Below are 57,671 nucleotides of genomic sequence, written 5' to 3'. Positions count from 1 at the left end.
CTGCGGTAAAACTCCCATTCCAGGTCGGCAGGGTTTACATTTATTTCAATCGTATCATCAATTAACGGATAAACAAAAACGCTTGCAAAAGAAGTGTGTCGCCTTGCATTGCTGTCAAACGGGGAAATTCTAACCAAACGGTGCACGCCGCTTTCCGCCTTTAAAAATCCATAGGCAAAGGGACCGTCGAACTGCAATGTGGCTGTTTTAATGCCTGCACCATCACCTTCCTGGTAATCGAGTTCTGTAACTTTCCAGCCTTGCTTATCACCATACATTCGGTACATACGCAAGAGCATTTCTGCCCAATCCTGGCTTTCAGTGCCACCGGCGCCCGGGTTTATCTGTAGTATGGCAGGCAATTCATCTTCCGGCTGATTGAGCGTGCTTTTAAACTCCGCATCATCCAATGCGGTTAAGGCATTATCATAGGCTTGTTTAGCCTCTTCTTCGGTGGCATCGCCTTCTTTCCAAAAATCAAATAATACGGCAAAATCTTCCACAGCAGTTTCTACGTGTTTGTATAGCTTGAGCCAATATTCGTTTGTTTTGATTTCTTTCATAATGCCGGTGGCCCGGTCATTATCATTCCAGAAGCCTGGCGAAAGGGAGAGCTGGCGGTCGTTCTCTATTTTTTGCGTGCGGTTATCAACGTCAAAGAAACCTCCTTATCCCGGTTAAGCGGGACCGCAATTCCTGTAATTTTTCCTGTGTCATAGCTGCGAAGATAAGAAGAGGAATTTTTATGTTTAAGCTTTGGTATTCAATTGACACCGGTTGTGTCACTTCCTTAGGCAGTTGTTTTCTATACAATATAAGTACAGTGAATGTCAAATCATCTTATCAAATTAATTTCCGAGCCTTACACGCTTAATATAGACGGAAAATTAATTACTTTGGCAAAGCCTTGTTTAATTTTTTATAATTCAATTTCAATTCAATTAATTCGTCGTTTACTATACGTTCTGCAAATAAAGTGAACCATAACATTGATTGGTTATAATCCTGTAAATATGCTTGTGCGTCCATAAATCGGGCTGTTGCATTTTCTTGGTCCGTAGAATGGTTTGATACACGCATCCATTTAATTGAGTTTAAATGTCCAATGGCAGCCTCTGTTAAATTTATTGCATTTTTCCATTGAGAAAGCAAGGAATCATTTTCAACTAAAAAAAAATTATTTCTTTCTTTTTCCAATACAGAATCAATACCATGTAATATTTCTATTTTTTGATCGAGAGTGGGTACATATAGCAGGCTTGTATAGCCAAGATTCGGCGGACTACGTAAGTATGCAACACTAAAATAAAGGCTAAATAATTCCTTGTTTTTTTCTGTATAATTTTGAGCAGTTATTTGTGTAAGTGCAAGTTTTGCAATTTCTAAATTCCCTAATTGTGTAATATTTGATTTTCTTAATTCATCTAATTGCATCATTAAAGTTTCTTGGTTACGATTTAATCTTGTAACTACTCGGTTTTCTTGTATAACCATTCTATTTAAAGCGTCAATTTCATCGTGTTGAAAAAAAACTATTATTGATAATATTAATGATGTAACTCCAAGAATAAAAGTTGCAACTCTATCAAATCTTTTCCACCCTTTATTTGTTTTAGTATTATCCGCAATTTTTTGAAGTAATGGATTAAAATGCATGTATCTAAAATAAATTTTTTCAGTTGGTGTCTTTCCTAATCAACTGAGATATTTTAATTAATAGTTAGCGGCATAAACTAATCTGATAAGTTTACTGCATAAGTACGTTTGTTATTACTATTTTTTCTTACTGTTATCATAAGCAGTTTTAAAAATCTTCTTCAGCACAACCTCACTAACACCACTCAGCTTGTTTATGTATAAGCAGCCCTTGCCGGTTTTATGCTTGCCAAGCTTTTCCAGTAAATCATCATATTTATGAATGCCACCAGGAATATATAAGACAATGTTTTGCTTGCGCGGAGAGAAGCCTATCAAACATATATCTCCTTCGTGGCCGCTTTCATATTTGTAATGATAGCTGCCAAAGCCTACAATGCTGGTACCCCACATGGCCGGTGTAAGCCCGGTGGCTTTTTGCATCATATCGCTAATGGCAAAACAGTCTTTGCGTTTTTGTGCATCTTCCACTTTATTTAAAAAAGCAGTAACGCTGTCTTCTGTTTGTTTTGTTTTCAGGTTAGCCATTGTTCAAAATTTCGATACAGTAATTTACAAAAGAATATTGTCAATCAACCTTACATCTTCAATAAATGCAGCAGCCAGCGCAATGAATTTTTTTCCGGGTCCGGCAACTGTTACCGGTAATAAAGTTTCAGCGTCGCATATTTCCACGTAATCAATTTTATCAAACCCGCCTTGCAATATTTTTTCTTTTGCGCGTTCCTTCAACCAATCAACATCTCTTTCAGTAATATGTTGTTGTATAAATTGTAAAGATTGATAGATGACTGTTGCTTTGGAATGTGCATTTGTGCTTAAACGCATGTTGCGGCTGCTCATGGCAAGGCCGCTTGTTTCCCTTGCTGTATCCACCGCTTTTATGTTGATGGAAGGATAAAAGTCCTGCATCATCTTTTTTACAACAAGGTATTGCTGGTAATCTTTTCTGCCGAGAAAAAGAATGTCTGGATGTACAATATTTAATAACCTGTGCACCACATTGCATACACCCTGGAAATGGCCCGGCCTGTATTTGCCTTCCAGTATATTCTCAAGATATCCCAATTCAAAATGCTGTAAATGCTGTGTGCCCTGCGGGTAAATTTCGTTAAGAGAAGGTAAAAAAAGAATATCGGTTTTATTGGTTTCCAGTAAAAAAATATCCTGCTCAATTGTAACCGGGTATTTATCAAAATCGCTTTTATCATTAAATTGAGTGGGGTTCACAAAAATGCTGCATACCACTATATCGCATTGTTTTTTGGCTTCTTTCATGAGGGCAAGATGGCCAGCATGCAAAGCGCCCATTGTGGGTACGAAGCCAATTTTCAATTTGTTATTACGCAGTTTTTCCAGTTTGGTCTGCAGCGGCCGGATGGTTTTAAATAATATCATTGAAGGGATTTAACAGCGCCCAAATGCCTGTAACTCTTAATTTTCAAAGCATTTCTTTACCTTTGCACTCTTTATTTTTTTTAGCATTAGGTAAAAAACAGGTTTTTAATGTCAACAAAGAAAAGAATTTTATTCATAGCTACAGAAATGTCACCCTACCTGGAGCTTACAGAATTTGCCGAGATTGTAAACAAGCTGGCAATAAAATGTAATGATAATGGCTATGAAGTGCGTTGTATTATGCCGCGTTTTGGTGTGATTAATGAAAGAAGGCACCGCTTGCATGAAGTGGTAAGATTATCCGGTATAAATGTTTCTATTGATAATGACGACCATCCTTTACAAATAAAAGTTGCCTCTTTGCCTAATGCAAGATTGCAGGTTTATTTTTTGGATAATGAGGACTTCTTTAAACGCAAGCATATTTTTCACGATGAAAACGATCATTGGTTTGATGACAATGATCTTCGTACCATATTCTTTTGCAAGGGCGCTTTGGAAACTGTGAAAAAATTTGGCTGGCCTCCTGATATTATTCATTGCAGCGGCTGGATGACAGGCCTTATTCCCATGTACCTGAAAACTGTTTATAAGCGTGAACCCGTTTTTCTGCATAGCAAAACAGTCTTTACTATTGGTCAAAATACATTTAAAGAAAAGCTTGGAAAACATTTTCTTGAAAGAGCTGTTATTCATGCTAACATTAAAGAAAAAGAGCTGGAACCGTATAAAGATAATAACAACACTGCCATGTTCAGGGGCGGTGCGCATTATGCAGATGCCATTACTTTCGGCGCTGAAAAAATAGATAAAAAGCTTGTTGAAGAATTTGCCAAATCACGTGGTAAAAAAATCCTGCCTTATAGCAAGGAATCTGATTTAACAGAGTATTTAGAATTGTATAACGAGCTTGCGTCGAAGTAAAATTTCATGAATTACCCTCATTTACGGCCCAGGTTTTTCCAGGGTGCTTTACTTTTTCTGGTTGTTCTTTTTTCTTGTACCAAAATAATTACCACAGACATTGGTTCAGGGTTAATTCCGCCGGTTGATGGCGTTATAACAAAGGATACGGTTATTGAAGTATCCACAAAAAATCTTGGCTTTGATACCATATCGGTAGGCATTTCAGACGATCATGTGCTGGGTTATGTAAACGACCCGGTTTTTGGAAAAACCACTGCTTCAATCAACTTCCAGGTAGCGCCGGAAACTTCTCCTTTTGCACGCGGCATTAATAAAGACAGCATTGTAGTAGATTCCGTAGTATTATCCTTAAAATATAAAGGCGTTTGGGGCGATTCATTGCAACCCTTAAACCTTCATGTTTACAGCATGGATCCCGAAAATTTGTTTAACAGCAAATCTTCCTATGCTAATACAAAAAAATTTATAAAAGGGCAGGAGCTTACAGAATTTAACACTGCCAAATATGTAGATATCCGAAGGCTTGATGATGTTGATACGATAAAAGGTGTGGCGGCAACAGAGATAACAACTAATCAGCTTCGCATAAGGTTAAATAAATCGTTTGGTGAAAATATTCTCCGGTTAGACAGCGCTACTTACTACACCGGCGATTCTGCATTTTATACTTATTTAAGAGGTATTATAGTTGAGCCCGATGCCACAGGTCAGGCATTAATGCGCATGAACCTTACAGACACCACGACGCGGCTTGCTTTGTATTATCATAAACTCGGGGGCGGCGATACATTGGTTAAAAGGTTTATGCCAAAGGCTTTAACGTCGGCCAGCTCCAATACGATTTTAAGAGATTACACCGGCACTGAAATTCCTTCTTATGTAAACAGGCCAGACAGTAACCAGGATTTGATATTTATGCAAACCAGCCCGGGCACACGCGCTTTTATTAATATTTCCAATGTAAAGGGAATGCCTAATGTAATTGTGCACCGCGCAGAAATATTGATGAACCAGGTGCCTTATGCATCTAACGATACATTGCTTTCACCACCTAACCTTTTCCTCGCTGCATATAATAAAGATTCGGCGCACCAGTTTATTATACCTTATGATGTCAGCGTATATAACGGAAGCATAAATAATCTTACACAGTTTGGCGTTTCTCCAAGATTAAAGAACGGTGTATATAGTTACAGTTTTGATATTTCAAGGTATGTACAGAATATAATAACCAGAAGTGATACTCTGTATAACCTGGTATTAACTGCCCCATACAATCAATATATTTATTACGATAACACTTTTCAATACGCGCTACCTATTTCGTCGCCTTCGCTTAATTATCCTGCCACAGGCCGGATCAGGCTGGGCGGTGGCAACAATAACAACAGCCAGTACAAAATGCGGTTACATATAGTGTATTCATTGCCCGAATAATTTTTCCTGCATAACACTATATTTGCAACTCCTAAAAAAAATATATGCCTTATTTATTTACGTCCGAAAGTGTATCTGAAGGACATCCTGATAAAATTGCAGACCAGATATCTGACGCTTTAATTGATAATTTTCTTGCCTTTGATGAAAACAGTAAAGTTGCCTGCGAAACGCTGGTAACAACAGGCCAGGTTATCCTCGCCGGCGAAGTGAAATCAAAAGCATATCTTGATGTGCAGGATATTGCACGCAACGTTATTCGCAAAATCGGTTATACCAAAAGCGAGTATATGTTTGAAGCGCATTCCTGTGGTGTGCTTTCCGCCATACACGAACAGTCGCCCGATATTAACCAGGGTGTTGACAGGGCCAGCAAAGAAGACCAGGGCGCCGGCGACCAGGGTATGATGTTTGGCTACGCGATTAATGAAACGGAAGATTATATGCCGCTGGCATTAAATATTGCGCATAAACTTTTAATAGAACTGGCCGAACTGCGCCGTGAAAATAAAGATATAACTTACTTAAGGCCTGATGCTAAAAGCCAGGTTACATTGGAATATTCTGATGATAATAAACCTGTGAGAATTGATGCCATTGTCATATCAACACAGCATGATGATTTTGATACGGAAGAAAACATGCTTAAGAAAATTAAGCAGGACATGCTCGATATCCTTATTCCAAGAATATTAAAGAAGAACCCTGAATTCAAACCTTTATTTACAGATAGTATTACTTATCATGTTAACCCAACAGGTAAGTTCGTAATCGGCGGCCCGCATGGCGATACCGGTTTAACAGGCAGAAAAATTATTGTTGACACTTATGGAGGTAAAGGCGCCCATGGCGGTGGTGCCTTCAGCGGCAAAGACCCAAGCAAGGTTGACCGTTCTGCTGCTTATGCTACACGTCATATTGCAAAAAACCTTGTGGCTGCAGGTGTGTGCGATGAAGCGCTTGTACAGGTGTCTTATGCTATAGGCGTTGCAAAACCCACAAGCATTAATGTAAAAACATTTGGCACATCAAAAGTTGGTTTAACCGATGGTGAAATAAGCAAAAAGGTTGAAAGTATTTTTGACCTTCGCCCATATTTTATTGAACAGCGCTTAAAGCTGCGCAATCCTATTTACAGCGAAACAGCAGCTTATGGCCATATGGGCCGTAAAAATGAAGTAGTTGAAAAAACATTTACCTCTCCTGAAGGCAAAAAGGTTAACAGAAGCGTTGAATTATTTACCTGGGAAAAGCTTGATTATGTTGATAAGATAAAAGAAGCTTTTGACTTATAATAATAATCAAATCATTCGTCAAAAAAAATGACGGCCTTTTATAAGCCGTCATTTTTTTTATAATTTTTCAATTTCGTAAAAGATTATTTCTTTAGTTCAAACACCAATGCCTGCAATGAATCAATGGTAATGGGAGAGGAGATTGCATGTGAAGTATTATCCAGCACATTTACGGCATTTGTAAAGCCTGAAGTACGTTCAGCATACTTTGAAAAATCAACTGCTTGCTGTTTATCGCTTGTATTTAATGCAACCATGATGGTTTGATTTTCATCATACCTGAAGTAAACATATAGCCCGTCAACAGGTAAATATTGCAGGAGCTTGCCCGTCTTTAATGCTGATGAATTCTTTCTGAAGTTGGCCAACGTTTTTATTAATAATTGAATAGCTAACTGATCTGCATTTAAGTTCTTTCCTGTAAAAGCATTTGCACTATCGCCATTCCATCCACCCGGAAAATCAAGCCGTACCCAGCCGTCAGGATTGGTAACACCTTTCATTAATACTTCATCGCCATAATACATTTGCGGAATGCCGCGGCAGGTGAGCAGCCATATAAAGCCCATCTTATCTTTTTGCAAACTTTCATTCACCACAGAATACCAGCGGCTGAGGTCATGATTATCTAAAAAAATAACATTGCGTGTTGGGTCTTTGTATAAGAAATCATTGCTTAAAGTGGTGTAAAGTTTATTTACGCCATCCGTCCATCCGAAAGCTTCATTCATTGCCGGCTGAATGCCATAAAACAAACATTGAAAATCTGTAATGCCCTGCAGGTTGCTTTTAAAAGGTGTATTGATATTATTCTCTGCAAAGTAAGCTTCATTTGCGGTGCCATGCACCCAGGCTTCACCAAACATGGTTATATGCGGGTATTCATCCGTGAGCGCTTTATTACAGCGGTTCATAAACTCAAGGTCGTTATAAATATAAGTATCAATGCGCCAGCCATCCACTCCAAACTCTTCAACCGAATAAATGGCATGCTGGATTAGAAAATTGGCTACAAAAGGATTGGATTGATTCAGGTCGGGCATTTGCTGCGTGAACCATCCATCGCTTGATTTTTTCCTGTCAGTTTCCGCTGCATGCGGATCAAACAAAGGCTGCTCCCTGTAACTGGTCTGTGTGAATTGCGGCCATTGATGCAGCCAGTCTTTTGAAGGCATATCCTGCACAAAAAAATTATACAGGCCAACATGATTGTACACCGCATCCTGTATCAGTTTCATACCGCGTTTATGCAGTTCGTCACTTAATTGCAAATAAGCTTTTTCGCCGCCAATGCGTGGTTCAATTTTGTAATGATTGGTGAAAGCATAACCATGTTCAGTGCGGTTGGGCATATCATTCTCAATAACCGGCGTCATCCATAAAGTCGTAACGCCCAGGTCTTTTAAATAATCAAGATGATTGATAACACCCTGTAAATCGCCGCCGTGCCGCAGAAAAATAGAATCGCGGTTGAGCGATTGATCTTTCATGCCTGCAATGCGATCGTTTGTTGTATCGCCATTGCTGAAACGGTCGGGCATTAAAAGATAAATAAAATCGGAAGAAGTAACACCCTGTGCAAAAGCAGTGCCATTGCCCTGCCGCCTTTCTTTCAATTCATAATTAATACTCACCTTTTGCTTTCCTTCTCCAAAACTAAAAGTGCGCTTGCCAGGCTTTGCATCTTTATCAATCACAAGATTAAAAAAAATATAGTTTGGATTTTCAACCCTTTCCATCTTTTTTAGCGTGATACCATCTGCAAGCTGTATACCGGCTTCCGTCATTTTAATCATGGGAATTCTGGCTGCAATATTGGGTGAATGAACCATTAACTGCAATTCAGGATTCTTCATGCCTGTCCACCAGTGTGTGGGATAAACATCAATTGTTTGTGCTGATAATGATGAGCAGCAAATAATGCAAATAAGGAATGATGCAAATAATTTATACATAACAAGAATTAAAAAATATAACTAATGAATATCTGTTATACGGGCCGGTCATCTGCTGTTTCATACATGGCGGCATCACCAGCCGGATCATTTTTATTTTCATATATTAAACTATAACAAAGAATGGCTGCAAGCACCATAAGCGCTCCGCCAATTTGTACGGCAAGCATCCTGTCGTTGTTTAATAAATGTTCCATTATCCATCCAAAAAAGAGGGAAGCAATTATTTCGGGCAATACAATAAAGAAATTAAAGATGCCCATATAAACACCAATTTTATCTTCTGGTAAAGCCCCGGCCAGCATAGCGTAAGGCATGGAAAGAATACTGCTCCAGGCAATGCCAACGCCTGTCATACAAAAATATAATTCATAAGGCTGCGTTACAAACCGCACGGAAATTAAACCGATGGCGCCACACAGCAAACACAATGTGTGCGTGGTTTTCCGGCCAAGTCTTTTGGCAATAACCGGTATGAGCAAGGCGAATAAAAAAGATATAATGCTGTAATAAGATAAGGTTAAGCCGCCATATTCTATACCCTTTGCATAAAGCGGATCAGCAGTATCTGCTGCATGAAAAATATTTCTTGCAACAGCCGTGTTATAATAAAACCACATTAAAAATAATCCCGGCCATGTAAAGAACTGCACCAGTGCGAGCCGCTTCATTTTTGAGGGCATGTTTTTAATGGCATGTGTAATTTCAGTAACGCCATGACTGATACCCTTTTTGTTTTCTTCAATTTTTTTTTGTGCAGGAATAGCTACGGGCGGATATTCTTTTGATGTAAGAATAGTGTACAAAACGGCTATGAAAAATATAGCCGCGCCTGCATAAAAAGCAAATTCAACCGTGGGCGGAATTCCTCCTTTTGTTGAAACACTCGGCACATTAAACACATGCGACATAAGCCAGGGTAAGGCCGATGCAATGCTTCCGCCCAGGCCAATTAAAAAGCTCTGCATGGCAAAACCCTCTGTACGCTGGCTTTCAGGTAATTTATCTGCCACAAACGCCCTGAAAGGTTCCATGGCAATATTGCCGGATGTATCTAAAATCCATAATAAACCGGCGGCCATCCATAAGGAGCCGCTGTTGGGCATAAGAAATAAACAGATGGTACTTAACATTGCCCCAACAAAAAAATAAGGCCTTCTGCGGCCCCAGCGCGGGTGCCAGGTCCTGTCGCTCATATAACCGATAATAGGCTGTACGATTAAGCCTGTAAGTGGTGCGGCCAGGAATAACAACGGTATCTGCTCCGGTGATGCTTTCAGGTACTCGTAAATAGGGCCCATATTGGCACGCTGAAGATCCCACCCGAACTGTATTCCAAAAAACCCAAAACTCATATTGAATACCTGCGCAAAACTTAATCTTGGCTTTGATACAAAAGCGGGAGCAGAGGAAGCAGTTAATGCCATGGCAATCGTTTATAGACAACAAAGATGTGTGAAAAATACACGTAATGAAGTTTTTGCAATATATTATTTTTAACGATAGATGAACCCCGATTGCATAAGCGGTGAGTTAACCATATTGTACCTTTGCAACACAATGAAAACATTAAAGCAGATAGCCCGCTGGTTCAGAAATTTTTTCTTTCCCAAAAAGAAATGTTGCCAGTAGTGTTTGGCTGATTTGATTTCAGGATGTAACATTGCACTCCTTTTCAAAGCCCGGATGGCGGAATTGGTAGACGCGTCAGACTCAAAATCTGGTATCTTCACGGATGTGCAGGTTCGATTCCTGTTCCGGGCACTTAATTATCAAAAAATTAAAAAAGGCCGCTTTAGCGGTCTTTTTTAATTTACCAGTAAATAATTGGTTAATTAAAACGGTAATCTTGCCAATAGATGTAAAGAACTTAATGTAAGCGAATTAAGATTGCTTCATAATTATTGAATATAATTTTCAATCTTTTCGGTACATCTCCAGCCGGTAAATTTCCTGTTCAATTAAATTTTAACTATCCAGTTTCACCTGGAAATAATTATCCATTACCTGTTGATTGGTAACATTTGAAATTTTAGGTATAGGCTTAAATCTTTTCAATTCTTCATTTAGTTTTTCAGCATCATGCCGAATCTCGCAATGAAGCATCTTCAGCCTGATTTTTTCATTAATACAACTAAATATTAGCTGATAATCTTGCCAGTTAATTAATAATATTTATTTACGAATCATTATATCAATAATTCTTTCCGGATGATATTTAATTAAATATGCAGCATCGGGAAGTTCCGACAACAGAACGGGAAATTGAGATACCTGCAACGGTTATTGCCTCATCTACTTTTGTGCTATAAATTATTTGAAAGATTTAGATCATTAAAACAAGCAGAAGATGAGTAACATATTTGAAGTTCTGAAAAAAGAAAATGTTTCGGCAAAAAACCAACAGGTATTTGATGAGATGAAACGTGTATTTGGCGCGGTGCCCAATTTGTATTCAACACTTGCTTATTCTGAAAATGCGCTTGATGCATACTTCAAGCTTGAAACAAGCCCAAATTCTTTAAGCGTGAAAGAAACAGAGGCTGTGAACCTGGTAGTAAGCGAAGTAAATAACTGCATGTATTGCCTGAGTGCACATACCATGATTGCCAAGCAATCCGGCTTTACAGAAGAAGAAACCATCCAGGTAAGGTCAGGCAATGCACCGTTTGATACCAGGCTGGATGCATTGGTAAAATTAACAAGGGAACTTTCTGAAAACAGGCATATAGAAAATCCTGCGTTGCTTGATGCTTTTTTTGAAGCAGGTTATACTAAAGAAAACCTGATGGATATTATTATTCTTGTTGGCGACAGAACCATTAGCAATATACTTCATGCAGTTACCAAAGTGCCTATTGAGTTTCCGCTGGCAAAAATGCTTGATTAATATCTTGATTAATATTTTTAAAACATCGTAGTAAAACTTACAATAAAAAACAACTACATAAATGAAACCTACTACTAAACTATCGTTCAAATTCATTGCGGTAGTCCTGTTGTCCGCATGCTCAATACAAATGGTTCGCGGCCAGGAAGCAATACAATCTACGGAGGCCGCTGCCATGAATGCCGGTCAAATGTCTTACATGGTCCCGCAAAAACCGGAAGACATCAGCCCGTTACTTAACGGAGAGAAAATTCCCATGGCAACGCTCACAGATGTTATGGGAAAAAGTTTCGACCTGAATAAAGCAGTAGCGGAAAAGCCAACCATTTTAATTATTTACCGTGGCGGCTGGTGCCCGTATTGTTCGAAGCAGCTTTCCGGGCTGCAACAGGCAGCGCCTGAATTGGAAAACCTCGGTTATCAGCTTATTGCTATCAGCACAGATGCCCCTGAAGGCTTAACGCGGTCAGCAACAAAAGAGAAGCTGAGCTATACATTGCTTTCAGATGCGGATCTTAACCTTTCCAAACAATTGGGAATTGCGTATAAGGCGCCTAAAGGATATTGGGAAATGTTGCCCAAAACCACAGGCGGAAAGGATAGTGATCTTTTACTGCCTGTGCCGTCCGTATTCATTCTCGATAAAACGGGTACTATACATTTTGAATATATCAATCCTGATTTCACACAGCGTTTAAATCCGGAGCTTTTAAAAACCGTTGCAGCCAGCCTGCAAAAAGATCTTAATTAAAGAAGTTATGTTTAAAGTATATAACAGCAAAATATTATTACTGTTTAGCTTAGTCGTAATGTTAATCGGAACAAGTGCAGTTGCCCAACCTAAAGCTGAACAACGTGCCATGCCTCCCGCAAAGGAAATAATGTTTACGAATGGAAAATGGAAAGATATAGCAGCACAGGCCAGGAAAAACGGTAAATACATTTTTGTTGATGCTTTTACTACCTGGTGCGGCCCATGCCGCCAGCTTAAGAATGTTACTTTTAAAGATGAGAAAACAGCGTTGTATTTTAACGATAACTTCATCAATTACACGATTGATATGGAAAAAGATGAAGGTTTAACGTTAGCAGAAAAATGGCACGTTGCTGAATATCCATCGTTATTGTTCTTTACGCCGCAAGGCAAACTGATCATGAAACAGATAGGATATGTGGATGCGAAAAAATTAATTGAATTTGGCGAACAGGCGCTTGCCAAAAAATAGCGCAGGTATAATTTCATAAACTTTGTTGACGCAACGGCGCTGTATTTTAAAAATTTTAAAAGAGTTATTATGGAAACAATTTCATTATTGGTTAGACTTGAGGCTAAACCGGACAAAGAACAAACAGTAGCCGCTTTTATAAAAGATGCGTTGTCTTTAGCGCAACAGGAAGCGCAAACCATTCGCTGGTATGCGTTACAAATCGGCCCTTCTACGTTTGGCATATTCGATACGTTTGAAACAGAAGAAGGAAGAGATGCCCATCTCGGTGGAGAAATCGCAAAAGCATTGATGGCAAATGCGCCCGATTTATTGGCAAAGGCACCGGAAATTGAAAAGGTAAATATTCTGGCATATAAGTAATTATTATGATCAGGGAGTACAAGGAAAATGCAACATCGGCGCGATTTATCATGCATAGCGGCAATAAATTATTTTCGGGACAGGGACTGAATAAACCCTCTCCTTATCCCATTAATACTTTCGTGTATAACAAGGGTGCTGCCCAGGAAGTAGTCATAGACGAGATAAGTTATACGATGCCTGGAACCTGTATTCTCCCGCTTGTTTCCAATCAGCATTTTGTATTTGAACACCCCGGATCGTTAACAGCCTGGCAGTTTAACCGGGAATTCTATTGCATTGTTGACCATGATGCTGAAGTAGGTTGCGTAGGATTTCTTTTTTATGGAATAAGGCATCCCATGTTCATTGTATTGGATAAGCAGGAAGCTGAGGAAATGGCGCACATGGAAAAAGTATTTTCCAGTGAGATGATGCTGACAGACAATTTTCAGGGTGAAATGCTCCGGACACTTTTAAAAAGAGTGATCATAAAGACTACGCGAATGGCGAGGAACCAAAGTGAAAGTTACCAGCTATTCCCCGATGAAAAAATGGACATTATAAGAAGATTCTCTTTGCTGCTCGAAACAAATTTCAAACAACAACATGAGGTCCGTTTTTATGCCGCCGCCCTTAATAAATCACCGAAAACATTGAGTAATGTTTTTGCATTACTCAAACAGCCGTCACCGTCGGTACTTATCCGCAACAGGATAATACTGGAGGCTAAGCGTTACCTCCATTACACAGAAAAATCCGCCAAGGAAATTGCTTTTGAATTGGGTTTTGAAAGCCCGGCACATTTCAGCAGGTTTTTTAAAATGTATGCAGGCACAAATATCTCTGAGTTCAGAAACTTGTGACAAGATGTTTAAATATCCTGATATTAAAAGCCTCCCCGATGAAACGGGAATAAGTAAAAAGAACAAAGATTTTATAGCCTACTTCAATAAACGGCTTGGCCGCACGCCTAATCTCTTATTGGCTATGATGCATTCAGATAATGCTTTAAGCAATTACTATTCTTTTTACCGCCGTAAAACTTCGTTATCAAAACGGGAAGTTGAAGCCATAACGCTTACCGTATCGCAATGTAATCATGCCATGTATTGCCTGAGTGCGCATACAATGATTGCGAAGCTTAATGGCTTTAGTGATGAAGAGATATTGGAGCTGCGCAGCGGTGTAGCGCCTTTCGACAGCAGGCTGGATGCTTTGGTAAAACTTGCAGGTTGTTTGACATTGCATGTTGATAGTATTGATGACAGGTTAATTGAAGGTTTTTTTGAAAAAGGTTATACGAAAGAACATTTTATGGATATGCTCCAGGTGATTGGCGACACCTTTATCACGAACATAACCGGCAAGGTGTTCCAGGTGCCAATAGACTATCCGCCTGCAAAGGAATTTTAAAAACATCCGTCATTTTATAGCGCGAATACACAGAAGGACTCGTCCGGTATCTTCAACCGGTTATTTTAAATCACATATATTATTATCATGAAAAGATGGATATGGGCGCTCTTGTTGCTCCCGTGTATAACTGTAAAAGCTCAAATTAAGGATGTTGTAAAATGGGATTACAGTGTTGATAAAATAGATTCAAATATATACGAGGCCGTATTGACTGGAACCATAGAAGAAGGCTGGCATTTGTATTCCCAGGATCTGCCAAAAAATAGTGGTATTCCCACGACTATGAAGATCACTTCAGGCAATGTTGAAACTGTAGGTACTGTGGAGGAGTTGGGTAAGAAAATAGAGGAATTCAGCGAAGCATTTGGCGTTCAAATCATCTACTATTCTGACTCGGTAAAATTCGTTCAGCAATTCCGGATGAAGCAAGCGGATGAAAACGCAAAGATTTCAGCGGAAATTACGTTCCAGGTTTGCAATGATAAAATTTGCCTCGCCCCTAATACACTTGAATTTGAGCAGCCCATAAACAACACCAGCCGGCCTGCAGTAAACGTTGCAGACAAGCAACAATTTGATACACAAATTAACACAGACAGCATCAAGGTTTCTTCGCTGGACTTTAAACATCCACTTATAAACTGCGGAACTGCACAGCCTGTTGATAGATCCGGAAACGGGCTGGTATTCTTTCTAGGTTTTTTGGGTGGTTTTATTGCCCTGCTTACGCCATGTGTATTTCCTATGATTCCCCTTACCGTTTCCTTCTTCACCAAAAGCGCAAGCGGTAAAATAAACGGCCGCCGGAATGCGCTGTTATATGGCCTCTTTATCCTGGTAATTTTTCTCGCATTAAGCATTCCATTTCATATTGTGGATGGCATCAGCGGCAATATATTCAATGAAATTTCTACAAGTACCTGGCTCAATATCTTCTTTTTTGTGGTGTTCCTTTTTTTGCATTCAGTTTTTTTGGCTACTACAATATTTCATTACCCAACTGGTTGTTAAACAAATCGGCACAGGCAGAAGATAAAGGCGGGATGGTTGGCATATTCTTCATGGCGTTAACATTGGTGATCGTTTCTTTTTCCTGCACGGGACCAATTTTAGGCAGCTTATTAGGCGGCGTGGCATCCGGTTCAAAAAATGTTCCGCTGCTGTTAACATTTGCACTTGGCGGTTTTGGTTTATCATGGGCTTTGGTTTTTGGTTTGCTCGCCTTGTTTCCGCAGGTGCTCCTGTCACTGCCAAAGTCGGGCAGTTGGATGAATACATTGAAGGTTTTTCTCGGCTTTGTGGAAATAGCGCTTGCTTTTAAGTTTCTTTCCAAAGCAGATCTTGTGGCAAAGACTTTTTTGTTGAAAAGAGAATTATTTATTGCTCTTTGGATGGTTACTGCAACAGGGCTTGCATTGTATCTCTTTGGTTTAATCAGTTTTCCTTATGACAGCAAGAACCAGCGAATATCACTGTTTAGAAAAGCAGTTGGGTTGGCAAGCCTTCTTTTTACAATTTATCTTACTACTGGTTTAGTGCCTTCTCAAAAGCCACGGCTTTCTTTATTGAGCGGTATCCTGCCGCCACTGAATGTTAGTTTTTTTGCCAATCCTGCAGATGGCGTATTGGGGCTTCATCCTTCGCACGATTATTTTCATGCTATTGAAAAAGCGGAGCAAACACAAAAACCTGTGCTGATAGACTTTACCGGATATGGTTGTGAAAACTGCCGCAAGATGGAAGAATTTGTATGGAGCCAGCCTGATATTTTACCAATACTTCAGCATGATGTTGTACTTACCTCGCTATATGTTGATGACCGTGAAGCGCTTCCTGAACAAGAACAAATTGCTATTGATATGGGGAATGGCCGGAAAAAAAGGATCAAAACCATTGGTGATAAATGGTCTTTGTTTCAACAGGTAAATTTCAATAATAATTCGCAACCGCATTATGTATTGGTAACACCAGATGGTAAAGTCATCAATGCTCCTGTTTCAGGATATATGTCGAAGGAAACATTTAAGAAGTTCTTAGAATGTGGCACCGGCTATTTAAATAAAAGGGAGTAATATTTTATTCAAAAACTAAATCATATTAACCAGCTTTTAAAATAAATTACGATGATATTAATTACTGCGTTATTCAATCCGGCAAAGAAAGTATATGATAGCTGGGCGCCTTTTATCTTAAGGATAATTGTGGGGATAGGTTTTTTTGTACATGGCTATGCCAAGTTAAGCAAAGGACCGGAAGGGTTTATTAAATTATTGCACCAGGCTGGGGTTCCTGCGCCTGAGCTTATGGCCTGGCTGGCAATTATTTCAGAGGTTGCAGGAGGCGTGGCATTAATCGCAGGTGCTTTTGTAAGTATAGCCTCTATTCCTTTAATTATTACCATGCTCATTGCCTTATTTACGGTTCAATACAAATATGGATACAGTTCGATAAAAACCATTGGCCTGGATGCAAACGGGCCAAAATTTGGCCCTCCCGGATATGAAATTAATTTGCTTTATATCGGAGCATTGATAATGTTGATTTTTGCAGGGGCAGGCAAACTTTCAATTGACTCACTAATTTTTAAATCCGGAAAGAATTCAGATCGTCATTAAACAGATGCGCCTTATAATAATTGTATAAACCACGCCCTAAAACTTATTTGTTTGAAAGTGAACAAGTATTTGCAGCCTATCGCACCAGGACGATACAACAGATTTTCATAAACGCAAAAAATAAAGCCGTGATACATAAGGATATAGGCATACACAGCCTGCGGCATAGTTTTGCCACCCATTCGCTGGAAAAGTGAACAGACATAAAATATATAAAAGAGCTATTAAAGCATTAAAAGGTGAACCATATGAACTATGGAAAGAAGCAGGTGCAGGAGGTTCTATGAGTACAACTTTGGAGGACTTTACAAAATTTTATACAGCTTTAATACGTAGCAATGACCTTTCAAAAAAAGTTTCAAAATTATGACAAGTACGCAAGTCAGAATTAAATCAAGAAGCCAATCCGGCCCAATTGCAAAAATTGATAGTACGGATAATAACAATATACAATTAGGTTATAGGCTTAGGAGTTGGGGTTTTCAAAACGCCTTATGGCAGAGCATTTTTCAAAGAAGGACACGATGATGGTTGGAACATTATTCAATTTGTTTTCCCGATAAGAAAATTGCAATTGTGATTATGACTAACAATGATAATGAAGAAAGTATTTTCAAAGAACTTTTGGCGTACAGCATTGGCGACACTTTTACACCTTGGCGTTGGGAAAGCTACATTCCCTATGACGAGAAGAATTAACAGCAGGCAGCACTCGGCTTGCTGCTATGCCGGCAGACAGATTGCAGCATCATATTTTTGTTCGCTTTCGACAATAGTTCTAGCTGGGCGAACACTGATGAACAGTAAATTTTAGTTTGTACTTTGATTTCAATCAGCCTCCGTTGCTATGCTGACGATATAAAATACCGGTAAACCGACACACAAAACCCAACCTTGCCAAAGAGCTGCAGTCATCAATACACGGCAATCATTCTTTAACCTGACAAGAACCAAGAGCGAGAAATTTTTTTGCACTTTAAAAATTAATCGTATTATTGCGATAATAAAGTTATGGGTGCAACTAAATCACACGAGTTCAGTGTTAAGGAAAACAGGTTAGCCAAATATGCTAAAGCATTGGCTCATCCGGCACGAGTTGCCATCATGGAATTATTAGCAACAAAAGCCACCTGCCAGTGTGGTGATATAGTGGAAGAACTGCCATTATCTCAAAGCACCGTTTCACAGCATCTGAAAGAACTAAAACAAGCAGGTTTAATTAAGGGAGAAATTGAGGGTGCCAAAGTGTGCTATTGCATAGACGAAAAGAAATGGAAGGCAGCACAGGTTTGTATAAATCAATTATTCGATAGTTATAAAGGCGGCAGCAATTGTTGCTGACCTTTTTTTAACTATAATCATCGTAATATTTCGATAACAGTATAAAATTTAAATAACATGGAAACTCAAGAACAAGTAAAGGAACTGGTAAGGCAGAAATACAGCGAGATTGCTTTACAGGACAAAGAAACCAACCAAAGTTCCTGCTGTGGTGCTGGTGGTTGCTCAACAGAAGTATATAACATTATGGCTGACGATTATTCGCAACTTGAAGGGTACAATCCTGATGCGGATTTAGGCTTAGGCTGTGGACTACCTACACAGTTTGCTAAAATCAAAAAAGGTGATGTTGTTATTGACCTGGGAAGCGGTGCCGGCAACGATGCTTTTATAGCAAGGCATGAAACGGGAGAAACAGGTAAAGTAATTGGCATTGACTTTACGCCTGCCATGATTGATAAAGCAAGACACAATACCGAAGTACGTGGCTTCAACAATGTAGAGTTTAGACAAGGTGATATTGAAAAAATGCCAGTTACTGCAAATACTGCCGATGTAATTGTAAGTAATTGCGTATTGAACCTTGTACCAAATAAAGACGGAGTAATAAAAGAAATGTACAGGGTACTAAAACCAGGTGGTCACTTCTCCATTTCTGATATTGTGTTAGAAGGCCAGTTACCAAAAGAAATAAAAGAAGCGGCTGAAATGTATGCAGGCTGTGTTGCCGGAGCTATTCAGAAGCAAGTGTACCTGGAACTCATAGAAGCAAATGGCTTTGCAAACATCACTATTCAAAAAGACAAAACAATCATTATTCCCGACGATATTCTTAGTCAATACTTATCAGCCGATCAAATTGCCGCTTTCAAACAATCGGGTACAGGCATCAGAAGTATCACCGTTTATGCAGAAAAACCTTTAGAAACAACTTGCTGCACACCCGGTAACGGCTGTTGCTAAAAAATACGATTATGAATAAGACAACACTTTTAGTAGAACTTTGGGAAGAAGGCAGAACCCGTTTTTCCCAACTTCTTGAACACATCCAGGAATCAGATTTAAAGAAAACGTTAGCACCTGCTCCAAATTCTGTAGGATTTCTTATACGTCACATTGCTGATGTGGAACTGCTCTTTGCTAAAAATGTTTTTAATGCAACTGATGTAGCGGTTCATGCTAAGACCGTAATTGTAAAAAAGGACACTGGTGAATGGACGAATCTTTCAGAATTGTTATCGTATCAGCAACTGTCATACAATACCCTTAAAAAGATACTGATGGCCCAAACCGAAGACGATTGGGAAAACACTGTTACGACAAAAGAATTTGGAACAAAAACAAAAGCAGAAGGGTTAGGACGCATCGTTACTCATACAACGTGGCATGCTGGTCAGATGGCGATAATCTTAAAATATATTAAGTAAAGATGTCAGCAAACGATTGTGTTCCGGCACTCCAAAGAAAACGATTAAGATTTTTGGACAGTATTTAACCTTGTGGATATTTTTAGCGATGGGTGCAGGCGTAGCGATTGGGTAAGCCGGTAAGAAATGAGTGCCCATGGTTGCTTTTTTCATAACGTACTTTGGCAAATGGCGGATACATTCAGGATTAAGCCAACTGCTAAAGGAATATTGTAGTGGCACCAAAGCGGTCAGGCATTTGCAGGTGTCATAGGTCTTTTGGTAGAGGCGCCGGCACTCATTGCATTGGTCAATATTGCCTTTTTGGTTCAGACGTAAATACTACACGAAACAACAATTACAAAACGCTTAATTCATTTATTATGAGAATTGCATTGTTCAGCGATATACATGCAAACCTTCCTGCATTGGAAGCATGTTTGAAAAGCATAGAAGAAGAAAAGCCAGACGCCATTTATTGTTTAGGTGATTTGGTTGGTTATAACATTTGGGCAAATGAAGTTGTAAACGAAATCAAGAACCGAAAAATTCCAACCATTGCAGGGAATTACGATTTTGGCATTGGACGAATGAGCAACGATTGCGGTTGTGCTTACAAAACCGACCATGAAAAAGCAAACGGTGCTGTTTCGATTTCCCTCACCAATGCCCTCATCAAAGATGAAGAAAGAGCGTATTTACGAACACTTCCTGCACAGATAAAAGTGGAGTTTCAGCTAAACGAAGACAAATTAAATTTGCTTTTAGTGCATGGCAGCCCCAGAAAAATTAATGAATACCTGTTTGAAGACCGTGAAGAAAAAAGTTTGCTTCGTATCATGGAGCAAGCTGATGCCGACATCATGTGTTTCGGGCATACACACAAACCATATCACCGCATCTTAAATTCAGGAACTGACGGTCAAAATCATTTTCGCCATGCAATCAACATCGGTTCTGTCGGCAAGCCAAAAGATGGCAATCCGAATGGTTGTTATCTAATACTTACTATTAACGCCAACAGTTCCACACTTGACAAAGACAGTATTCAAGTTGAGTTTGTCCGCTTTGATTACGACATTGAAAAAGCAGCAAAAGCAATAGAAGAAAGCCCATTGCCAAACGAGTATGCAGATATGTTGAGAAAAGGGTATTGATTTCATGTGCCGACCCGTGCATAATCAATCACCGGCTGCGGTTCATAATTGGACGAAACACGGGTTATCATCAACGCAAAATCTGATGGTCGAAAATTACGACCTGCTACCACTATATTTTCATCGTTTTTATAAAGTCCAGATCAACAGGCATTGCGTTGAGCTAAATATGAAAATTATTTAGCAATCTTCAGTTCAATTTAAGAGTAAGAAAAGCATGCACATCTTTGACTGTTTTAAAAAAACAAGACGCATTTCAGTTTACTCAAATCCACTAATAATCTTCTATAATATCAATCGGTATCTTAACGCTTTTCATTAATCCATCCAGGGATATTTTTTTGTCGGCCAGTAATGTTTTTTCGTCAAAGTTTTTATCAATCAGAAGCAGGCTTGCTGTCTTTATCAATTCAACCACATCATCCACCGAGGCGTTGGTCTTTAACACAGACCGGTAAAGAATGCCTTCATTCTCTACCATTGCTTTAGCGCTTTGCATATTATCTGTGATAAGGTTCTCATCCTGGCTTTCCGGAAGGCCTGCTATGAATGAATTATCAGTTGACGTGATATCACTGGGAAAAATATAGCCCTTGCTTACCTCATGCTCGCCCTTAAGAAAAACGGCCAATATTTCAGCGTTTTCAGTTTTAGCTTTCGCGATAGCATGATGAACTACCTGATAGGGGAAATGTGTGCCGTTTATAATAATTGCAATGATTTTCATAATGAAATGTGTTTTAATGAGTGGACATTATAGCCCCTTGCGTGTTTAATACAAAAACCGTGGTAATAATGAATGCCCGCAACAGTAATCTTCATAATTATATGTAAGTAAGAAAAATAATGTTACCTGAATGTGAATTTTTAAAATATTATTTAATAAACAGTCCTTATTTGAAGAAGCGTATCATGTATTAAAAGCATGCTGAATAAGAACAGTTATTTTACCTGCTTGGTATTGAACAAGAGGTGGCTTTCTATCCGGTTTAAGGCCGGCAATACAGGTTTAATGGATGTAGCTTTGTTGAAATTCCATTTTAAATTAATTCAAATTTATTTACCACAATCATATTACCAGATGACTCAGGTCACCTACTGCTGCGATATTAACCAAGAGCTTTATCCTGCAAAAAAAACTATGGTTATGAAAAAAAATATGGGAAAAGCAGACCGGGTGATAAGAATATTTATTGCTGCTATTATAGCTATTTTATACTTGACTCAGATCATGAGCGGGGTACTGACAATCATTTTATTGACTGTCGGCTTCATATTCCTGGTGACCTCTGTAACGGGTTTCTGCCCTATATATAAACTGCTCGGAATTAATACGTGCAAAAGAAAAGACAGCAGCACTTCATCTCACTGAAAAGCTAACACACATGAATTATAAAAAGATACTGATTGCTGTTGACGACAGCCCGGTAGCTGAAAAAGTAGCGCTGGAAGGGCTTCTGCTGGGAAAACAATTAAATGCTGGAATGGCTTTGATAAGTGTGGCAGATATAGCATTCGTTATGGCAGAGGGCGGAGTGACACCACGTGAAATGACAGAGATGATAAAGGATGATTTAAAGAAAGTCCAGAAGATGCTTATTAAAAATATATTTAAAGAGCAGAAAGTGTGGTCATTTATTGAGGAAGGAACCCCGGCTGATATGATTAAAAAAACCTGCGATGAATGGGAAGCCAGCCTCATTGTAATTGGCACACATGGCAGAACCGGGCTTTCCCATATCCTTATGGGAAGCGTTGCAGAGCGGGTGATCAGGCATTCTCCTGTTCCTGTATTGGTAGTGCCGGTAAGAAAATAAGAAAATCGTTTTTGAAAACCAGCTTCTCAATTCGATGCAGGTTATTGCGCACGCAACTACATATCGTATCACAATCAACCGCTTCAGCGACCGGCGTTTACTCTCAGGGTTTATCTGAGGATAACCTGCTGCTTGTAAGCCTTCATTAACTTTCGGATACATGCATTTCTATTCCAGCATTTTAACCGCTTCTTCCAACACCATATCTTTTCCGCTCTGAATATCTTCTTTCTTATTCACAATTCTTTTCACAGGTGCAATGCCCTTTCCTTCCAAGCTGTTGCCGTTGGCATCACGATAATCGCCAACACCGGTAAAGTAAAGCCAGCCGTTTGGCAGTTCACGCGCAAGCACATCCGAGAACCCGCCGGCGGTTGTATCGCCCACCTGTGTAATATGGGCCTGCGTATTCATGGCCCAGGTGAATGTTTCACCGGCGCTCGTTGTCCAGCGCGTAGTGAGTAATATCACCGGGTTGGTATAGGCATTCGGTTGCGGCTGCACATACCATTCAACAGGCGTTGTAAAATCATTATGGTTAGGACCGTTTCGCTTTTTTACCGTCATAAAAAGCGCTTTTTGTTTAGCGAAACAACCGGCTATATAACGGCTTACTTCATCATCGCCGCCACCATGGTTGCGTATATCTACAATCATGGATCTTGTTTGTTGAAGGCTATCCAGTATTTTATTCAGCTGATAGTTATAAAACGATACCGGCATGCCAAATTCACCAAAATGGATATAGCCAATATTGCCGGGCAGTATGCCATAATGCAGTTTGTCGTCAACTGTAATAAGCGAGGGCAGGTAGTTTTCTTTAATTACATCAATAGAAAAATCCTGCTGCACTTTATTTTCCCTGAAAAATACACTGCTCTCATACCTTGGCAAACCATGGCTGGTGGGCTGAAGGAATACGTGCGGATCATTCAGCGGTTTTATCAAATTACAAAGCACATTATACAATGCGGTATCAGTCATTTCATCATTTACCATGGGCCTGTTTACAGCATATATAGAATCCCAATTAATTTGTTTGGTTTCAAATAATCCATACCACTGGTCGTACCCTTTCCACATTGCATCAAAATTATTCACCGCGGTATTGCCTGCAACTGCCGGCAGCAATAGTTTCTGGCAGGAAGTGCCTGCTATCAATATTATGATTAAAATATAATTTACCTGTTTCATGTTGTAATGATTTATCTTTTTTAAAATGTATTGAATGGGTTATTTCACGGAGGCTACAACGCCTATGTTATTTTGAAAAAATGTAACCGGTTTTGCATGGCTGTAATGAAGCCATTGCCCAAAATAATGAATGCCAACGCCCAGCCTTTTGCTCATAGCATATTCATATGAAGCATCAATTTGTATGTTTTGAAAATCTATTACAGATGCAAACCTGGAACCCTGCTTAAAAAAGGTTTTTATATTGCTGTCGCCATTGCCCGCGCTGATGGTGTTGTGATACGGCAGCCTTGCGTTGCGGGCAAAAAGCGGGATAGATATTTTAAGGTCAACCTGGTGTTTTGTGTTGATCATTATTTTATGTGCATAATCGGCATTTAGGGAAGTACTGTTGAGCCAGCCCATGCGGATGATATTATCCGAATAATAAATCTGGTTATTTAAAGAGCCGCCAATATATTCCTGTGTGCGAATGGTATTGTTGCCCAGCTTTGAATAGCCCGGTGAAACAGCCCTGTAATATCCCATTTTAATGCGGGCACTATATAGCTTTCCTGTTATGGTTGATGAATCTTGTTTAGGTGTACCATCGTTGTTATACCCGGGGTTATACCATAACCTGTCAGCAAAGCCGGTTGGGAAAAAATCACCTAAAGCACCGTTGATCTTTATATCAAATCCTGCCTTTGCATTTTGATGTTCATAGCCAATCAGAAATGTTTTTTCACTGCTTTGATATTTCAATGGCGAGGCCTGTTTATCCACCATCCACGTGCGCTGGTAGCCAATGCCCACCTGGAATTTGCCGCCTTGTGCTTTTGTATACAGGCTGAGCAGCAACAGCCCGTAAACGAGATATGATTTTTTCATCTTTTAAAATTTATGCGTGATAATTTTTGTAAAGATGAATAGCGCGCAAAACAGTGAAAATGGTATAATCAATGAAGCGTATAAAACAACCGATGAAACAAAGCCGCTGGTCACAACGATATAAATGCCACCTTAAACAGAGCTGGCAGGCTGCTATTCGCCCAGCCATGTTTTAAACAAACCGGCCTTTTCCCTGCTTACAATAACCTGTTCTTCCATAGCCGGCTTTACTTCCACCACCAATTTTTGATTGAACCATGGCCGTATGGCAACAACAGATTTGCTGTTAAGTATGCACTTCCTGTTGGCCCTGAAGAATTGTTTGGGCGAGAGCATGTTTTGCAGATCGTCCAGGGTATAGTCAAGTATATATTTCTGATTTTGCGTATGCAAAAAGGTGAGCCCGTTATCGGAAATAAAATAAGCAATATCGCCTACGTCAATGCTTATCATTTTTGAACCTGATTTTATGAGGAAACGCTCCCGGTAACCCTGTGCCTGCTGCTGCAGCTTTTGCATTTCGCTGAACAAGGCCTGTATGTTGCCTGCTATATCAGACTTTTGCAGTATGTGATGAAACTTTTGCAGCGCCGTTCTCAGCTCTTCTGTATTAATGGGTTTTAAAAGATAATCGATGCTGTTGAGTTTAAAAGCTTTAATGGCAAATTCATCATAAGCCGTAATAAAAATTACCGGTGACGTAACATGCACCTGCTGAAACACCTCAAAGCTCTGCCCATCGGCCAGTTCAATGTCCATTAATATAAGATCGGGTGGCGGCAATTGCTGCAGCAGCTTAACCGTTTCTTTCACTGTATAACTCATGCCCGTAACAGTGGCGCCGGGCTCAAGTTCCAGCAATATTTTTTTTAATTGTTTGGCAAGCAGTGGTTCGTCTTCTACAATTAATACCTGCATATTACCTTGTTTTAATTAACGGAACGGAAACCCTGAAATAACCACCGGTTTCTTCAATCTTTACATCCTGGTTTGCAAGAATTTTATACTTGGTAATAATATTCAATAATCCTTTTTTATTGCTAAACCTTACATTCATTTTTTTCTGCAAATTATTCTCAACAATAAGATTGGCGCCGTCATCTGTATAAACCGTTACAACAAGCGGTTTATCGGGAATGATGATGTTATGCTTAACCGCGTTTTCAACCAAAAGTTGAATGGTAAGTACAGGTAGGCTGTAATCATAATATTCCTTTCTTGTAATCTTAAATTCAAGCTGCAGGCCATTTTCAAACCTTGTTTTTAAAAGCCTGGCATACGAGCTGATAAATTCAAGTTCTTCTTTTAATGTAATAAGCGGTTTATCGTGCGATTGCAATATGTACCTGTACACAACCGACATTTGTTCAAGAAAGATTTTTGCGCGGGCCGGGTCTTCATCAATCAAAGAAGATAAGGATCCGAATGTGTTGAAAAGAAAATGCGGATTCAACTGCACTTTTAAGAGATCAAGTTCGGTCTGCAGGTTTTCGGCCCTTAAAGCTTCTGCTTCTACCGCTGTATTTTTCCACATGGTGAAATAGTAAACAGCCTCGTATATGCCGGCTATAATCACTACAAATAAAATGGCCACGAAAACGCTGTGCAGGTAAGCTTCCAGCGGAAAGCGGTATCCCCACAGCAGGCTTTTATCGTATATAAAAATATTCAGGATCCGCAATAAAATGGTAAGTGCCGTGCATACAATAAGTGTGTAGATAATGCGTTTCGTAGTTTGCTCAAGCCCGCTGAAAGCCTTGCGGCATTGCAGCACCACCACACGATTCACTTCCCATAAAACAACGGTTTCGGCTATTGATAACAGGTAGATCGTTATAAATCCAAACCGTTCAGGGCCGGTATCGTTCCTGTTAAAAAAAATTATATGACCCATTAAACCAATAACGGGCACGCCGATAAAGCGAAACCATTTGTCATTCAGCTTTTGTGCAGTGCGGTTCATTACAGCAAGTATATGTTTTTTAAGCGATGTATATACTTGTTGTATGATGAAGTGTTGAAATAAGCAAATGGAACGGCAGGGCAGGTTTATAAAATAAGGTGAACGCCGATATATGATCGTTATACAGGTAAACCCGTTCTTTGAATATCCGGGACACAATTGATTTTGTGATTATGTGCAAACGGGTTTTTCCCTGTGATATTGATGAATGTATCCAGCCTGTTCTTCCACATATTTCTGATTGGAATGAAATAATTTTTAAACATGGGCATAATTTAAGTTGTATGCCGTGCTTTGTATAAACATGGTAAATATTTTGTTTTTGCAGGTTTGACCATTGAAGCCTGACCGCTTCACTCTGCCCGCAACGACTTAACTGGATTTGTCATCGCAGCTTTTATGGTTTGGAAGCAGATCGTTAACAACGCAATTATAATGGCCGCGAAACCTGCAATGGCAATCATCCACCATGTTATTGAAATGCGATATGCATAATCCTGTAACCATTTTGTCATTGCCCAATATGCAACAGGAGAGGCAATAACAATTGAGAGCATGACGGGTTTCAAAAAATCTTTTGAGAGCATTGATGTTATAGCGCCTGTACTGGCGCCAAGCACTTTGCGGACGCCGATTTCTTTATTACGTTGCTCTGCCATAAAAGCTGATAATGCGAATAAACCAAGACATGCGATAATGATGGCAAGTATTGCAAAACTGGTGAAGATGCTCCCGGTACGTTTTACATCTGCATACATATTCGCAAAACTTTCATCAAGAAACGTGTAGCGAAAAGGTTGATTGGGTGAAAAATCTTTCCAAACGGATGATGCATAGTTGATAACTTTTTTTACATCCGCGCCTGCTATTTTTACAGAAATAATGGAAGAGTTATAATTTCCCAAACCAAAACAAAGTGGCGTTACACTTTGTTTCATTGATTCAAAATTGAAGTCTTCCATCACTCCAATCACATTAAATTTTTGCCAGCCATTTTCTATGCGTTTTCCCACAGGATTCTTTAAGCCAAGTTCTGCTGCCATTGCCTGGTTGATAACTACTGCAGCCGAATCTGAAGCCATTTCTTTTGAAAAATATCTTCCCTGCAGCATATGCATGCCCAGTGTTTTGAGATAATCATAATCAACCGTCCATATCTGGCCAAACACGCCAATATCTTCTTTCTTTTTTCCTTCATTATAAAATGTATTGCCATTACGTTTGGTGCCGGCTACGGGCAGGTAATCACTTACAGAAACACTTTTTATTTCAGAAGATTTCAGCAACTCATCTTTAAAAGCATCTCTTTTATTTTCAAGCGTATTTGTTCCCTGTATCAGTAGCACCTGGTCTTTATCAAAACCAATTTTTTTATTGAGTATATATTTTGTTTGACTATAAATAACAATGGTACCAATGATAAGGATGATAGAAGTAGTGAATTGAAAAACAACTAACCCGTTTCTTAGAAATGAATTTTTACTGCCCCTGCTCAACTGTCCTTTTAAAACATTAATAGGTTTGAATGAAGACAAATAAAATGATGGATACAAACCCGCAAACAACCCGATTAAAATGGCTGCAGCAAGCATTAATGGCAGTAACCACCATGCCGTCCACGGAATGGTTAAATGTTTTGCGGCAAGTGTATTGAAGTAGGGGAGCAGCAATATCGCAATTAACAAACCCAGCATAAAAGACAAAACACTAAACAATAATGATTCGGTGAGAAATTGTTTTATAAGATTGATGCGATGCGAGCCAACTACTTTTCTTAAACCAACTTCTTTTGCACGGTTAGCGGATTTGGCGGTTGACAGGTTGATGAAATTAATGCAGGCAATTACAAGAATAAACACCGCAATTGCTCCAAACAGCCACACAAACTTTATATCGCCTTTTTCAAGACGGTCGTCAATATTGGCGGAGTAAAGATGAATGTTCGTTATAGGCTGTATAAAAAGTTTTGCTTTTTTAGCAAGATCATCAGCTTGTTTATCGCCTTCCGCTTTTAAAGCCGGAACATAATATTTGGTAAGAATTTGTTGCAGTTTATTTTGAAATTGTGCAGCATCAGCACCCGGTTTCAGCAAAACATAAGTAGGATAATTACTAGCCATCCATGTAGTTTGCTCACCATCCCAAAGCTGGTGCCCTGTCATGGTTAAAAGAAAATCGTAATGAATATGCGAAGTGGTTGGAAAGTCCTGCATTACGCCACCAATTTTATAAGGGTTCTTTGTGTCGTTGTTCAGGAACATTATTTTTCCAACCGGATTTTGATTGGGAAAATATTTGTCGGCCTTACTTTTTGAAATCACCATTGTATTTGGCTCGCTCAAAGCATGTGCCCTGTCGCCATATACCATTGGCACCTGCAGCATATCGAGCATATCCTGGTCTGAATAACTAAAGCCCTGCTCAAACGTATTTTGTTCTGCATCTGATCGTCTTATCTGATTACTGCCGGCACCATAAAAAAGCGGCGCATCCATAAAGCGCCCGGACTTTTCTACCTCAGGAAAATCTTGTTTTAAAGCCTTTGCCATAGGTGCGGGCCAATCGTTACCGGTTTGAATTTTTCCGTTGTTGTTGTATTCACCTGTTATCCTGTAAATACGATCAGCATATGCCCAGTTTTTATCGTAGCTCAATTCGTCTTTTATATACAATGCAATCAACAAACAGGCAGCAATACTTAATGCAAAGCCGCCAATTTTTATTGCAGAATACATTTTTTGCTTAACCAAATACCGCACTGCAATTTTGAAATAATTTTTAAACATAAAAGTTGATTTTAGGCGGATGAACGTTGATAAAAACTGCCGGATCCCCATAACCGGCAGGTGATGTTTAAAAATCCCAATAAGCTTTAATCCTCCAGGGTTAAAAGCTTATTCTGACAAACTCAACAGGTATGCCAATACTGGAATGTGTGTACAGCCTGTATTTCAGAAAATCAGGTTGATTAAAAATGTACGGAAGCGGACAGTTTTTTGTACGAACATGAACGGTTAGGCGGGTTGTTGCTCTCCCATGAATCATGTTACAATTTCATGCAGTATAGCGTGTTTCAGGTATTGATTAAAAAGTGCTGATGCTGTATCAAAGCGGTTTTGTTTAAAAATGTAATGGATTAAAATCAGGCAGAAAAAGTGCCTGGCACTGATTCAACGAGGAACGTTTTTCGAAATTATGAACTTTTAATGCTGATAGTGGCCTGTTCCCCATGTATGTTTTCTGTACGTATCACGGCATTGTCTATTTCCGTGTGCCTTATGCGGCCTCCAAGATAACCTGTCCATGCAGACATTCCAAAACAGATAAGCGACAAAATAAGGACGATAGTCAGGATTGCTTTAGTAAACTGCGACTTTTTCCAGGTTAGATAAGCGCCGGCAAGCGCTCCTATGCCCAGGGCGATGGCAGCCACCAGTGTGAATTTGGCAAACTCTTCGTGTTCTTCAATCATGTTTTTTTCAATTCCTTGAATATTTTCAGCGACTTCCTCAGCGGCCTCACCGGTTAAATAAGCTATAATACATCCTGCTGCAGCCACCAGTAGTAAGGTATAGGCAGCCATCTGTGTATGATAGCTTCCTGTGCGCCTGCCGTATAGAAGCAGCAGCAGGCCAATGATGGTACCAAAGATGGGTAAGTGTGTAATCATTAAATGTAAATGCATAAGATTTATTCTTTACATGAAGTTCCGGCTAACGATTTTGTAAAACATGATCTTCATTAATGATTGCAGTGATTTGACTCATATCAATTTAAAAGAGCAATTGAAAAAGGGGATAAGATGTCCGGTCGGTTTGTGGCAATATGGTTCTGTCATCTAAAGACGGACCGGATGGGTTCGCCGCGACGGCCTTGCAGAAAAGCTGCTTCCGGTTGTGGCCCTTTACCCGCCGGATGGACTGTTGCTTGACGTGAGCGGCTGTAAGGAACAAAATACAGGCGTAAGTCTGAAGAAAAACTGAAGCCGGAAACAAAGTGTGTGTAGTGTTGATAATAATACCATATTAAAATTTTGTTCATTCCCGCACAAAAAACTGTTCACATTCGAACGCTTTTAATTGACCTGATTTCCTGAAATGCATACGGAACGGGTATTCTGGCATTGGCACGGCTGTTGAAGTGTTTTGGCACAAGCTTTTAACCGTGGAGGGTTGGAGCTTTGTTGAGGTTTTTAAACATCGCCTGCCGGTTTGGGATCCGGCAGGTTTTTATCAATATCTTTCGGCATAAACCAACTCCATGTTGAAAAATCAATTCAAAATTTAAATTTTATATCGTGTTTAAAAGTTATTTAAAGACTGCTATAAGAAGTCTTTTTAAAAACAGGCTAACGACATTTATCAATATTTTTGGATTAGGGCTTAGTATGTCTGTTGGATTAATGATTTTAATTCGCACACAGGATGCATTGAGCTATGATAAATTTAGCCCCAACCCTGAAAGAACTTACCGTATTACTTCTGAGTACAATAAAAAAACTGGTGAACGCTGGCAAATGGCAAGCACACCGCTTCCGCTGCTGGATGGCCTGGATAAAGACCATACAATTATAGAAGATGCGGTAAATATCTATCCTGCATTGAATGGGCGCGCAACGGCTAACGGCAAGGAAATGTATATAAACGGCGCTTTTACGGAACCATCTTTTTTTTCCATGTTCGGCTTTTCCTTACTGGCCGGCAATGTGGCTACGGTTTTAAAAGACCCCAATACCGTTGTAATAAGTAAATTAACCGCCGAAAAATTCTTTGGCAACACGAATGCTATTGGCAAGGTCATACAATTTGATAATGGGTCAGTTTTTTTGGTAACAGGCGTTTTGAATTCACCGCCCGGTAAGTCTCACCTCAACTATGAGGCATACGCTTCTTACAGCAGTATTCCTCAAATGGAAATAAAGAAAACACTCGCAGAGAAATCAGCCGACTGGTTTGCTTTTAATGCCGGCTATACTTATGTGCTATTGAATAAAAATGCGCAGCCAATTGCATTGCAGTCGCAACTGAACAGGATTGCCAATAATTTGAATAAAGTAAATAAAGATGGTGTTTCAGCATTTCATTTGCAGCCCTTTAATAAAATAACGCCCGGAAGCACTTATTTAGATAATGACAATGCCGGCGGAACTTCATGGGCAAAAATTTATGCCGAGGCCGGCATTGCCTTGCTGATATTGCTGGCCGCATGTTTCAACTATACTAACCTTACCATTGCACGTGCTTTAACAAGGGCCAAAGAAGTAGGAATAAGAAAAATAGCGGGTGCAAAACGCTCCCAGGTTTTTGTGCAATATATTTTTGAATCTGTTTTATTGTCCGTGTTTTCATTAGCGTTCGCCTGGCTTATCCTTTATCTTATCGTTCGTTATGCACCCTTTAATGATGATTATGAATTCATCCCATCTTCGTTTCATTACAATGCGGGGTTCGTTGTTTGGTCGTTGATATATGCATTATTCGCAGGCTTCATAGCCGGCTCAGCACCGGCATGGATCTTATCGGCATTTAAGCCGGTACGGGTGTTGAAAAATTTGTCAACAGCAAAAATTTTAGGCAAAGTAAGCCTGCAAAAAACACTGATTGTTTTTCAGTACAGCCTTTCGCTGGTAGTAATTATTTTCCTGTTTGTATTTTATAAGCAGTTTACATTCATGGCTAAAGCCGATCCGGGTTTTAAGCGGGATCACGTAATGGTAATTCCATTAAATGATATAAATGAACGGTTAGCTGCACAGAAGCTCAGCGCTGTTAGCGGCGTGAAAAATGTTTCGGCATCTTCTGCAAATTTTACAAAACACTTTAGTGGTATGAATGCCCCTTTTTGGTTGAGCAGCCGTAAAGATGCTATCGGGTTGAATTATTATTATGCGGATGATAACTTTATCTCCGTTATGCATTTTGCATTCCTGGCTGGAGCAAATTTTCCAGGCCAGGCACAAGATGATAAGGAGGAGTATATTTTATTGAATGAAAAAGCAGCGCATGCATTTGGTTTTGCTAATGCGGCAAAAGCTGTTGGCGAAAAATTATGGCTTGATGATTCAACACAACTGGAAATAAAAGGCATTCTCAGGGATTTTAAGTATGAAAGTGCCGGCATGCCAATTGACCCTTTGGCATTCAGGGCTAAAAAGAATGCCTGTACAAATTTGTACATCGAAACAATAGGAGATAATAAAACAGCAATAGAAGACCGGGTAAAAGCATCCTTAAAAACATTAAGCCCGTCGCAGCCTGTTACCGCATCATGGTTGTCTGATGATCTTGATGAAGCCAATTCCCAAACAGCAACCATTTCCTTGTTGGGATTCCTGGGATTTATTGCTTTAGCTATTGCAACACTTGGTTTGCTTGGGCTTGTTGTATATACGGTTCAGGTAAAAAGCAAAGAAATAAGCATTCGAAAAATCGTCGGCGCTCATGAAGTTCAAATTGTAAAAATTCTTTCAAAAGGGTTTATCAAGCTTTTATTTATAGCTGGTTTTATTGCAATGCCGATAGGCTGGTTTCTTGCAAAAATGTTTATTCAGAATTTTACCGACAGAGCGCAATTTGGTTTTATAAATGTGCTCATGTGCTTCCTGTTTTTACTGGGCATAGGTTTATTTACAATCATATCTCAAACATATAAAGCGGCCGTTTCCAAACCGGCAAAGAATTTAAGAACGGAATAAAATCAAAATCACGTTTTATAATGGTAATGCGCTGCGGGTAGCGCTGTGATGGCTATTGCAGCAAAGGAAAAATGCAGGCAATAATTCTCCCTTCCCTGCCAGGGAATCATGACATTTCAATAAGACTACAATTGAGCATCGGGGCTTTTGAATTTTTAAGTTTAATATTCACTGATGTGTGACTTATGCTGCCTGCAACAAAAGTGTGGACTGCCTTTCCATAATAGAAACAGGTTAGTTATAAACAAGAAATACAAATAGAGTATTAAACTGAGGTTATGTAATTATTAAGCGGCAAAGCTTAATAATTACTTCATTATTTGTTAACAGCCCCGTAAATACTGCATAAAAACGCGTAGATAGTTTTGCGGCCTCATTCTAAAACTAAGTGTTATGAAGCCAGCTCTACGTAAACTGACAATCATATTTGGTTGTGTATTTTTTTTCTTAAAACTTAATGCTCAAACATTTCCTGTACACGGCAAAATTATTGACTCCTTATCTCAGCAGGCTGTGGCCGGAGCCACTATAAGCGCCGGGAATCAAAGGGTTTCTTCAGACAGAGAAGGCAGTTTCACTATTAATGCAGCCCAGGGCTCAAGTATCACGGTAAGCTTTGTTGGATACAATATGAAAAGCGTACCTGTAAATGATGGAAGCTTTCTGAACATTGTGCTTTCAGCAGCATCGCAGCAGTTAACTGATGTTGTGGTTACAGCGCTTGGTGTAAAAAAAGAAATTAAAAGAATTGGCTATGCCATTCAGGAAGTAAAAGGTGAAGATATTACCAAGGCAAGAGATCCGAATCCTTTTACAGGCCTTACGGGAAAAGTGGCCGGGCTGTCTGTCGGGCCTTCAGCCGAACTGTTAAGAAAGCCTACCGTGCTTTTACGTGGTAATGAAATTTCGCTGTATGTGGTAGATGGTGTTCCCATCAGCTCCGACACATGGAACATAAGCCCGGATGATATTGAATCCTTTACCATATTAAAAGGGCCGACTGCTGCTGCTTTATATGGAAGCCGTGCCCAATATGGCGCCATTCTTATCTCCACAAAAAAAGGAAGTAAAAACCGGAAGGGGTTTACAGTTGAAATCAACTCAACCAATTCTATTGACAAAGGTTTTCTTGCATTCCCGCGCATACAGACGGAGTATGGCCCGGGCGAAAATGAATTATATGCTTTTGGCGACGGAAAGGGTGGCGGTTTAAATGACAATGACTATGATGTTTGGGGCCCAAAATTTGAAGGACAGTTGATTCCGCAGTATGATGGCGAATACGATCCCAACACCACATATACCACTACTTTTCCTGGTGGCAGGGTGTGGACGGGTAATATAAAACCAACACCCTGGGTGGCACGCGGCGCCAATAATTTAAAGAACTTCCTGCGCACCGGTTTTCAAACCACCAATAATATAGCATTGACGGCCAATGGTGATAATTATAATCTCCGGTTTTCATTATCCCATTCCTATCAGCAAAGCATTGTTCCCAATACAGAATTGAATATTACTGATTTTAATGTGTATGGTTCATACAACCCGTCAAAAAGATTGAAGATAGAGGCTAACCTGAACTTCAATCGTCAATACACACCTAATTTTCCGGATGTGGATTACGGCCCCAATAGTTTGATATATGGTATAGCTGTATGGACGGGCGCAGATTGGAATGTTGAATCGCCTGATATCAAAAACATCTGGCAGCCCGGCAAAACAGGCACGCAATCTGTTTTTGCAGAATACCAGCGTTATCATAACCCATGGCTGATGGTGAAAGAATGGATGCGCGGGCATTATAAAACAGACATCTATGGTTATGTTTCGGCTAACTATAAAATTGATGATCACCTGAATGTAAACCTGCGCACACAGGTAACTACCTACAACTTATTGCGTACCGAAAAAATGCCTTATTCTGCACACCCTTATGGCCGTGAACAAAACCTCGGTGATTACAGGGAAGACAGGCGTGATTTGTTTGAAAGCAATTCAGATTTGCAGTTAAACTACAATTATACCGTCGCCGGTTTTCTTAATCTTTCCGGTTTAGTCGGAGCCAGCGCAAGGCTGTTTTCCTATAACTCCGGCTGGGCCTCTACTGATTATTTAAGCGTGCCAGAAGTATATTCCTTCAGCAATTCATTAAACCCCATACAGGCAAACAGTTTTGAATCAGACATGCGTATTTACAGCGGTTACTATTCCCTGGATGCATCGCTTGGTAAATATGCCACCTTATCTACTACAGGAAGAATTGATAAATCATCTGCATCGCCAAACCAGTTAACGTATTTTTATCCGGGCATCTCTGTTTCGTCTGTACTATCAGATTATATTCAATTACCGAAAGCTATTTCTTTTTTAAAAATCCGTGCATCGTATGCCAATGTAAAAGGCGATGCCACTTCACCAACAATAGGTGTTGCTCCATTTACTACTATAACAGCATTCGGCAGCTCACCTTCTGGCCAGTCGATTTATGATTACCCGCTTGACTACGGCAATAATTATTTATCACCATACGGCGGCCCGGATTACTCTCTGGATACACCGTATTCATCGCGCAAGCCTTATAATAACCAACCGGCGGCCTATGCCAATTCTAATTTATATGATCCTAACCTGAAGCCATTTACGCGTGTGAATTATGAAGAAGGTTTTGATATAAAATTCCTGAACAACCGGCTTGGTTTCAGTGCTACTGCATTCCAGTATATTGATGGCCCGCAAGTACTGGCTAATCCTATTTCAACAGCTACCGGCTATGCTTATTATTATCTCAACGCTTTAAAAACAGAGAAAACGGGTTATGAGCTTTCATTGTCCGGCACACCGGTTAAAACCAGGAACCTTATGTGGGATGTGCTGGTAAACTGGAGCACTTACCAGGACAAGTATAAAGAATTGCCACCGGGGCAGGACGTATATAGAACCTTTTTTCATAACGGCGACCGCGTAGATAAATTTTACGGAAGCGCATTTGTAAAAACGCAGGACGGCCAGATTGTGAACGATGATGCAGGTAAGCCACTGGCTAACCCTGTTCCGCAATTCCTGGGTTATTTAAACGGAAAATTTCAATGGAGCATTTATAACAAGTTTACCTATAAAAGCTTTACGCTGGGTTTCCAGTTTGATGGAAATGTTGGCGGCATCACTTCAGATTACATGCGCCTTAAAACCATGCAGGGCGGCAGGAATATTGAAACCGTTCAGGGTGCTATTGGTAAATCGCGTGAAGATGATAATGACCATGCCGGCGACCCGGATTTCCCCGGCACATACATAGGTGAAGGTGTTGTGGTAAGCAATGGTGCAGACATCAATTTCGACTCTGAAACGGGCGCCATATTAAATTATGATGCGCTTAAGTTTTCACCCAATACCCAGGTTGCGCACGTGCAGGATTATGTGAGCAAATTTTATGGCATTTCAGAAGCCAACTTAATGAGCAAAACATATGCAAAGCTGCGGGAAGTAACCATCAGTTACGATTTGCCGCAGCAATGGCTGCAGCGGGGCTTTATTCAAAAGGTTTCCATTTCACTGGTGGGCAGGAACCTTATTTATTTCTATGGCGATAAAAGATTCAGGGATGTTGACCTTGACCAGTATAATTATTCAACAACCGGCACTGCACTGCAATCGCCCACAACACGCAGGTATGGATTTAATGTAAACATCATCTTCTAAAACAACTGAAATGAAAAATAATAATAAATATACCGTCATTATCCTGTTATTAATTGTTTTTGCCTCCTGCAAAAAAAGCTTTGAAACGCTCAGCAAAAACCCCAATAAACCATCGGAAGTTCCTGCATCGCTTTTGTTGAACGGTGTATTAAATGATATATATGATGCACCCTACACCATGCAGGAAAGATGGTGCCAGTATTATTGCTGTAATTACGATTATTATGGAAATAACCGTTACGATTTTGGTTCGCAGGATGATTATTACAACACATTGAACAATGTAAATAAGATGGAAGCTGCCGCACTGGCCACAGGCGGTGAAACAATAAATCCTTATGAGGCGCTGGGGAATTTTTTCCGTGCATATATGTTTACCAAAATGAGCCTGGAATACGGCGATATTCCGGTGGATGATGCTTTAAAAGGATTATCCAACCTGCAACCTGCCTACAATACGCAGAAAGAAGTTTTTATAAAGGCCTTCGGCTGGCTTGAAAAAGCCAATACCGACCTTTCACAGCTTATTGCCAATCCTTCATCCAACACAACAAATGGCCAGGTATTGAAAGGTGATATTTACTTTAATAATGATCTTGCCAAATGGCAAAAAGCAGTAAACACTTTGCACTTACGTTTATTGCTTGCATGCAGTATGAAGGCAGATGATGCCGGCCTGAACATTAAAACGCAGTTCAACACCATCGTCAATAATCCTGACAAATACCCTGTTATGGAAAACAGCGGCGATAACCTGCAATACACGTATATCCATCCTACAAACGATTATCCTATGAACCCATCAAATTTCGGGTTTGATGCATTGCGTTATAATACTTCAGCTACTTATATTTCCTTGCTTACGAAGCTGAGAGACCCACGTGTTTTTGTTACGGCAGAGCCTGCAATTGCGTTGATTAAAGGCAATGTTAAGCCAACCGATTTTGAAGCCTTTGCAGGCGCTGATCCCGGCGAAGACCAGGGCGTGATGTATGTAAAAACCAACAGCGGTAATTACTCACTTATCAACCGTCATCATTTTTATGAAACCTATACTGGTGAGCCAAGCATACAGATCGGTTATCCTGAGCTTTGTTTCAACATTGCGGAAGCCATTAACCGCGGCTGGATTAATAAAGGCCCGCTGGGCGCTGCGGAAGATTATTATAAAGCAGGAATTATTTCATCCATGGATTTTTATGGTGTGCCTGTTTCCGGATCGTTTACCGCTTACTTCTTAAAACCAGGCGCAAGTCTTGGTACAAGTAATACCTATACCATTGATGTGAATTTTGATAATTATTATGCACAGCCGCTTGTGAAATACGCCGGCAATAACACAAATGGCCTTACCCAGATATTGCAGCAAAAATACCTTGCATTATTCCGCCATTCAGGGCTGGAATCTTATTTCACATGGCGCAGAACGGGCGTTCCGGCTTTTACCACCGGCACAGGCACCGGCAATAGTGAACGCATAGCGTTACGGTTTCAATATCCGGGCAATGAAAAAACAGCCAACGCAACAAATTATAATGCGGCCTTGCAGGCACAATATGGCGGCAACGATGATATAAATGCCAAAATGTGGTTATTAAAATAGGATGTGATTTTTCTCATAGAACAATGGGCATTGTATAAAGATGCGATGCTATTTAAAAATCTTTTATGAAGTATATAGCTGCTGTTTTGTTTTTAGGGATTATCTGCCAGACGGTTTCGGCACAACGTAAAACAGAAAACCTGGTTATTGTTACATTGGATGGAATGCGCTGGCAGGAAGTGTTTAAAGGCGCTGATTCAGCCATCATTGTAAATAAAAAATTCACCGGCGATTCTGAGAGTGTTATAAAAAAATTCTGGAGTAATGATATACATGAAAGAAGAAAAAAATTGTTTCCCTTCTTGTGGACTACTATTGAAAGTGAAGGTCAGTTATATGGTAACAGAATCAAAGACTGTTATGTAAACAATGCAAACCCTTACTGGTTTTCTTACCCGGGATATAATGAAATTTTTACCGGCTATCCTGACACGGCTGTAAATTCAAATGATACCATAAGAAATAAGAATGTAAATGTGCTTGAGTTTATAAACAAGCAAAAGGGTTATGCAGGAAAAGTAGCCGCTTTTGCAACATGGGATTGTTTCCCGTACATTCTTAATAAATGGCGCAGTAATATATATGTGAATGCAGGTGTTGATTCATTACAGTTCAATGCGCCTGAATTCAGTTTACTGAACGACCTCCAGTTTCTTTCTGCAAAACCTGTGGATGTTCGCCTGGATGTAAATACTTACCTGGCCGGTAAAACTTATCTTAAAACCTACAGGCCAAAAGTTTTATATATCGCTTTTGACGAAACAGATGATTTTGCACATGCGGGCATGTACGATCAATACCTGAAAAGCGCACATGCCGGAGATGCCATGATTGCTGACCTGTGGAAAACACTGCAGTCGATGCCGGAGTACAAAGACAAAACCACATTGATTATAACATGTGATCATGGCAGGGGCGATGCCAATAAAAATGAATGGACTTCTCACGGCGAAAAGATTGCCGATGCAGGCCAGATATGGATTGCAGCCATCGGCCCTGATATAAAGCATAGGGGAGAAGTAGCGGGTGGCGATACTTTATTCCAGGCACAACTGGCAACCACTTTTGCTGCCTTATTGGGTTTTGATTTTAAACCCGATCATCCCGTAATGAAACCCATTGATCAGATAACTTCAAAATAATCCTATGAATGAAACATATCGTAAAGAAGATATAGTAAACGAGATAATGCTTCTGTATGAAAAATTTGGCGATGAAGATTATGATGGGGAACCCGTATCGCAAACGGCTCACATGATACAATGCGCTATGGAAGCAATGGCAAGGGGAGAAGACCAGGAACTGGTGCTCGGTGCGTTTTTGCATGATATAGGCCATTTATTGAAACATGTGAATATTACGGAAGAAATGGGCGGCTATGGTGTGGTAAACCATGAAGGTATAGGCGCTGATTATCTGAAACAAAAAGGATTTTCAAAACGTATATGCGCCATGGTTGAAAACCATGTAAATGCCAAACGCTATCTCGTTGCAGTTGATGAAAATTATAAATCAAAATTGTCTGAGGCAAGCCTTCAAACATTGCAGTGGCAGGGCGGGCCAATGCATCAGTCTGAAATAATCTTATTTGAACAACATCCTTTTTTTGACGACATCATTAAAGTGCGTTCATGGGACGAGATGGCCAAACGACCCGATGCTGTTTTATTGCCGCTATCTCATTTTAAAAAATTAATAAGCGAACATTTAAAAAGCAACCAATAACAGCTTAATACAGCATACGTGTTTATTTCAAACAAGTGGAAAAATGTATTGGAAAAAATGCCGGCATGGTTTATAAGCCTGTATGCAGCCACCTGCTCTTTTTGCGTGTATTTCTGCATGTATGCTTTTCGCAAGCCTCTTACTGCTGCCGGCTTTGAAGGATTGTATTTTTTAAAAATCGATTACAAGGTATGGCTTGTTTCTGCACAGCTAACAGGTTATATGCTCAGCAAATTTTATGGTATAAAATTTATTGCCGGTATGCAGCACTCCAAACGCGCTAATACAATTGTGCTGCTTATTGTGATGGCCTGGATGGCGTTATTGTTATTTGCAATCGTTCCTTCTCCGTGGAATATTATTTTTTTATTACTGAATGGCTTTCCGTTGGGAATGATCTGGGGGCTTGTATTCAGTTATCTTGAAGGAAGAAAAACCACTGAGTTTATGGGCGCCGTATTATCGGTGAGTTTTATTTTTTCATCGGGCGTTGTAAAAAGTATAGGGAAAAATCTTGTTATAAACAATAATATTACTGAGTTCTGGATGCCATTTGTTACAGGTGCTTTATTCTTAATACCAGTGTTTGTCTTCACATGGCTGCTTAATCATATACCTCCGCCAACACAGGAGGATATTGCTATGCGCAGCATCAGAAAACCCATGACGAGGGAGGAACGAAGGCATTTCATAAACCTGTTTCTGCCGGGCATTGTGGTGATCGTTTCAACTTACGTATTGCTTACTATTCTGCGCGATTTCAGGGATAATTTTTCAAATGAATTGTATGCTGAGTCAGGTTATGAAAACAACGCATCCATTTTCACTCTTACGGAGACGCCCGTATCGCTTATTGTGCTTGTATGTATGAGCCTGCTTATGCTTATAAAGGATAATGTGAAAGCTTTTTTACTCAACCATTTTATAATTATTATTGGTTACATGGTCGCCCTTGCCGCTACCTTGCTTTTTACATATAAATTAATTAACCCTGTATGGTGGATGATATTTGTTGGCACCGGTTTATATATCAGTTATGTTCCTTTCAATGCCCTATATTTTGAACGAATGATAGCAACGTATAAAGTGCAAAGCAATGTTGGGTTTATTATGTATGTGTCAGATGCCTTTGGTTATCTTGGAAGCGTTTTAATATTGTTCGTAAAAGAATTCAGCGGGGTGCAGTTGTCATGGACTGATTTTTTTATCCGTGCAATTTTTATCATCACCGCAGTTGGCATTACAGGCACATTAATAGCCGCCCTATATTTCAGGAAGAAATACAAAAGGATATTTGGTTTATCATCATCAAACATAATTATTCATGCCGCATAAAAACGCAATTGTAATAGGCGCAGGAATTTTAGGGCTGGCAACAGCAAGAAGCCTTGCCCTGAAGGGATATAAGGTAACGGTGTTTGAAAGAAACGGGAAGTGCGTGGGCGCATCTGTAAGAAATTTTGGAATGGTATGGCCCATTGGCCAGCCAAATGGCATGTTGTATAACCGGGCATTAAGATCGAAGGAAATATGGAAGCAGGTGAGCAAAGATGCCGGCTTGTGGTTTGATGAAGTGGGAAGTCTTCACCTTGCCTATAATGAACTTGAGTTTGATGTAATGAAGGAATTTGCTGCGGCGAATAAAACTGCAAGGCCTGTAAAAATTTTGAATAAAGATGAAACGCTTCAAAAAACACAAGCCGCCAATCCCATAGGCCTTTTAGGTTCTTTATACAGTGATGATGATATGATTGTTGAAGCCAGGGCATCTATTGAAAAATTGCCTGCCTACTTAACTGAAAAATATAATGTTGAATTTAAATTCAATACAGCTATAAACTTTATTGATTACCCGCATGTAGCAAGCAGTGAACAAAGCTGGCAGGCCGATGAGATTTATGTTTGCAGCGGCGCTGATTTTGAAACATTGTATCCTGAAGTTTTTGCAGTAAATAATTTTACGAAATGCAAATTGCAGATGATGCGTTTGGTGGCGCAGGAAAATAATTTCCGTATCGGCCCGGCATTGTGCGGAGGATTATCGCTAACGCATTATAAAGCATTTGAAATAGCAGCATCATTGCCACAGTTAAAGAAACATTTTGCAGATACAATGCCCGAATATTTAAAATGGGGCATTCATGTAATGGTATCGCAAAACGAAGCAGGTGAATTAACTATCGGTGACAGCCATGAATATGCGCATACATTCGATCCGTTCGATAAGCAATTCATTAATCAACTGATTGTGGATTATCTGAAAAAATTTGCTTTATTTAAAAACTGGCAACAAATACAAAGCTGGCATGGTGTCTATCCTAAAAGAACAAATGGCGAAATGGAATTTGTTTATTCTCCGCAACAAGGTGTAACGATAATAAATGGCATTGGCGGTGCAGGTATGACGTTAAGCTTTGGCCTGGCAGAAGAAGTGGTGAATAAAAGATGAGCAACAGGTAATCGTTATCAAATTACATTTTATACTTCATTCACAATTCATCCCGCATGTTTATAACCGTTTAACAATAAAATATTCGATATGATTAAGATGGTAGTTTTTGATATGGCTGGTACTACTATTGATGAAGGTAATATAGTATATAAGACCGTGCAAAAGGCGGTGAACGAAGCCGGTATTCCCGTATCATTGGAAGAAGTGCTGGAAGCAGGTGCAGGCAAAGAAAAGTTGCAGGCTATTAAAAGTGTACTAAAAATTAAAAATATTTCTGATGACCAGCTTGCAGCGCAGATATTTGAAACCTTCCGTAATGAATTAGATATTGCTTACAAAACAAATGAAATAGTTGAACAAAAAAATGCCTCGGGTCTTTTCAAAGAATTAAAAAATAAAAATATTAAAGTAGTGCTTAACACCGGTTACAGCAGGGAAACAGCAGAGGCATTGATTAAAAAAACAGGTTGGCAGGAAGGCATTGATTTTGATTTGCTGGTAACGGCCTCCGATGTACCAAATGCAAGACCTTACCCGGATATGATCTTGTATGCTATGCATGCCCTTGGTATCAACAACGCCGGTGAAGTGGTTAAAGTAGGTGATTCTGTTGTTGATATTGAAGAGGGACAAAATGCAGGATGCCAATATAGCATTGGCATTACGACCGGTGCGCAAACCTATGAACAATTGAAAAAGGCAAACCCCTCATTTATTATAAATGAGCTTGTAGAAGTATTAAGTATAATTGGCTTTCCGGGAAATTTTAAGTAATCCAATGAAGAAGATAATGCTCTGTGATCACTCTGTCAAAGCTCTTAGTAAGTTTGACAACAGCCCTGTTTTTTATTTGGTTAAATAATGACAGCACTTTTCGTTCAATGACAGGATGAATATAAAATTCATCAATAAGTCTCCTGTTTGAAAGTGGAATAATTAAACTCCTTACATATTGATGCAGCAAAATAAATATTTACCGCACATTAACGTTGCCATAGAATGAAATTATCTTCCAGGGGCACAGATATATTTTCATAGCAGGGTATAATCCTGACTGTGTAGTCGCTTGCCGGCCTCGTTGTTGGCACTATGCAGTTATATATTTTTTCGCTGTTTTCCGATGATTGTAATTGCATAACGATACGCTCTGTTTCATTTGTGTTTTGTGCATCCGCATATAATTCAACCAATATATTATCCGGATTGATTTTATTTAAAGAAATACTTGCAGTGCACAAAAACCCGCCGTCAATATTTTCCATCTGCACCTTGTTGAAATGTATGGCGCTCCGGTTATTTTCCAGTTCATGTTTTGCTATTATTATTTTTTTACCTATTGCTCCATTATGGGCCGCCCGTTGTAAATATTTCTCAGCGGCAGGCAAATAATATTTTTCAGTGTATTCCCGCACCGCCCGATTCGCAGAAAACCTGGGTGTTAGCAAAGCCATACTATTTCTCATTTTTTCTATCCATTCAACGGGGATATTATTCGCATTGCGATTATAAAATGCAGGTATCACCTGCTGCTCCAGCATCTTGTATAAAGCTTCTGCTTCGGCTGCGTCCCATATCGGATCATCCCCATGTTCCTGCACATCACCGATAGCCCAGCCAACTTCGGGTGTATAAGCTTCTGCCCACCATCCGTCAAGTTCAGATAAATTAAGGCCTCCGTTTACAAGTACCTTCATGCCGCTTGTGCCGCAGGCTTCCCAGGGCCTGCGCGGCGTATTGATCCATACATCAATTCCCTGTACAATTTGTTCCGTCAGCAGCATATCGTAATCACTTAAGAATACAACATGCTTATATAAATTATGAGACCGGATAAATTGCGTCCATGCTTTAATCAATGCTTTGCCGCTTTCATCGTAAGGCGGCGCTTTGCCTGCAATAATTAACTGAACGGGTTTACTGGGATTGGTTAAAATACGTACCAGCCTTTCTTCATCATGCAGCAATAATGCAGGCCGCTTATAAGATACAAACCTTCTGGCAAAGCCAAGCGTTAAAACGTGCTCATCAAAAATATGCCTTGCCGTTTCAAGAATTTCAGGCTGGCCTGAAACAGAAACCTGCCGCTCAAATCTTTTCCTGACATAATTCACCATCAGTTCTCTTGCATTCATTTTCATTTGCCACAACGTATCATCGCTTAACTGCAAAATATTTTCAGGCAATGCTTCCAGCTCTCCTTTCCAGCGGCCTTTCCCGCAAGCCTCCGTCCATATTGCATCTGCAAATTCAGAATCCCAGCTTGGAGTGTGTACACCATTCGTTACCGAACCAACAGGCACTTCATTCATTGGCCACCGGTCAAACAAGGGCTGAAACAAATGCCTGCTTACAAGCCCGTGTATATTACTTACGCCATTCACCGCACCGCTGCCATGGATAGCGAGGTAAGCCATATTAAAACTTTCAGATGTGTTATTTGCGTATTGCCGCCCAAGCGCCATTAATTCATTAAAAGGAATATTCAGTTCCTCTTTTGCATAAGTGGTGAAGTATTGCTCCATTAATTGCGGGCTGAAATGGTCAAAGCCCGCGGCGACTGCCGTATGTGTAGTGAAAAGATTGCCAGCGCGTGTAACAGCCAATGCTTCCTGGAAAGATAAACCCGTTGTTTTCATAAACGAGGCTGCACGTTCAAGCACTGCAAATGCCGAATGGCCTTCATTTATATGGCAAACTTCCGGATGAATATTTAACTGCTGCAGCAATTTCCATCCGCCGATACCCAGGATGATTTCCTGTTTCATGCGTGTTTCTATACCGCCGCCATAAAGTTCGTTGGTAATGCCACGATGCCATGGCAGGTTAGCGGCGTCATTACTATCCAGCAAATACAGTTTGCACCTGCCTGTCTGTACCTGCCATGTGCGCAACCATACAGGATAGCCTGGCAATGAAACCCTTATACGCAGCCATTCACCGTTAGATAAACGCAAAGGGGTAACGGGCAGTTGGCCGGGATCATTATAGGGAAGCAATGCCAGTTGCGAACCATCTCTGTCAATCTCCTGGTGAAAATATCCCTGGCCATATAACAGGCCAATTGCAACAACCGGTACATTCAGGTCACTTGCAGATTTTAGCTGGTCGCCGGCAACATTACCCAAACCGCCAACATAAATCGGTAAGGCTTCGCTCAGCATATATTCCATGCTGAAGTAGGCAACGCATGATAAGGATGCGTGCGGATGCGCCTGCTGAAACCAGCCTTCTTCGCATGCATATTGTTCTTTCAGCTTTATTAATTCATCAATCCTGTTTCTGAACGCGGCATCGGCTAACAGGTGTTCCAGCCTGTCTTTTGAAACAGTTTGCAAAATAATCCATGGGTTGTGTGTAAGCTCCCATAATGGCGGATCTAATTGATACCATAATTCGTCTGCTTCATGATTCCACGACCATCGTATATCCAATGCTAAAGCAGCCAGTGACTCTATCTCAGGAACACCATTTGGAAGCATGCCATAAATTTGCTGGCTGAAACTTTTATTCATGTAATTACATTGTGCTACAGATTACCAATCATTGCCGGTATCGGCAAGTGCAATCCTGTTATATAGTTTTAAATCATCAACAAATTCTACATCACCACCGTTTCCCAAAACTGTTTCAATTATATTGTCTATAGCATCTCTTGCAATTACCGTTTCTTGTGCATCATCACTGCTAAAGATTGTTTCACCATTTTCAGTAACAAAGGCAGTACAGTAAAAATCCTTCTCCACCACAAGCAGTTGTTTATGCCTGCGTTTTGCCTGCATCCATACATCATAAATGCCTGTTGCAAGCCTGCAATCATCCTGTGCGGCCTGCAGCCTCGTTATCAGATATTTTTTTTTAGCAGTGTCTATGTTTTTTAGCTCAGGCTCAAGGGCCTTTAATAATTCAGGAACCGTGGCGTTATCAAAATTCCCATGTATAAAACCGCTGATTTTTTTTTGACGGCCTATATGCTGAAAATAACCCATTGTTTTTTTAGGCGCCATTACAAACAAAGGCAAAGAGTAAATTTTAAGAATGTGCGAAAGCGTGTTGTCTACTGTATGTAAAAACTTTTTTTGGTTCGTTTCTTTTGTTGCTGAAGTGTCTGTAAAGTTGGCAACCCGTTCGGGCAGATCTCTCTGCACCTCTGCTGCATTGCTTTTAACTATCAATTGCAGATTATTTGCATTACCCACATATATCTTCTCATTTTCCGCACTAATAACGAGCAATAAAAATTCATGAATGGTTTTTTGATTTCGAATAATCTCTCTGATCTCAAAAGAAGTATTTACCAATATTTTCTCATTTACTTCAATATCTAAGTAATACACTTTCTCAACCAGCGGCGACACATACAGGGCCAGGCTTTTTTTGTGCGTTGTATAATCAAGGTGATCAATAACTGCCTGCAGTTTGCACAAGATTTCTGTTGCTATCTCATTTGAAAAATTATTATACAGATCACGTTTTATTTTATCAACAGCGGTCTTAAGTGAATACGCAATAGCCGCTCTGGAATTCATTTTTGGTTCGAACGGCATAATAACGGAAATGCAGGGCTGGCATTTAACAGCGGTTAAAAGCGGTAATGCCGCTTTGTATTTTTCAGCAAGCATAAAAAATATTTTAAATGGTAAGAAAATATAATGCGAAAAAACAAATTATACTACCTAAATACAATGAGCGGTATCACTTAACGAATTGATAATAGTCATTCAAAAAAAGGCACAAAATTTCTTATTTCGATAAACAACACACTGAATGATGAATGGTATTATTATTTATACAAGTAAATATGGGGCAACTAAACAGTATGCGGAATGGTTGGGCGAAATGTTGAATCTGCCCGCTATATCTTCAAACAGGATAATGAAGGATGATTTAGAAAAATACGATTACATTTTATTAGGCACTCCTGTTTATTTTGGAAAATTTAAATTAAAAGCCTGGCTCCGGCATAATATAAGAACTCTTATAAATAAGAAGCTGCTTCTCTTTATTGTAAATGCTACCGCTTCAGAAGAAACAGAAAAGCGGAATAAGTTTATAGAAGATAATGTGCCGCGGGAACTGAGACCATATTGCAAATTCTTTTTTGTGCCGGGACGGGTTATTCATGAAAAACTTACATTAAGAGACAAGCTTGTTTTAAGGCTTGTGGCACTTTTTGAAAAAGACCCGGTAAAGAAAAAGGCGCTGTATGAAGATCTGAATGGCGTGAGAAAAGAAGAACTTTTATCATTCTTAGATGAAGCACAGCTTTGCGGTATAAATAAAGTTGCGCAAGAGTCTATGCGTGTGGGTTTCAGATAAATTATTTTAATCGGGTAAATCCATTTTATGATTGTAATTATTACCGGGCTGCCCGGCTCAGGTAAAACTTATTTTGCCGGCCGTTTAGCACAAATGTTAAGTGCAGCCTATATAAACAGCGATAAAGTGCGGAGAGAATTGCTTGTATTGCCAGCCTACTCCTGTGAAGAAAAAATATTAGTATATGATGAAATGCTTAAACGGGCTATTCAAGCCTCCGAACACGGAAAAGAAGTAGTGATTGATGCAACTTTTTGTACAAATGCATTGCGGAAAAAATTTACGAATGAGCTGCAAAAAATTTCCGATGTTTTTTTTATAGAAATGGTTGCCGATGAAGATGTAATTAAAGAAAGGCTGATGCAGCGAAGTAATGATAGTGATGCAGATTTTAATGTGTACAAGTCTGTAAAAAAATTATGGGAGCCGGTTAGTGGCAGTCATCTTGTCTTGCGGTCAACCAATGACAATATTAATGACCTGCTGGAAGAAACGGCTGATTATCTTTTTATAGAAATGACAAAATGAAACGATCAGGTCTTGCTGTATAAATGGCTGTTGATAAAGCTATATTTAGCGGATTAGTAAATAATATTTTTATGAACAATTGATTCATGCAATAAGCATAATAATGACAAATGAATTCAGCACGGCAATATAACGGTGAATATTGAACCTTTTTCAATATCACTTTCAAGATAAATACTTCCCTGCATTAAATCAATATAACGCTTCACTATATGCAGTCCTAATCCTGTACCTTTTATATTTCCTGTATTTGATCCTCTGAAAAATCGCTCAAACAGGTGTTCCTGATCCTTGGGAGCGATACCGATGCCATGATCCTGTATCTTTAGTGTTATAGTATTTTCTTTCACGTTTGTTTTAAATATCACTTCTGAACCTTCGGGAGAATATTTTACTGCATTGGAAAGAAGGTTGTTTAATATATGGTTGATAAACGCTACATCAAGAAAAACTTCTTCTTTCCCAATATGTTCATAAATAATTGTCTGTCCCTTTTTTAATGCAGTGCTGAATTTGGTATATAATTGCTGTGCAAGTTCTTTTAAATTAAAGGTTTCCTTTTTGAGCTGAACTTTTCCCTCTTCTATCTTTTCAATGGATAAGAATTCTTCAAGTATAGTAACCATTTCACCTACCGAAGATTTGATCCGCTGAATATGCTTGTCGCGTTTATCCTGAGTTTCAGTTGTTGTGTAGTGTTCAAGCAATGAAACAGAAGAAAGAACGGTGCTGAGCGGCGTGCGAAATTCATGTGAAGCCATGGAAACGAAATTAGATTTCATCTCATTCAGATTTTTTTCCTTTTGCAGCATGTTTTTTACTTCATCTGTAACCCGCTTTTGCAACGAAAAATCTCTTGTCACTTTTGTAAAACCCTGTACTTTACCATTCTCATTATATATCGCTGTGATCAAAACGTCAGCCCAAAAAAGGCTGCCATCTTTGCGTACACGCCAGCCTTCTGTTTCAAAGCTGCCCTGCGCGGCAGCAAGCTGCAGGTAATATTCAGGTTCTCCATTCGCAATAGCTTCCGGTGTATAAAAAATGGACATATGTTTCCCAATGGCCTCATCACTTGTATAACCATTTATTGTATGAGCGCCTTCATACCAGTTCAGGATTATACCATCTTTATCCATCATAAATATGGACAGATCTTTTGTGCTATTGATTAAAACCTGGAACCTGTCTTCGCTTTCAATCAGCTTTTTTTCGGCCCTCTGCGTTTTTTTGAAATGATAATATATAAATACAAAAGTGCCCGTCAGTAAAACTAAAATCAGAATACCTGAAATGGTAAAAACCTGTCGGGCGGCATCGACTGTTTTAAAAATGGCTGCCCTCCTTATGGCAAGCAAACGGCTTTCTTCTGATTTAATTAGCCCAATTTGCTGGCTGATGGCATTGTGCAATACAATATCCTGTTTAATATTTGCAATACTGAAAATTTGGGCTGGCGTTTCTTTAACATTAAAGGCGGTGTCTGTTAATTTGCCCAATTGCATTATTTGTTGCCGGAGCCTGGCAGCATTTGCATACTGGTAACTATCGTTGTTAAAAAGCTGTATTAAGCGGTTAACTTTTTTCAGCAGTGAATCACGAATTGAAATACAGGTTTCATACGCATTTGAATCTGCTATTAAAATATAATTTCTGCATTGCCATTGCAGGTTTTGCGATAAAAGCAATATGCTGTCAGTACTTTCAATAATAGTTCGTGTTTGTGAAACTAATGCAGAACCTTTATTAAATGTCTCATTATAGTGATAGAATGAAACACGAAGAATTATTAAGCCGCTTATCAGAACAATATAAAATATTATCAGCAACCTGAAAAACAGGGAGTGGTTGTTGAAGCCATTTGTTGAGTTCAGCGTCATTTTTACGAATTGACGTTCAGCGCAGCAGTACAATTGCCGGCTGATAGCAGTTTTAGCCGGGCGTACTAATCAGCAGTATAAATGTAAGTTGTAAAACGCAAATTTAAAAAAAATGCCGCCTCCTGTAACCGGGAAAATTATTTGATTTAAAACAATTATTTACTGGCTATTTATTGTGTGCGATAAACAAAGGAAGGTTTGTGTTTTTCATGAGCATATCGGCCATACTTTGCCTGAACCATCTTGAAATGCGGCTCCTGCGATAAGCACCTAAAACAACCAATGCATCGGCAGGTTGCTGTTGCAAATAAGCAAGAATGGTGTTTTCGGGTTCGCCTTTCAAAATAATATATTCTGCTTCCGGAAAATGGCGTTTCATAAACTCTTTCATCAAATTATTATCAGGTAAATGAGATGATTCTTCAAGCGGTTTTACCGATAAAACTTTTGCCGGCAAATGATGCCATACAGCAAGATTGTAACAAAACATTTTTATGGCATAAACAGATGAGGGATCTCCGTCGTATAAAAAAATAAGAGATTGACAGGGCTTATATTTTTCAGGCACAACTATTACAGGACATTGCACATCTGCGAGCACATCGCTTAAAAAATCGGAAGGAAATTTGTCATGATAAACTGTGAAATTTTCCCTTTTGCCTATTATCAGCATATCCGCGTAAATACTTTCGTGCAGTAAATCCTTTACCGCTACATTCTTTTTGTGATGAATAGAAAACTCTATTCCCGCAGCTTCGCATGCTGATTTAAAAAGATGGATAGATTGTTTGCGTGCGGTTGTATCTTTTTCGTTTAGCTCGTTTAATTTTTCTTCCGATACCTTATTATCCACAATCAAATCAGCAAAACGATAGCTGTGATAAATCATATCATCCAAAAAAATGCCTACAAGATGTGTATGACTTTGCTTTGCAAGCTGAATAGCATATTCCGCAGTGGTTTCCTGGTACTTTAAGCCATCGAAAGCGGCAATTATTTTTTTCATGTCATAAATTGAATAAACAATAATAAAGCGGCATTGCCCGGTAAATAGTGATGATAAAAAGAAATATACATGATTTTTATCAGCTATAAAACAAGTTTAAGCTTTTTGAGCAGTTGAATAATGAAAAACGGCACCAGGCTGGTAATTAAAATGATGAGTAAATCCGGTTGGTTGAGTGGCAAAAGCAGTAACACGCTTCTGATGGGGGCGATAAAATATGCCATGATCATTACTGCAAAGCAGCTGAAAACAGCAAGCCACATATATTTATTCCGGAATACTTCATTATTTACTAACGATGTACTGACAGAGAGATTGAAACCATGAAAAAGCTGCGCCGAAGCCAGCGACCAGAAGAGGATATTATTTGCTTCTGTTTTTTGCATGTTAAGATAACCCGTAGAAAAAATATAGCTGCAGCATATGGCGGCCGTTAGTACAAGGGAGTAGGTGATGACTGCGCGCCAGTGTTTAATTGTTATAACAGATTGCAATTTGTTTGACGGCGCCTGCTGCATGATATGCGGATTACTTTTATTCATGCCCAGCGCCAATGCCGGCAGCACATCTGTAATTAAGTTGATATATAAAATTTGCAGTGGCGTTAAGGGAGATGAATAATAGATAAAGGTTACAGCAGCAATTACCAGTATTTCAGTGAGGTTGCAGGAGAGTAAATACATTGCAGCACGCTGAATATTTGTAAAGATCGTTCTGCCCTGCCTCACCGCTGATGCAATGGAGTTAAAAGAATCGTCTTTTAACACAATATCGGCTGCCTCTTTTGCTATTTGCGTTCCACGTTCTCCCATGGCTATGCCCACATCTGCTTTTTTTAAAGCCGGTGCATCATTAACACCATCGCCGGTCATGGCTACAATGTGACCATGCTGTTGATACAGGGCAACGATATCAAACTTCTGTTCAGGCGTTACTCTGGCAAAAACATTAGCCTTCAATATGGCATCTTTTTCTTTTGTATTAAGGGTGTAAACAGGTTTAATGTCTTTTCCTGAAATTGCCTGGTAGTGCGTATCACTTAATTCAAGCTGTTGTGCAATATACAGAGCAGTCGATGGATGGTCGCCTGTGAGCATTACTATTTTAATACCGGCCTGTTTGCAGGTTTTTATAGACTGCATTATATTTTTTTTAGGAGGGTCTGAAAATGCAATTAAACCAAGGAATATTAAATCATGCATAAAATCGCCCGTGGGCTTTATACCTGTTTTTTGATAAGCGAAAGCAAGCACGCGGTAACCCTGCGAAGAAAGGCTTTCATTCTTCTGCAACCAGGCAGATTTGATTTCGTTGCTCAAAGGTCTTACCTGCCTGCCTGCGGCTTCCTGTGTGCAAAAATTCAACAGATTTTCCGCAGCGCCCTTTGCAGCAACTACATATTTATGTCTGGATGCATGAAGGGTCGCCATGCTTTTAATTTTTGCATCAAAAGGCAGTTCATCCATCTTTATATATCGCCTGCTGATTTTTGCTGAAGGGTAAGTTGCATTCACCCAATGCAACAGCGCAATTTCAAGCGGATCGCCAATTGCTTTATCATTGTGTATAACGGCATTATTGCACAATGCGGCAACCGTATGTAACCAATATAAAGCGACTTTATTTTTTCTTACCTCTTCCCTTGAAAAGGTTTGGTATTCGCCCAGTGCTGTTATTACCCTGTCTGCAATAATGCGGTTATTTGTAAGCGTGCCGGTTTTGTCTGTGAGGATAACATCTGTTTTACCAAGTGTTTCCACAGAAGTTAATTGCTTTACAATAACGTTTTGTTTGCTCATGCGCAGTACACCTTTTGCCAGCGTGATTGTGGCTACAATGGGAAGACCTTCAGGTATGGCGGCCACCGCCATGGCGATAGCAGTTTCAAGCATCAGGAAATAATCATTGCCTTTCATTATCCCGATCAGGTAAATACATCCTGCAATAAAGAGTGTAATCCAAACCAGGTTTTTGTTCAATGCCGCTAATTGTTTTTCCAGCGGCGTTGCTTCAGGCTTTGCCTGTTGCACCAATGATGCAATCCTGCCGAATTCTGTGTCATCGGCAATGGCCGTTACAATTGCTTTGGCATTGCCATGGGTAACTGAAGTGCCTTTATACAGCATATTATTTCTTTCTGCAACCACCGTTTTTGCAGGCAACGCTGCCATATATTTTTTAACAGGAAGGGATTCACCTGTGAGCGCAGATTCTTCCGTTTGCAAATGCTCAGATAAAACAATCCTTGCATCTGCAGGAATGATATCGCCTGCTTCAACGGAGATCAAATCGCCGATCGTAATTTTATCTGAGACAATCTCAGTGAGCATTCCATCCCGTATAACCTTTACTTGTATTATATCAGTTTTTTTCAAAGCCTGCACTGACGTAACTGCCTGCCATTCCATCACAAATCCTATTAAAGCATTTAAAACAATGACAATAAGAATGGCGATGCCTTCTGCAATGTCATTTAAGGCAAAAGAAATGATGGCCGCTGCCGCTAAAAGATATACAGCAATGCTGGTGAATTGCTGCGATAAAACCTGCACAATTGTTTTTTCTTTTTTAGAACTAATGCGGTTATAACCAAAAACAGCCAGGCGGCCGGCTGCTTCTTCATGGCTTAAACCATATTGAACTGAAGTTTTTAGTGAAGTGGTGATTTGTTCAGCAGTAAGATGATGCGGTGCATCCTGTTTGTTAAGGGAAGAAAGCTGGGATATATGTTTTGAAGCACTTACGGCATCGGGCGCTATAATATGATTTTTATGCGGTTTGAGCATGATAGGATGGACGCATTAATGAAGATAGACAATCAGAGCGAAAGAATCATTGCACAACCGCAAGGGGATTTGCGGGAATTTCAATTTTATTGTTCGCCCGGTTATTATTGCCGTTCAGTTTAATGCCCGTCGCAGCTTTTTTCACTTTGATAAAATCACATATATTTAAAATCCCGGGTACATTTATTATTTCATTCATCAGTTTATTTTTTTGCAAAAGGCTTTTCGTTTCGCCGGTCAAAATCACAACACCCTCACGTATTGAAAATAAAATTTCAATATCCGTGAAAATGCTTTGCCGTAAAATATCAGCTATAGCATCTTTAATTGCCGCGTCTGTTTTTTTATCACCGGCGGGTAAGTCCACATATAAATCAAGGTGAACCTTTTTTACATCTTCCAGGCTTCTGATAAGTTTCCCGGCATCAAATTTTTTTCGGTAGGAATCAACCCTGCCTGAAAGAAATACAACATCGCCCATTACATCAACACTGATGTTTAACGCTTCAAGCGATGGCTGCCGGCGCAACCTGTCTATAACTTCTTTTTTTATTTCTGCACTTGTTTTCACGACAACTGTTTAAAAATTAATGATAACAAAGGGCAGCCATGTTTTTAAAATGACTGCCCCCATTTTTTTAATAAGCATACTCTTCCTGTTCTACTTCGAGGTTATTGTTTACCATAGTTACACCAGGTGCTGACCAGGCGGCATAGCCTGCGTCTTCCTTTTCAGCTAAAGAAGCAACCGTTCCGGTAAGTGTAACACTGCTACCGCTGGTATCCACGAATATCCTGCCGGCATCAAGTTTTGCGCTCCTTTCAAAGGCTGCTTTGATCTTTTCCATAATGCCTGATGCAGTAACCTTTGGTATAAGCTTAATAAAATTCCAAACGTTGGTTATGCCTGCAAAGTTTTGTATGGCATTCTTTGCAGCAACGCGTTGGTATTCCCATTCCACTTCTCCTTCAAGGGTTACAATACCATCTTCCACCTTAACTTTTATTTTGTCTTCCGGGATAGAAGTGTGCTGCTTTAATGCTTTCAACACATCTTCTGCAATTTCGGCATCTGTTCTTTTAAAATAAGGCGATACACCAACTTGTATATCAAGCGCAACTGCCTTTACGCCTGCAACATTCGACGCTGCTCTTTCAGCTTCCATTTTTTTGGAATACGTGTCAACCATGCCGGAGAGCGTAACTACGCCATCTTTCACAGCCACACCAATTTCTGATGATTTGAGTAATGGAGTCCATCGCAATTCCTCCATCACATCTTTTTGAATTTGAACATCTGTTTTCATGTTTAAATTTTTAATGATGAATGAAAATTATATTAGCTTAAAAACCGGCTTAAATAAACGTCTATCCAGTCCTCCGGGATATTTTTTTCGGCTCTGCCTCCTGTTTTGAATGGCGATTTTCTGTAAGACGGTTTTAAAAATTTTCCGTGGTACCCAGGTTGTTTTTTAAAAACTGCGGCCCGGTAATGGCGTGCATTTTTACTGTTGTTCATAGTGTTAGTATTTATAATTGTTTATAGGCACCGCTTTAATTCAAAGCTAAAATCACCCGCCGGTAAATAAAATGACCCACATCACCGGCCTGTATGATTCCTGTTCGGAACGCAGGTGTTATGTTTATTGGTATTGTATATAAACCGGGCTTGGATTTAAATTGAGGATTTCTGCCGGCGTCATTAGCTTATGAGGGGCGGATTTAATGTCGTTTTTATAAAATAATTTAACGCCTGTAAATTGTACCGGTTCGCCCGCAATCCACGATTTATACGTGTCTATTTTTTTTGCAGGAAAACCAAAGCCATCCATATTCATTACAATCTGCACTTCAGGTTTGGTTGTAATACTTTTGTAATGCGTTACCATGTTTTTTGTAAAGCGGTGAACAACTAAAATCTTTGGAGGAAGATGATGGTCGCGAACAATCTGCGCCAGGTAATCTGAAGCATAGTTAATATCATCGGCGTCAAATGTGCCGATCTCAGCGCATGGAACGGCGCCACTTTTCATGGAGTATTCCGGGTCTATGGCAAGATGTACATCAGGCATCTTTAAATATTGCAGTAAAGGGGGCAACTCCTCCGGCAAATTGCAATGGCCAACCTGTATATCCAAAAATAAAACTGCATTAATTTTTTTGCATAATTCAAGTGCTTTATCAATCTGGCTAAATGGCATGCGCAAGCGGTACTTGCCATCTTTACCAGGGTTGCGTTGTGCTGTTACAGCAATATATTCCAGGGCAGGCTGCACCGGGATTTTGGGATCTGCCTGCTCCCAGTTTTCTACTTCTGCCTGCAGGCGCTTCAACATTTCATCCGGCGGCAGTTCACCTAAAATACCCATGCCTGCAGAATAGAAATTGCCATAATAGGTAACCACTCTTTTAAACGGAAGAATAGCGCCAGGTAAAGGATATGCTGTTTTTACAGGAAACTTATTATTGGGTTTATAATGAACAAGATGCAACAACAAGTCATTGTACAAAGCGGTATCAGATGATAGCGTGTTTAAGGAACTTTTGGAAACAATTACATTCTTTACCGGTGTTGTGTCTTTTAAAAGAATTATATGCTGTTGTTGAATATGAGCGGCAGCGGGCCTGCCGCATTGTGCCACTAAAAAAAAGCAGGTGCCGGTGAGCGTTAAAAATATATGTCTTGAAATCATTTTTATTTTCAAAGAACATATATATGTTTTTTATTAAAATTGAGATGCATCAGTGTTATTACTGATTGCTATCAACTGCTTTCATTTAAATGAATGCTTCATAGCATACAATAATTGCTGTGCATTCCAGTTGCCATCAACTATAATTCTCCTGATGGTATAATCCGGATTAACAACACTTTGTTTATCTGCCAACTGAAATGCTGCCTTATAGTTATAAGCTTTTAATTGCGTTATTGACGCCTCATTCCAAATACCGTTTGGATAGGCGAAGTATTCAACAGGCCTGCCCGTAATCTTTTCGAGAAGTTGTTTTGGTTTTTCAAGTTGTATGGCCCAGTCGTTATTTGCATAACCCGTTACATTGTGATGATCCCAGGTATGGCAGCCAATTATAAATCCATCATTGCTTAAAGTTTTTACTTGTTGCGTGCTCAT

51 protein-coding genes and 1 tRNA gene (1 of these 52 running past the window's edge) are annotated in these 57,671 nt (G+C 39.7%); 29 read left to right on the top strand and 23 right to left on the bottom strand.

Annotated elements, in window-relative coordinates:
• The 4 genes from prfB to panC form a co-directional block, all read right to left on the bottom strand.
• Window positions 1–717 (bottom strand): peptide chain release factor 2 gene (gene prfB / locus ACTHN6_RS18180; protein WP_440437197.1). Its coding sequence is split into 2 segments (ribosomal slippage): window positions 1–656 and window positions 658–717, totalling 1,095 coding nucleotides; it reaches 379 nt to the left of the window's first position; the frame shifts between segments, so codons are not numbered across the junction.
• 174 nt (window positions 718–891) lie between these two features.
• A complete protein-coding gene (locus ACTHN6_RS18175) occupies window positions 892–1,656 on the bottom strand; it encodes a hypothetical protein (RefSeq protein WP_440437196.1) in 765 nt (254 codons plus the stop codon).
• 117 nt (window positions 1,657–1,773) lie between these two features.
• Window positions 1,774–2,184, bottom strand: a complete 411-nt coding sequence (locus ACTHN6_RS18170) for a DUF1801 domain-containing protein (RefSeq protein ID WP_440437195.1) — start codon at window positions 2,182–2,184, stop codon at window positions 1,774–1,776.
• A gap of 24 nt (window positions 2,185–2,208) precedes the next feature.
• Window positions 2,209–3,054 (bottom strand): pantoate--beta-alanine ligase, encoded by an 846-nt coding sequence (gene panC, locus ACTHN6_RS18165; RefSeq protein ID WP_440437194.1) that lies wholly within the window; start codon window positions 3,052–3,054, stop codon window positions 2,209–2,211.
• Window positions 3,055–3,162: 108 nt separating this feature from the next.
• Between panC and ACTHN6_RS18160 the strand changes: the two genes are divergently transcribed.
• From ACTHN6_RS18160 to metK, 3 genes are read left to right on the top strand one after another with little or no spacing between them, the layout of a single operon-like run.
• Complete coding sequence (locus ACTHN6_RS18160; protein ID WP_090658593.1) at window positions 3,163–3,978, top strand: glycogen/starch synthase; 816 nt, start codon at window positions 3,163–3,165, stop codon at window positions 3,976–3,978.
• A gap of 6 nt (window positions 3,979–3,984) precedes the next feature.
• Window positions 3,985–5,418 (top strand): DUF4270 family protein, encoded by a 1,434-nt coding sequence (locus ACTHN6_RS18155; protein ID WP_440437193.1) that lies wholly within the window; start codon window positions 3,985–3,987, stop codon window positions 5,416–5,418.
• A 44-nt stretch (window positions 5,419–5,462) separates the two neighbouring features.
• Complete coding sequence (gene metK, locus ACTHN6_RS18150) at window positions 5,463–6,713, top strand: methionine adenosyltransferase (RefSeq protein ID WP_440437192.1); 1,251 nt, start codon at window positions 5,463–5,465, stop codon at window positions 6,711–6,713.
• Between the two features lie 83 nt (window positions 6,714–6,796).
• On the opposite strand, the gene ACTHN6_RS18145 is transcribed toward metK, so the two are convergent.
• The gene (locus ACTHN6_RS18145) at window positions 6,797–8,668 is read right to left on the bottom strand and encodes an alpha-amylase family glycosyl hydrolase (protein WP_440437191.1); all 1,872 of its coding nucleotides are present in this window, start codon (window positions 8,666–8,668) and stop codon (window positions 6,797–6,799) included.
• A gap of 35 nt (window positions 8,669–8,703) precedes the next feature.
• On the bottom strand, window positions 8,704–10,095 hold the full coding sequence (locus ACTHN6_RS18140; protein ID WP_440437190.1) for an MFS transporter: 1,392 nt from the start codon (window positions 10,093–10,095) through the stop codon (window positions 8,704–8,706).
• A 253-nt stretch (window positions 10,096–10,348) separates the two neighbouring features.
• Between ACTHN6_RS18140 and ACTHN6_RS18135 the strand changes: the two genes are divergently transcribed.
• Window positions 10,349–10,432: transfer RNA gene (locus ACTHN6_RS18135), tRNA-Leu, on the top strand.
• A gap of 204 nt (window positions 10,433–10,636) precedes the next feature.
• On the opposite strand, the gene ACTHN6_RS18130 is transcribed toward ACTHN6_RS18135, so the two are convergent.
• On the bottom strand, window positions 10,637–10,774 hold the full coding sequence (locus tag ACTHN6_RS18130; RefSeq protein ID WP_440437189.1) for a hypothetical protein: 138 nt from the start codon (window positions 10,772–10,774) through the stop codon (window positions 10,637–10,639).
• 244 nt (window positions 10,775–11,018) lie between these two features.
• Between ACTHN6_RS18130 and ACTHN6_RS18125 the strand changes: the two genes are divergently transcribed.
• The 13 genes from ACTHN6_RS18125 (at window position 11,019) to ACTHN6_RS18065 (ending at window position 21,004) form a co-directional block, all read left to right on the top strand.
• On the top strand, window positions 11,019–11,558 hold the full coding sequence (locus tag ACTHN6_RS18125; RefSeq protein ID WP_440437188.1) for a carboxymuconolactone decarboxylase family protein: 540 nt from the start codon (window positions 11,019–11,021) through the stop codon (window positions 11,556–11,558).
• 61 nt (window positions 11,559–11,619) lie between these two features.
• A complete protein-coding gene (locus ACTHN6_RS18120; RefSeq protein WP_440437187.1) occupies window positions 11,620–12,309 on the top strand; it encodes a peroxiredoxin-like family protein in 690 nt (229 codons plus the stop codon).
• Window positions 12,310–12,316: 7 nt separating this feature from the next.
• A complete protein-coding gene (locus ACTHN6_RS18115) occupies window positions 12,317–12,784 on the top strand; it encodes a thioredoxin family protein (protein WP_440437186.1) in 468 nt (155 codons plus the stop codon).
• Window positions 12,785–12,853: 69 nt separating this feature from the next.
• On the top strand, window positions 12,854–13,147 hold the full coding sequence (locus tag ACTHN6_RS18110; protein WP_440437185.1) for a putative quinol monooxygenase: 294 nt from the start codon (window positions 12,854–12,856) through the stop codon (window positions 13,145–13,147).
• Window positions 13,148–13,152: 5 nt separating this feature from the next.
• A complete protein-coding gene (locus ACTHN6_RS18105) occupies window positions 13,153–13,992 on the top strand; it encodes a helix-turn-helix domain-containing protein (protein ID WP_440437184.1) in 840 nt (279 codons plus the stop codon).
• Window positions 13,993–13,996: 4 nt separating this feature from the next.
• Window positions 13,997–14,542, top strand: a complete 546-nt coding sequence (locus ACTHN6_RS18100; RefSeq protein ID WP_440437183.1) for a carboxymuconolactone decarboxylase family protein — start codon at window positions 13,997–13,999, stop codon at window positions 14,540–14,542.
• Between the two features lie 87 nt (window positions 14,543–14,629).
• Window positions 14,630–15,556, top strand: a complete 927-nt coding sequence (locus ACTHN6_RS18095) for a protein-disulfide reductase DsbD domain-containing protein (protein WP_440437182.1) — start codon at window positions 14,630–14,632, stop codon at window positions 15,554–15,556.
• Window positions 15,550–16,617 carry a protein-disulfide reductase DsbD family protein gene (locus ACTHN6_RS18090; RefSeq protein ID WP_440437181.1) on the top strand — a complete coding sequence of 356 codons (1,068 nt, stop codon included), beginning with the start codon at window positions 15,550–15,552 and terminating at the stop codon, window positions 16,615–16,617. The genes ACTHN6_RS18095 and ACTHN6_RS18090 overlap by 7 nt, the downstream gene beginning before the upstream one ends.
• A 51-nt stretch (window positions 16,618–16,668) precedes the next feature.
• Window positions 16,669–17,160, top strand: coding sequence for a DoxX family protein (locus ACTHN6_RS18085; RefSeq protein WP_440437180.1), 492 nt, complete (start codon window positions 16,669–16,671; stop codon window positions 17,158–17,160).
• Window positions 17,161–18,171: 1,011 nt separating this feature from the next.
• Window positions 18,172–18,501 (top strand): ArsR/SmtB family transcription factor, encoded by a 330-nt coding sequence (locus ACTHN6_RS18080; RefSeq protein WP_440437179.1) that lies wholly within the window; start codon window positions 18,172–18,174, stop codon window positions 18,499–18,501.
• A gap of 57 nt (window positions 18,502–18,558) precedes the next feature.
• A complete protein-coding gene (locus tag ACTHN6_RS18075) occupies window positions 18,559–19,404 on the top strand; it encodes an arsenite methyltransferase (protein WP_440437178.1) in 846 nt (281 codons plus the stop codon).
• An 11-nt stretch (window positions 19,405–19,415) separates the two neighbouring features.
• Window positions 19,416–19,868 (top strand): DinB family protein, encoded by a 453-nt coding sequence (locus ACTHN6_RS18070; protein WP_440437177.1) that lies wholly within the window; start codon window positions 19,416–19,418, stop codon window positions 19,866–19,868.
• A 362-nt stretch (window positions 19,869–20,230) separates the two neighbouring features.
• Window positions 20,231–21,004, top strand: coding sequence for a metallophosphoesterase family protein (locus tag ACTHN6_RS18065; RefSeq protein WP_440437176.1), 774 nt, complete (start codon window positions 20,231–20,233; stop codon window positions 21,002–21,004).
• 274 nt (window positions 21,005–21,278) lie between these two features.
• Here ACTHN6_RS18065 and ACTHN6_RS18060 read toward each other — a convergent pair whose 3' ends face one another.
• A complete protein-coding gene (locus tag ACTHN6_RS18060; RefSeq protein ID WP_440437175.1) occupies window positions 21,279–21,731 on the bottom strand; it encodes a hypothetical protein in 453 nt (150 codons plus the stop codon).
• A 285-nt stretch (window positions 21,732–22,016) separates the two neighbouring features.
• On the opposite strand from ACTHN6_RS18060, the gene ACTHN6_RS18055 reads away from it, so the two are divergent.
• Both ACTHN6_RS18055 and ACTHN6_RS18050 read left to right on the top strand, forming a co-directional pair.
• The gene (locus ACTHN6_RS18055) at window positions 22,017–22,376 is read left to right on the top strand and encodes a YgaP family membrane protein (protein ID WP_440437174.1); all 360 of its coding nucleotides are present in this window, start codon (window positions 22,017–22,019) and stop codon (window positions 22,374–22,376) included.
• A 13-nt stretch (window positions 22,377–22,389) separates the two neighbouring features.
• Entirely contained in the window at window positions 22,390–22,821 is a 432-nt protein-coding gene (locus ACTHN6_RS18050) for a universal stress protein (RefSeq protein ID WP_440437173.1), read from the top strand.
• Between the two features lie 168 nt (window positions 22,822–22,989).
• On the opposite strand, the gene ACTHN6_RS18045 is transcribed toward ACTHN6_RS18050, so the two are convergent.
• The 6 genes from ACTHN6_RS18045 to ACTHN6_RS18020 all read right to left on the bottom strand — a co-directional run bounded on the left by ACTHN6_RS18045 (window position 22,990) and on the right by ACTHN6_RS18020 (window position 30,533).
• A complete protein-coding gene (locus tag ACTHN6_RS18045; RefSeq protein ID WP_440437172.1) occupies window positions 22,990–24,015 on the bottom strand; it encodes a S41 family peptidase in 1,026 nt (341 codons plus the stop codon).
• A 39-nt stretch (window positions 24,016–24,054) separates the two neighbouring features.
• On the bottom strand, window positions 24,055–24,885 hold the full coding sequence (locus ACTHN6_RS18040) for a hypothetical protein (protein WP_440437171.1): 831 nt from the start codon (window positions 24,883–24,885) through the stop codon (window positions 24,055–24,057).
• A 153-nt stretch (window positions 24,886–25,038) separates the two neighbouring features.
• Window positions 25,039–25,803 carry a LytR/AlgR family response regulator transcription factor gene (locus tag ACTHN6_RS18035; protein WP_440437170.1) on the bottom strand — a complete coding sequence of 255 codons (765 nt, stop codon included), beginning with the start codon at window positions 25,801–25,803 and terminating at the stop codon, window positions 25,039–25,041.
• 1 nt (window position 25,804) lies between these two features.
• A complete protein-coding gene (locus ACTHN6_RS18030) occupies window positions 25,805–26,848 on the bottom strand; it encodes a sensor histidine kinase (protein WP_440437169.1) in 1,044 nt (347 codons plus the stop codon).
• 353 nt (window positions 26,849–27,201) lie between these two features.
• Window positions 27,202–29,634 carry an ABC transporter permease gene (locus tag ACTHN6_RS18025; RefSeq protein ID WP_440437168.1) on the bottom strand — a complete coding sequence of 811 codons (2,433 nt, stop codon included), beginning with the start codon at window positions 29,632–29,634 and terminating at the stop codon, window positions 27,202–27,204.
• 407 nt (window positions 29,635–30,041) lie between these two features.
• Entirely contained in the window at window positions 30,042–30,533 is a 492-nt protein-coding gene (locus ACTHN6_RS18020) for a DUF2231 domain-containing protein (RefSeq protein ID WP_440437167.1), read from the bottom strand.
• A gap of 612 nt (window positions 30,534–31,145) precedes the next feature.
• Between ACTHN6_RS18020 and ACTHN6_RS18015 the strand changes: the two genes are divergently transcribed.
• The 8 genes from ACTHN6_RS18015 (at window position 31,146) to ACTHN6_RS17980 (ending at window position 43,798) form a co-directional block, all read left to right on the top strand.
• Window positions 31,146–33,542, top strand: coding sequence for an ABC transporter permease (locus ACTHN6_RS18015; RefSeq protein ID WP_440437166.1), 2,397 nt, complete (start codon window positions 31,146–31,148; stop codon window positions 33,540–33,542).
• A 393-nt stretch (window positions 33,543–33,935) separates the two neighbouring features.
• The gene (locus tag ACTHN6_RS18010; RefSeq protein ID WP_440437165.1) at window positions 33,936–37,244 is read left to right on the top strand and encodes a SusC/RagA family TonB-linked outer membrane protein; all 3,309 of its coding nucleotides are present in this window, start codon (window positions 33,936–33,938) and stop codon (window positions 37,242–37,244) included.
• A gap of 10 nt (window positions 37,245–37,254) precedes the next feature.
• Complete coding sequence (locus tag ACTHN6_RS18005) at window positions 37,255–38,847, top strand: SusD/RagB family nutrient-binding outer membrane lipoprotein (protein WP_440437164.1); 1,593 nt, start codon at window positions 37,255–37,257, stop codon at window positions 38,845–38,847.
• A gap of 65 nt (window positions 38,848–38,912) precedes the next feature.
• Window positions 38,913–39,989: an alkaline phosphatase family protein gene (locus ACTHN6_RS18000; RefSeq protein ID WP_440437163.1), complete on the top strand. Its 1,077-nt coding sequence runs from the start codon at window positions 38,913–38,915 to the stop codon at window positions 39,987–39,989.
• A 4-nt stretch (window positions 39,990–39,993) separates the two neighbouring features.
• Window positions 39,994–40,572 (top strand): HD domain-containing protein, encoded by a 579-nt coding sequence (locus ACTHN6_RS17995; protein ID WP_440437162.1) that lies wholly within the window; start codon window positions 39,994–39,996, stop codon window positions 40,570–40,572.
• An 18-nt stretch (window positions 40,573–40,590) separates the two neighbouring features.
• Entirely contained in the window at window positions 40,591–41,907 is a 1,317-nt protein-coding gene (locus ACTHN6_RS17990) for a DUF5690 family protein (RefSeq protein WP_440437161.1), read from the top strand.
• The gene (locus tag ACTHN6_RS17985; protein ID WP_440437160.1) at window positions 41,897–43,021 is read left to right on the top strand and encodes a TIGR03364 family FAD-dependent oxidoreductase; all 1,125 of its coding nucleotides are present in this window, start codon (window positions 41,897–41,899) and stop codon (window positions 43,019–43,021) included. Before ACTHN6_RS17990 ends, ACTHN6_RS17985 begins: the two co-directional genes overlap by 11 nt.
• A 90-nt stretch (window positions 43,022–43,111) precedes the next feature.
• A complete protein-coding gene (locus ACTHN6_RS17980) occupies window positions 43,112–43,798 on the top strand; it encodes a phosphonatase-like hydrolase (RefSeq protein ID WP_440437159.1) in 687 nt (228 codons plus the stop codon).
• 209 nt (window positions 43,799–44,007) lie between these two features.
• Here ACTHN6_RS17980 and glgP read toward each other — a convergent pair whose 3' ends face one another.
• Window positions 44,008–46,536, bottom strand: coding sequence for an alpha-glucan family phosphorylase (glgP, locus tag ACTHN6_RS17975; RefSeq protein ID WP_440437158.1), 2,529 nt, complete (start codon window positions 46,534–46,536; stop codon window positions 44,008–44,010).
• Between the two features lie 21 nt (window positions 46,537–46,557).
• A complete protein-coding gene (locus ACTHN6_RS17970) occupies window positions 46,558–47,643 on the bottom strand; it encodes a baeRF3 domain-containing protein (protein ID WP_440437157.1) in 1,086 nt (361 codons plus the stop codon).
• A 145-nt stretch (window positions 47,644–47,788) separates the two neighbouring features.
• Here ACTHN6_RS17970 and ACTHN6_RS17965 point away from each other — a divergent pair, with 145 nt between their 5' ends.
• Complete coding sequence (locus ACTHN6_RS17965) at window positions 47,789–48,340, top strand: flavodoxin domain-containing protein (protein ID WP_440437156.1); 552 nt, start codon at window positions 47,789–47,791, stop codon at window positions 48,338–48,340.
• Between the two features lie 27 nt (window positions 48,341–48,367).
• Window positions 48,368–48,868 carry an AAA family ATPase gene (locus tag ACTHN6_RS17960; protein ID WP_440437155.1) on the top strand — a complete coding sequence of 167 codons (501 nt, stop codon included), beginning with the start codon at window positions 48,368–48,370 and terminating at the stop codon, window positions 48,866–48,868.
• A 116-nt stretch (window positions 48,869–48,984) separates the two neighbouring features.
• On the opposite strand, the gene ACTHN6_RS17955 is transcribed toward ACTHN6_RS17960, so the two are convergent.
• The 7 genes from ACTHN6_RS17955 to ACTHN6_RS17925 all read right to left on the bottom strand — a co-directional run.
• Window positions 48,985–50,748, bottom strand: a complete 1,764-nt coding sequence (locus tag ACTHN6_RS17955; protein WP_440437154.1) for an ATP-binding protein — start codon at window positions 50,746–50,748, stop codon at window positions 48,985–48,987.
• A 166-nt stretch (window positions 50,749–50,914) separates the two neighbouring features.
• Window positions 50,915–51,754, bottom strand: a complete 840-nt coding sequence (locus ACTHN6_RS17950; protein ID WP_440437153.1) for a universal stress protein — start codon at window positions 51,752–51,754, stop codon at window positions 50,915–50,917.
• Between the two features lie 83 nt (window positions 51,755–51,837).
• Entirely contained in the window at window positions 51,838–54,540 is a 2,703-nt protein-coding gene (locus tag ACTHN6_RS17945) for a cation-translocating P-type ATPase (protein WP_440437152.1), read from the bottom strand.
• 46 nt (window positions 54,541–54,586) lie between these two features.
• Complete coding sequence (locus tag ACTHN6_RS17940; protein WP_440437151.1) at window positions 54,587–55,111, bottom strand: BON domain-containing protein; 525 nt, start codon at window positions 55,109–55,111, stop codon at window positions 54,587–54,589.
• A gap of 67 nt (window positions 55,112–55,178) precedes the next feature.
• Window positions 55,179–55,847 carry a BON domain-containing protein gene (locus tag ACTHN6_RS17935; protein WP_440437150.1) on the bottom strand — a complete coding sequence of 223 codons (669 nt, stop codon included), beginning with the start codon at window positions 55,845–55,847 and terminating at the stop codon, window positions 55,179–55,181.
• A 336-nt stretch (window positions 55,848–56,183) separates the two neighbouring features.
• Window positions 56,184–57,233 carry a hypothetical protein gene (locus ACTHN6_RS17930; RefSeq protein WP_440437149.1) on the bottom strand — a complete coding sequence of 350 codons (1,050 nt, stop codon included), beginning with the start codon at window positions 57,231–57,233 and terminating at the stop codon, window positions 56,184–56,186.
• Between the two features lie 81 nt (window positions 57,234–57,314).
• Window positions 57,315–57,671 (bottom strand): polysaccharide deacetylase family protein (locus tag ACTHN6_RS17925; RefSeq protein ID WP_440437148.1); only part of this gene is annotated, 357 nt, incomplete at its 5' end.

Source organism: Parafilimonas sp., from assembly GCF_051953455.1.
In the GTDB taxonomy this organism is placed as follows: domain Bacteria; phylum Bacteroidota; class Bacteroidia; order Chitinophagales; family Chitinophagaceae; genus Parafilimonas.
This window is presented reverse-complemented; position numbering and strand designations above follow the sequence as displayed.

What these genes read in the sequence shown, in the direction of transcription:
- ACTHN6_RS18175 (WP_440437196.1), bottom strand. Translation starts at nt 1,656, where the DNA reads ATGCATTTTAATCCATTACTTCAAAAAATTGCGGATAATACTAAAACA.
- ACTHN6_RS18170 (WP_440437195.1), bottom strand. Translation starts at nt 2,184, where the DNA reads ATGGCTAACCTGAAAACAAAACAAACAGAAGACAGCGTTACTGCTTTT.
- panC (WP_440437194.1), bottom strand. Translation starts at nt 3,054, where the DNA reads ATGATATTATTTAAAACCATCCGGCCGCTGCAGACCAAACTGGAAAAA.
- ACTHN6_RS18160 (WP_090658593.1), top strand. Translation starts at nt 3,163, where the DNA reads ATGTCAACAAAGAAAAGAATTTTATTCATAGCTACAGAAATGTCACCC.
- ACTHN6_RS18155 (WP_440437193.1), top strand. Translation starts at nt 3,985, where the DNA reads ATGAATTACCCTCATTTACGGCCCAGGTTTTTCCAGGGTGCTTTACTT.
- metK (WP_440437192.1), top strand. Translation starts at nt 5,463, where the DNA reads ATGCCTTATTTATTTACGTCCGAAAGTGTATCTGAAGGACATCCTGAT.
- ACTHN6_RS18145 (WP_440437191.1), bottom strand. Translation starts at nt 8,668, where the DNA reads ATGTATAAATTATTTGCATCATTCCTTATTTGCATTATTTGCTGCTCA.
- ACTHN6_RS18140 (WP_440437190.1), bottom strand. Translation starts at nt 10,095, where the DNA reads ATGGCATTAACTGCTTCCTCTGCTCCCGCTTTTGTATCAAAGCCAAGA.
- ACTHN6_RS18130 (WP_440437189.1), bottom strand. Translation starts at nt 10,774, where the DNA reads ATGCTTCATTGCGAGATTCGGCATGATGCTGAAAAACTAAATGAAGAA.
- ACTHN6_RS18125 (WP_440437188.1), top strand. Translation starts at nt 11,019, where the DNA reads ATGAGTAACATATTTGAAGTTCTGAAAAAAGAAAATGTTTCGGCAAAA.
- ACTHN6_RS18120 (WP_440437187.1), top strand. Translation starts at nt 11,620, where the DNA reads ATGAAACCTACTACTAAACTATCGTTCAAATTCATTGCGGTAGTCCTG.
- ACTHN6_RS18115 (WP_440437186.1), top strand. Translation starts at nt 12,317, where the DNA reads ATGTTTAAAGTATATAACAGCAAAATATTATTACTGTTTAGCTTAGTC.
- ACTHN6_RS18110 (WP_440437185.1), top strand. Translation starts at nt 12,854, where the DNA reads ATGGAAACAATTTCATTATTGGTTAGACTTGAGGCTAAACCGGACAAA.
- ACTHN6_RS18105 (WP_440437184.1), top strand. Translation starts at nt 13,153, where the DNA reads ATGATCAGGGAGTACAAGGAAAATGCAACATCGGCGCGATTTATCATG.
- ACTHN6_RS18100 (WP_440437183.1), top strand. Translation starts at nt 13,997, where the DNA reads ATGTTTAAATATCCTGATATTAAAAGCCTCCCCGATGAAACGGGAATA.
- ACTHN6_RS18095 (WP_440437182.1), top strand. Translation starts at nt 14,630, where the DNA reads ATGAAAAGATGGATATGGGCGCTCTTGTTGCTCCCGTGTATAACTGTA.
- ACTHN6_RS18085 (WP_440437180.1), top strand. Translation starts at nt 16,669, where the DNA reads ATGATATTAATTACTGCGTTATTCAATCCGGCAAAGAAAGTATATGAT.
- ACTHN6_RS18080 (WP_440437179.1), top strand. Translation starts at nt 18,172, where the DNA reads ATGGGTGCAACTAAATCACACGAGTTCAGTGTTAAGGAAAACAGGTTA.
- ACTHN6_RS18075 (WP_440437178.1), top strand. Translation starts at nt 18,559, where the DNA reads ATGGAAACTCAAGAACAAGTAAAGGAACTGGTAAGGCAGAAATACAGC.
- ACTHN6_RS18070 (WP_440437177.1), top strand. Translation starts at nt 19,416, where the DNA reads ATGAATAAGACAACACTTTTAGTAGAACTTTGGGAAGAAGGCAGAACC.
- ACTHN6_RS18065 (WP_440437176.1), top strand. Translation starts at nt 20,231, where the DNA reads ATGAGAATTGCATTGTTCAGCGATATACATGCAAACCTTCCTGCATTG.
- ACTHN6_RS18060 (WP_440437175.1), bottom strand. Translation starts at nt 21,731, where the DNA reads ATGAAAATCATTGCAATTATTATAAACGGCACACATTTCCCCTATCAG.
- ACTHN6_RS18055 (WP_440437174.1), top strand. Translation starts at nt 22,017, where the DNA reads ATGGATGTAGCTTTGTTGAAATTCCATTTTAAATTAATTCAAATTTAT.
- ACTHN6_RS18050 (WP_440437173.1), top strand. Translation starts at nt 22,390, where the DNA reads ATGAATTATAAAAAGATACTGATTGCTGTTGACGACAGCCCGGTAGCT.
- ACTHN6_RS18045 (WP_440437172.1), bottom strand. Translation starts at nt 24,015, where the DNA reads ATGAAACAGGTAAATTATATTTTAATCATAATATTGATAGCAGGCACT.
- ACTHN6_RS18040 (WP_440437171.1), bottom strand. Translation starts at nt 24,885, where the DNA reads ATGAAAAAATCATATCTCGTTTACGGGCTGTTGCTGCTCAGCCTGTAT.
- ACTHN6_RS18035 (WP_440437170.1), bottom strand. Translation starts at nt 25,803, where the DNA reads ATGCAGGTATTAATTGTAGAAGACGAACCACTGCTTGCCAAACAATTA.
- ACTHN6_RS18030 (WP_440437169.1), bottom strand. Translation starts at nt 26,848, where the DNA reads ATGAACCGCACTGCACAAAAGCTGAATGACAAATGGTTTCGCTTTATC.
- ACTHN6_RS18025 (WP_440437168.1), bottom strand. Translation starts at nt 29,634, where the DNA reads ATGTTTAAAAATTATTTCAAAATTGCAGTGCGGTATTTGGTTAAGCAA.
- ACTHN6_RS18020 (WP_440437167.1), bottom strand. Translation starts at nt 30,533, where the DNA reads ATGCATTTACATTTAATGATTACACACTTACCCATCTTTGGTACCATC.
- ACTHN6_RS18010 (WP_440437165.1), top strand. Translation starts at nt 33,936, where the DNA reads ATGAAGCCAGCTCTACGTAAACTGACAATCATATTTGGTTGTGTATTT.
- ACTHN6_RS18005 (WP_440437164.1), top strand. Translation starts at nt 37,255, where the DNA reads ATGAAAAATAATAATAAATATACCGTCATTATCCTGTTATTAATTGTT.
- ACTHN6_RS18000 (WP_440437163.1), top strand. Translation starts at nt 38,913, where the DNA reads ATGAAGTATATAGCTGCTGTTTTGTTTTTAGGGATTATCTGCCAGACG.
- ACTHN6_RS17995 (WP_440437162.1), top strand. Translation starts at nt 39,994, where the DNA reads ATGAATGAAACATATCGTAAAGAAGATATAGTAAACGAGATAATGCTT.
- ACTHN6_RS17985 (WP_440437160.1), top strand. Translation starts at nt 41,897, where the DNA reads ATGCCGCATAAAAACGCAATTGTAATAGGCGCAGGAATTTTAGGGCTG.
- ACTHN6_RS17980 (WP_440437159.1), top strand. Translation starts at nt 43,112, where the DNA reads ATGATTAAGATGGTAGTTTTTGATATGGCTGGTACTACTATTGATGAA.
- glgP (WP_440437158.1), bottom strand. Translation starts at nt 46,536, where the DNA reads ATGAATAAAAGTTTCAGCCAGCAAATTTATGGCATGCTTCCAAATGGT.
- ACTHN6_RS17970 (WP_440437157.1), bottom strand. Translation starts at nt 47,643, where the DNA reads ATGCTTGCTGAAAAATACAAAGCGGCATTACCGCTTTTAACCGCTGTT.
- ACTHN6_RS17965 (WP_440437156.1), top strand. Translation starts at nt 47,789, where the DNA reads ATGATGAATGGTATTATTATTTATACAAGTAAATATGGGGCAACTAAA.
- ACTHN6_RS17960 (WP_440437155.1), top strand. Translation starts at nt 48,368, where the DNA reads ATGATTGTAATTATTACCGGGCTGCCCGGCTCAGGTAAAACTTATTTT.
- ACTHN6_RS17955 (WP_440437154.1), bottom strand. Translation starts at nt 50,748, where the DNA reads ATGACGCTGAACTCAACAAATGGCTTCAACAACCACTCCCTGTTTTTC.
- ACTHN6_RS17950 (WP_440437153.1), bottom strand. Translation starts at nt 51,754, where the DNA reads ATGAAAAAAATAATTGCCGCTTTCGATGGCTTAAAGTACCAGGAAACC.
- ACTHN6_RS17945 (WP_440437152.1), bottom strand. Translation starts at nt 54,540, where the DNA reads ATGCTCAAACCGCATAAAAATCATATTATAGCGCCCGATGCCGTAAGT.
- ACTHN6_RS17935 (WP_440437150.1), bottom strand. Translation starts at nt 55,847, where the DNA reads ATGAAAACAGATGTTCAAATTCAAAAAGATGTGATGGAGGAATTGCGA.
- ACTHN6_RS17930 (WP_440437149.1), bottom strand. Translation starts at nt 57,233, where the DNA reads ATGATTTCAAGACATATATTTTTAACGCTCACCGGCACCTGCTTTTTT.